This window comes from Ideonella sp. A 288 (assembly GCF_002198735.1).
In the GTDB taxonomy this organism is placed as follows: domain Bacteria; phylum Pseudomonadota; class Gammaproteobacteria; order Burkholderiales; family Burkholderiaceae_C; genus Pseudaquabacterium.
This window is the reverse complement of record NZ_MWLO01000137.1, coordinates 170,289-227,043: the sequence shown is the minus strand read 5'-3', so window position 1 is coordinate 227,043 and position 56,755 is coordinate 170,289. Positions and strand designations below refer to the sequence as shown.

At 66.8% G+C, this 56,755-nt stretch carries 52 protein-coding genes, 2 tRNA genes and 2 rRNA genes (2 of these 56 only partly in view); 43 read left to right on the top strand and 13 right to left on the bottom strand.

Annotation, left to right across the window (positions count from 1 at the left end; translation table 11 throughout):
• Both EOINJALH_RS20585 and EOINJALH_RS20580 read left to right on the top strand, forming a co-directional pair.
• On the top strand, window positions 1-209 hold the end of the coding sequence (locus EOINJALH_RS20585; protein WP_088283499.1) for an SDR family oxidoreductase. It extends 535 nt beyond the left edge of the window; the window shows 209 of its 744 coding nt (coding positions 536-744); the start codon falls outside the window, past its left edge; its stop codon occupies window positions 207-209.
• A gap of 13 nt (window positions 210-222) precedes the next feature.
• Window positions 223-819, top strand: coding sequence for a 2-hydroxychromene-2-carboxylate isomerase (locus EOINJALH_RS20580; protein WP_088283497.1), 597 nt, complete (start codon window positions 223-225; stop codon window positions 817-819).
• Between the two features lie 24 nt (window positions 820-843).
• On the opposite strand, the gene EOINJALH_RS20575 is transcribed toward EOINJALH_RS20580, so the two are convergent.
• Window positions 844-1,770 carry a carbohydrate kinase gene (locus EOINJALH_RS20575; RefSeq protein WP_088283495.1) on the bottom strand — a complete coding sequence of 309 codons (927 nt, stop codon included), beginning with the start codon at window positions 1,768-1,770 and terminating at the stop codon, window positions 844-846.
• A 182-nt stretch (window positions 1,771-1,952) separates the two neighbouring features.
• Between EOINJALH_RS20575 and EOINJALH_RS20570 the strand changes: the two genes are divergently transcribed.
• From EOINJALH_RS20570 to EOINJALH_RS20490, 17 genes are all read left to right on the top strand, one after another.
• On the top strand, window positions 1,953-2,945 hold the full coding sequence (locus EOINJALH_RS20570; protein ID WP_088283493.1) for a sugar ABC transporter substrate-binding protein: 993 nt from the start codon (window positions 1,953-1,955) through the stop codon (window positions 2,943-2,945).
• A gap of 144 nt (window positions 2,946-3,089) precedes the next feature.
• Window positions 3,090-4,049 carry an ABC transporter permease gene (locus EOINJALH_RS20565; RefSeq protein ID WP_088283491.1) on the top strand — a complete coding sequence of 320 codons (960 nt, stop codon included), beginning with the start codon at window positions 3,090-3,092 and terminating at the stop codon, window positions 4,047-4,049.
• Between the two features lie 13 nt (window positions 4,050-4,062).
• Complete coding sequence (locus EOINJALH_RS20560) at window positions 4,063-4,854, top strand: ATP-binding cassette domain-containing protein (protein WP_088283710.1); 792 nt, start codon at window positions 4,063-4,065, stop codon at window positions 4,852-4,854.
• 10 nt (window positions 4,855-4,864) lie between these two features.
• Entirely contained in the window at window positions 4,865-5,320 is a 456-nt protein-coding gene (locus EOINJALH_RS20555) for an RbsD/FucU family protein (protein ID WP_088283489.1), read from the top strand.
• Window positions 5,301-6,545, top strand: coding sequence for an ROK family transcriptional regulator (locus EOINJALH_RS20550; RefSeq protein ID WP_088283487.1), 1,245 nt, complete (start codon window positions 5,301-5,303; stop codon window positions 6,543-6,545). Before EOINJALH_RS20555 ends, EOINJALH_RS20550 begins: the two co-directional genes overlap by 20 nt.
• A gap of 236 nt (window positions 6,546-6,781) precedes the next feature.
• Window positions 6,782-8,083, top strand: coding sequence for an HD-GYP domain-containing protein (locus EOINJALH_RS20545; RefSeq protein WP_088283485.1), 1,302 nt, complete (start codon window positions 6,782-6,784; stop codon window positions 8,081-8,083).
• Complete coding sequence (locus EOINJALH_RS20540; RefSeq protein ID WP_234413958.1) at window positions 8,080-10,173, top strand: bifunctional diguanylate cyclase/phosphodiesterase; 2,094 nt, start codon at window positions 8,080-8,082, stop codon at window positions 10,171-10,173. Before EOINJALH_RS20545 ends, EOINJALH_RS20540 begins: the two co-directional genes overlap by 4 nt.
• Window positions 10,174-10,285: 112 nt before the next feature.
• Window positions 10,286-10,609, top strand: coding sequence for a DUF1840 domain-containing protein (locus tag EOINJALH_RS20535; protein WP_088283483.1), 324 nt, complete (start codon window positions 10,286-10,288; stop codon window positions 10,607-10,609).
• Between the two features lie 28 nt (window positions 10,610-10,637).
• Window positions 10,638-11,276, top strand: a complete 639-nt coding sequence (locus EOINJALH_RS20530) for a YbhB/YbcL family Raf kinase inhibitor-like protein (RefSeq protein ID WP_088283481.1) — start codon at window positions 10,638-10,640, stop codon at window positions 11,274-11,276.
• A complete protein-coding gene (locus EOINJALH_RS20525) occupies window positions 11,273-11,914 on the top strand; it encodes a histidine phosphatase family protein (protein ID WP_088283479.1) in 642 nt (213 codons plus the stop codon). The genes EOINJALH_RS20530 and EOINJALH_RS20525 overlap by 4 nt, the downstream gene beginning before the upstream one ends.
• Before the next feature lie 189 nt (window positions 11,915-12,103).
• The gene (locus tag EOINJALH_RS20520) at window positions 12,104-12,628 is read left to right on the top strand and encodes a GspH/FimT family pseudopilin (protein ID WP_088283477.1); all 525 of its coding nucleotides are present in this window, start codon (window positions 12,104-12,106) and stop codon (window positions 12,626-12,628) included.
• Window positions 12,625-13,116, top strand: coding sequence for a type IV pilus modification protein PilV (gene pilV, locus EOINJALH_RS20515; protein WP_088283475.1), 492 nt, complete (start codon window positions 12,625-12,627; stop codon window positions 13,114-13,116). The genes EOINJALH_RS20520 and pilV overlap by 4 nt, the downstream gene beginning before the upstream one ends.
• Window positions 13,113-14,150, top strand: coding sequence for a PilW family protein (locus tag EOINJALH_RS20510; RefSeq protein WP_088283473.1), 1,038 nt, complete (start codon window positions 13,113-13,115; stop codon window positions 14,148-14,150). Before pilV ends, EOINJALH_RS20510 begins: the two co-directional genes overlap by 4 nt.
• The gene (locus EOINJALH_RS20505; protein ID WP_088283471.1) at window positions 14,150-14,752 is read left to right on the top strand and encodes a PilX N-terminal domain-containing pilus assembly protein; all 603 of its coding nucleotides are present in this window, start codon (window positions 14,150-14,152) and stop codon (window positions 14,750-14,752) included. The genes EOINJALH_RS20510 and EOINJALH_RS20505 overlap by 1 nt, the downstream gene beginning before the upstream one ends.
• A gap of 77 nt (window positions 14,753-14,829) precedes the next feature.
• The gene (locus EOINJALH_RS20500; RefSeq protein ID WP_158219833.1) at window positions 14,830-18,036 is read left to right on the top strand and encodes a pilus assembly protein; all 3,207 of its coding nucleotides are present in this window, start codon (window positions 14,830-14,832) and stop codon (window positions 18,034-18,036) included.
• Window positions 18,033-18,446: a hypothetical protein gene (locus EOINJALH_RS20495; RefSeq protein ID WP_144290108.1), complete on the top strand. Its 414-nt coding sequence runs from the start codon at window positions 18,033-18,035 to the stop codon at window positions 18,444-18,446. The genes EOINJALH_RS20500 and EOINJALH_RS20495 overlap by 4 nt, the downstream gene beginning before the upstream one ends.
• A 5-nt stretch (window positions 18,447-18,451) precedes the next feature.
• Window positions 18,452-18,865, top strand: coding sequence for a type IV pilin protein (locus tag EOINJALH_RS20490; protein WP_088283706.1), 414 nt, complete (start codon window positions 18,452-18,454; stop codon window positions 18,863-18,865).
• Window positions 18,866-18,886: 21 nt separating this feature from the next.
• Here the strand turns inward: EOINJALH_RS20490 and ruvB are convergent, their stop codons facing one another.
• From ruvB to EOINJALH_RS33350, 4 genes are all read right to left on the bottom strand, one after another.
• The gene (gene ruvB / locus EOINJALH_RS20485) at window positions 18,887-19,948 is read right to left on the bottom strand and encodes a Holliday junction branch migration DNA helicase RuvB (protein WP_088283465.1); all 1,062 of its coding nucleotides are present in this window, start codon (window positions 19,946-19,948) and stop codon (window positions 18,887-18,889) included.
• A gap of 56 nt (window positions 19,949-20,004) precedes the next feature.
• Window positions 20,005-20,580 (bottom strand): Holliday junction branch migration protein RuvA, encoded by a 576-nt coding sequence (gene ruvA / locus EOINJALH_RS20480; RefSeq protein ID WP_088283463.1) that lies wholly within the window; start codon window positions 20,578-20,580, stop codon window positions 20,005-20,007.
• 113 nt (window positions 20,581-20,693) lie between these two features.
• On the bottom strand, window positions 20,694-21,344 hold the full coding sequence (locus EOINJALH_RS20475; RefSeq protein WP_088283461.1) for a response regulator transcription factor: 651 nt from the start codon (window positions 21,342-21,344) through the stop codon (window positions 20,694-20,696).
• Between the two features lie 42 nt (window positions 21,345-21,386).
• Entirely contained in the window at window positions 21,387-23,294 is a 1,908-nt protein-coding gene (locus EOINJALH_RS33350) for an ATP-binding protein (RefSeq protein WP_310732324.1), read from the bottom strand.
• 101 nt (window positions 23,295-23,395) lie between these two features.
• Between EOINJALH_RS33350 and EOINJALH_RS20465 the strand changes: the two genes are divergently transcribed.
• A complete protein-coding gene (locus EOINJALH_RS20465; protein ID WP_234413957.1) occupies window positions 23,396-24,364 on the top strand; it encodes a PhoH family protein in 969 nt (322 codons plus the stop codon).
• Window positions 24,361-24,813, top strand: coding sequence for an rRNA maturation RNase YbeY (gene ybeY, locus EOINJALH_RS20460; protein ID WP_088283455.1), 453 nt, complete (start codon window positions 24,361-24,363; stop codon window positions 24,811-24,813). Before EOINJALH_RS20465 ends, ybeY begins: the two co-directional genes overlap by 4 nt.
• Before the next feature lie 37 nt (window positions 24,814-24,850).
• Here ybeY and hemB read toward each other — a convergent pair whose 3' ends face one another.
• Window positions 24,851-25,855 carry a porphobilinogen synthase gene (hemB, locus tag EOINJALH_RS20455; RefSeq protein ID WP_088283453.1) on the bottom strand — a complete coding sequence of 335 codons (1,005 nt, stop codon included), beginning with the start codon at window positions 25,853-25,855 and terminating at the stop codon, window positions 24,851-24,853.
• A gap of 248 nt (window positions 25,856-26,103) precedes the next feature.
• Here hemB and EOINJALH_RS20450 point away from each other — a divergent pair, with 248 nt between their 5' ends.
• The 9 genes from EOINJALH_RS20450 (at window position 26,104) to lipA (ending at window position 32,990) form a co-directional block, all read left to right on the top strand.
• Window positions 26,104-26,538, top strand: coding sequence for a CopD family protein (locus EOINJALH_RS20450; protein WP_088283451.1), 435 nt, complete (start codon window positions 26,104-26,106; stop codon window positions 26,536-26,538).
• Window positions 26,539-26,583: 45 nt separating this feature from the next.
• Window positions 26,584-27,705, top strand: coding sequence for a VanZ family protein (locus tag EOINJALH_RS20445; RefSeq protein ID WP_234413956.1), 1,122 nt, complete (start codon window positions 26,584-26,586; stop codon window positions 27,703-27,705).
• Between the two features lie 50 nt (window positions 27,706-27,755).
• Window positions 27,756-28,082: a ferredoxin gene (locus EOINJALH_RS20440; protein ID WP_088283449.1), complete on the top strand. Its 327-nt coding sequence runs from the start codon at window positions 27,756-27,758 to the stop codon at window positions 28,080-28,082.
• Window positions 28,083-28,091: 9 nt separating this feature from the next.
• Complete coding sequence (locus EOINJALH_RS20435) at window positions 28,092-28,706, top strand: alpha/beta hydrolase (protein WP_088283447.1); 615 nt, start codon at window positions 28,092-28,094, stop codon at window positions 28,704-28,706.
• 7 nt (window positions 28,707-28,713) lie between these two features.
• Window positions 28,714-29,868, top strand: coding sequence for a D-alanyl-D-alanine carboxypeptidase family protein (locus EOINJALH_RS20430; protein WP_088283445.1), 1,155 nt, complete (start codon window positions 28,714-28,716; stop codon window positions 29,866-29,868).
• Between the two features lie 52 nt (window positions 29,869-29,920).
• Entirely contained in the window at window positions 29,921-30,796 is an 876-nt protein-coding gene (locus tag EOINJALH_RS20425) for a D-amino acid aminotransferase (protein ID WP_088283443.1), read from the top strand.
• Between the two features lie 179 nt (window positions 30,797-30,975).
• A complete protein-coding gene (locus tag EOINJALH_RS20420) occupies window positions 30,976-31,263 on the top strand; it encodes a DUF493 family protein (protein WP_088283441.1) in 288 nt (95 codons plus the stop codon).
• A 31-nt stretch (window positions 31,264-31,294) separates the two neighbouring features.
• Window positions 31,295-31,984 (top strand): lipoyl(octanoyl) transferase LipB, encoded by a 690-nt coding sequence (gene lipB, locus EOINJALH_RS20415; protein ID WP_088283439.1) that lies wholly within the window; start codon window positions 31,295-31,297, stop codon window positions 31,982-31,984.
• A gap of 19 nt (window positions 31,985-32,003) precedes the next feature.
• Window positions 32,004-32,990, top strand: a complete 987-nt coding sequence (gene lipA, locus EOINJALH_RS20410; protein ID WP_088283438.1) for a lipoyl synthase — start codon at window positions 32,004-32,006, stop codon at window positions 32,988-32,990.
• A gap of 66 nt (window positions 32,991-33,056) precedes the next feature.
• Here the strand turns inward: lipA and EOINJALH_RS20405 are convergent, their stop codons facing one another.
• Together EOINJALH_RS20405 and EOINJALH_RS20400 are read right to left on the bottom strand one after the other, a co-directional pair.
• Entirely contained in the window at window positions 33,057-33,569 is a 513-nt protein-coding gene (locus EOINJALH_RS20405; protein ID WP_088283436.1) for a TlpA disulfide reductase family protein, read from the bottom strand.
• Window positions 33,570-33,680: 111 nt separating this feature from the next.
• Entirely contained in the window at window positions 33,681-34,745 is a 1,065-nt protein-coding gene (locus EOINJALH_RS20400) for a hypothetical protein (RefSeq protein WP_088283434.1), read from the bottom strand.
• A gap of 111 nt (window positions 34,746-34,856) precedes the next feature.
• Between EOINJALH_RS20400 and EOINJALH_RS20395 the strand changes: the two genes are divergently transcribed.
• The 9 genes from EOINJALH_RS20395 to EOINJALH_RS20355 all read left to right on the top strand — a co-directional run bounded on the left by EOINJALH_RS20395 (window position 34,857) and on the right by EOINJALH_RS20355 (window position 44,704).
• Complete coding sequence (locus tag EOINJALH_RS20395; protein ID WP_088283432.1) at window positions 34,857-35,381, top strand: hypothetical protein; 525 nt, start codon at window positions 34,857-34,859, stop codon at window positions 35,379-35,381.
• Window positions 35,382-35,467: 86 nt separating this feature from the next.
• On the top strand, window positions 35,468-36,673 hold the full coding sequence (locus EOINJALH_RS20390; protein WP_088283430.1) for an MFS transporter: 1,206 nt from the start codon (window positions 35,468-35,470) through the stop codon (window positions 36,671-36,673).
• Window positions 36,674-36,709: 36 nt separating this feature from the next.
• Window positions 36,710-37,159 carry a PTS sugar transporter subunit IIA gene (locus tag EOINJALH_RS20385; RefSeq protein ID WP_088283428.1) on the top strand — a complete coding sequence of 150 codons (450 nt, stop codon included), beginning with the start codon at window positions 36,710-36,712 and terminating at the stop codon, window positions 37,157-37,159.
• Window positions 37,128-37,397 (top strand): HPr family phosphocarrier protein, encoded by a 270-nt coding sequence (locus tag EOINJALH_RS20380; protein WP_088283426.1) that lies wholly within the window; start codon window positions 37,128-37,130, stop codon window positions 37,395-37,397. The genes EOINJALH_RS20385 and EOINJALH_RS20380 overlap by 32 nt, the downstream gene beginning before the upstream one ends.
• Window positions 37,398-37,504: 107 nt before the next feature.
• Window positions 37,505-39,262: a phosphoenolpyruvate--protein phosphotransferase gene (ptsP, locus tag EOINJALH_RS20375; protein WP_088283424.1), complete on the top strand. Its 1,758-nt coding sequence runs from the start codon at window positions 37,505-37,507 to the stop codon at window positions 39,260-39,262.
• A gap of 427 nt (window positions 39,263-39,689) precedes the next feature.
• Window positions 39,690-41,218 (top strand): 16S ribosomal RNA (locus EOINJALH_RS20370).
• A 162-nt stretch (window positions 41,219-41,380) separates the two neighbouring features.
• Window positions 41,381-41,457 (top strand) — tRNA-Ile (locus tag EOINJALH_RS20365).
• Between the two features lie 10 nt (window positions 41,458-41,467).
• A tRNA-Ala gene (locus tag EOINJALH_RS20360) sits at window positions 41,468-41,543 on the top strand.
• Window positions 41,544-41,825: 282 nt separating this feature from the next.
• Window positions 41,826-44,704, top strand: a 23S ribosomal RNA gene (locus EOINJALH_RS20355).
• The 16S and 23S rRNA genes sit together here with 2 tRNA genes alongside, the layout of an rRNA operon.
• Window positions 44,705-44,750: 46 nt before the next feature.
• Here EOINJALH_RS20355 and EOINJALH_RS20350 read toward each other — a convergent pair.
• From EOINJALH_RS20350 to EOINJALH_RS20340, 3 genes are all read right to left on the bottom strand, one after another.
• Window positions 44,751-45,932: a sugar transferase gene (locus tag EOINJALH_RS20350; protein ID WP_088283422.1), complete on the bottom strand. Its 1,182-nt coding sequence runs from the start codon at window positions 45,930-45,932 to the stop codon at window positions 44,751-44,753.
• 287 nt (window positions 45,933-46,219) lie between these two features.
• Window positions 46,220-46,981: a S1C family serine protease gene (locus tag EOINJALH_RS20345; RefSeq protein WP_088283420.1), complete on the bottom strand. Its 762-nt coding sequence runs from the start codon at window positions 46,979-46,981 to the stop codon at window positions 46,220-46,222.
• 68 nt (window positions 46,982-47,049) lie between these two features.
• Window positions 47,050-48,336: an N-acyl amino acid synthase FeeM domain-containing protein gene (locus EOINJALH_RS20340; RefSeq protein ID WP_199873435.1), complete on the bottom strand. Its 1,287-nt coding sequence runs from the start codon at window positions 48,334-48,336 to the stop codon at window positions 47,050-47,052.
• Between the two features lie 444 nt (window positions 48,337-48,780).
• On the opposite strand from EOINJALH_RS20340, the gene EOINJALH_RS20335 reads away from it, so the two are divergent.
• The 4 genes from EOINJALH_RS20335 to EOINJALH_RS20320 are packed head-to-tail and all read left to right on the top strand — an operon-like array spanning window position 48,781 to window position 53,011.
• Entirely contained in the window at window positions 48,781-49,521 is a 741-nt protein-coding gene (locus tag EOINJALH_RS20335; RefSeq protein ID WP_088283418.1) for an ABC transporter ATP-binding protein, read from the top strand.
• A complete protein-coding gene (locus tag EOINJALH_RS20330; protein WP_088283416.1) occupies window positions 49,518-50,927 on the top strand; it encodes an ABC transporter permease in 1,410 nt (469 codons plus the stop codon). The genes EOINJALH_RS20335 and EOINJALH_RS20330 overlap by 4 nt, the downstream gene beginning before the upstream one ends.
• Window positions 50,928-50,958: 31 nt before the next feature.
• Window positions 50,959-51,723 (top strand): outer membrane lipoprotein-sorting protein, encoded by a 765-nt coding sequence (locus EOINJALH_RS20325; RefSeq protein WP_404872781.1) that lies wholly within the window; start codon window positions 50,959-50,961, stop codon window positions 51,721-51,723.
• Window positions 51,724-51,727: 4 nt separating this feature from the next.
• A complete protein-coding gene (locus EOINJALH_RS20320) occupies window positions 51,728-53,011 on the top strand; it encodes a hypothetical protein (protein ID WP_088283412.1) in 1,284 nt (427 codons plus the stop codon).
• Between the two features lie 118 nt (window positions 53,012-53,129).
• Here the strand turns inward: EOINJALH_RS20320 and prsT are convergent, their stop codons facing one another.
• Both prsT and prsR read right to left on the bottom strand, forming a co-directional pair.
• Window positions 53,130-55,979, bottom strand: coding sequence for an XrtA/PEP-CTERM system TPR-repeat protein PrsT (gene prsT, locus EOINJALH_RS20315; RefSeq protein ID WP_144290107.1), 2,850 nt, complete (start codon window positions 55,977-55,979; stop codon window positions 53,130-53,132).
• Window positions 55,925-56,755, bottom strand: the 3' portion of a protein-coding gene (gene prsR, locus EOINJALH_RS20310) for a PEP-CTERM-box response regulator transcription factor (protein ID WP_088283408.1). 537 nt of this gene lie beyond the right edge of the window; 831 of the gene's 1,368 nt are visible here — the last part of the coding sequence; its start codon lies beyond the right edge, outside the window — the gene reads right to left on this strand; its stop codon occupies window positions 55,925-55,927. Before prsR ends, prsT begins: the two co-directional genes overlap by 55 nt.

The window sequence follows — 56,755 nt, the reverse complement described above, 5'->3', positions numbered from 1 at the left end:
AGGGCCTGCACGTGGCGCATGTGGTCATCGACGGGGCCATCGACACGGCCTTCATCGCCGAGAACTTTCCCGAACGCTATGCACTGAAGGACAGGGCAGGCATCCTCGATCCCGACGCGATCGCAGAGAGCTACTGGCAACTGCACCAGCAGCCCCGCAGCGCCTGGACGCACGAGATGGACCTGCGGCCATGGATGGAACCCTGGTGAGGGAGGAGACGCGATGGATCGGACGGTGGAGTTCTTTTTCGACGTGGGCAGCCCCACGGCCTACCTGGCCTGGACCCAGCTGCCGCGCATCGCCGCCGAGTGCGGCGCGCAACTCGTCTACCGGCCGATGCTGCTGGGCGGCGTGTTCAAGGCCACCGGCAACGCCAGCCCGGTGAGCGTGCCCGCCAAGGGGCGCTGGATGGGCGACGACATCGCCCGCTGGGCGCGACGGTATGGCGTGCCGTTCCGGTTCAACCCGCACTTCCCGATCAACACGCTGGCGCTGATGCGCGGCGCGGCGGGCCTGCAGTTGCAGCGGCCCGACGAGTTCGAGCGCTATCTGAAGGCGGTGTTCGATGCGCTGTGGGTGCAGGGCCTGAACCTCGGCGACCCGACGGTGCTGGCCCATGTGCTCGAGGCCACGGGCTTCGAGGTGGGCCCGTTCATCGCGATGGTGGCCGACCCAGCCGTCAAGGCCCGGCTGGCGGCCACCACCGACGAGGCGGTGGCGCGCGGCGTGTTCGGCGCGCCGACCTGCTTCGTCGGCGAGGCCATGTTCTTCGGCCAGGACCGGCTCGACTTCGTGCGCGAGGCACTGCAGGCGGCCTGACGCCGGTGCGGCCGGGCCGCGGCGTCAGCCCAGTTCGGCGCGCCGCGGCAGGTCGGCACCGCGCCGGCCGCAGGTGAGGGCGGCGGCGCGGGCGGCAAAGCCCAGCGCCTGGGTCTGCGCCGCGGCGTCCAGCGCCGCGATGGCCTGCGGGGTCAGGCGGCCGGTCTCGGCCAGCCAGGTCAGCAGTGCCGCCTGGAAGGTGTCGCCGGCGCCCACCGTGTCGACCACCTCGACCGGCTGCGGCGGCATGCGCACCGTGTCGCGGGCGGTGACGCCCACCGCGCCCTCGCCGCCGCGCGTCACCACCACCCAGGGCGTGCCGGCGGCCAGCGCCTCGGCCGCGAAGTGCTCGATCGACCGGCCCGGGTACAGCAGTCCCAGGTCTTCGTCGCTGACTTTCAGCAGGTGGGTGCGCGGCAGCATCCAGCGCAGCGTCTCGCGCCAGCGGTCGAGGTCGGGCTCGACGTTGACGCGGATGTTGGGGTCGTAGGCGATCACGCTGCGCGCGTGCTCGCGCTCGACCAGCGCCCGCTGCGTCGACCCGACCGGCTCCACCACCATCGCGTACGAGCCGAAGTGGAAGGCGCGGGCCCGCGCCGGCACGGCTGCCAGGTGCGCCGGCAGCAACTGCCGGTCGGCGGCGCCATGGCCGTAGAAGGCATAGCTGGGCACGCCGCGGGCGTCCACGCCCACCAGGCTCAGCGTGGTGGGGGCGTCGGTGCGGGCGACGCAGCCGGTGGCTATGCCTTCATCGGCCAGTGCGCGCATCAGCCGCTCGCCGGCAAAGCCGGTGGAGATGCCGCCGAGGAAGCCCACCGGCTGCTGCAGCCGGGCCAGCCCCAGCGCCACGTTGAAGGGCGAGCCGCCGATGCGGCCATCGAAGGCCAGGCCCGAGGGCGTCTGGCCGGCTTCGAACACGTCGAACAAGGCTTCACCACAGACGATGAACATGATTCTGCTCCTGTTGAGGGTTTTCCATTAATCAATCAACTTGATTTATTAAAGCATGGCCGACAGAATTGCACCATCCGTTGAATCCCCAACGGCCTGCTTCCCGATGGCGCCACCAAGACGCCAATTCACGACGCCACTTCACGACCCACCGACCTCACGGACCCTTCAGGAGACATCCCATGCGCACCCCCTTCATCGCCACCGTCCTGGCCCTGGCCGCTGGCGCCACCCTTGCCGCCGAGCCCGTCATCGGCCTGATCACCAAGACCGAGACCAACCCCTTCTTCGTGAAGATGAAGGAAGGCGCCGCCGCCGCGGCCAAGGCCAAGGGCGCGAAGCTGCTGTCCGGTGCCGGCAAGACCGACGGCGACAACGCCGGCCAGGTGACCGCGATGGAGAACATGATCGCCGCCGGTGCCAAGACCATCCTGATCACGCCGAGTGACTCCAAGGCCATCCTCCCGGCCATCAAGAAGGCGCGCGACAAGGGCGTGATGGTGATCGCGCTCGACAGCCCCACCGACCCGGTCGACGGCACCGACGCGCTGTTCGCCACCGACAACTACAAGGCCGGCGTGCTGATCGGCCAGTACGCCAAGGCGGCGCTCGGCGGCAAGCCGGCCAAGATCGTCACGCTCGACCTGTTCCCCGGCCACCCGGTGGGCGCGCAGCGCCACAACGGCTTCCTGAAGGGCTTCGGCATCGCCAACGCGCCGGACGCCAAGAGCAACGAACTCGGCACCGACGCCAGCGTCGTGTGCATGGCCGACAGCTTCGGTGACCGCGCCAAGGGCCAGACCGCGATGGAGAACTGCCTGCAGAAGGCGCCCGACGTGACCGTCGTGTACACCATCAACGAGCCCGCCGCGGCCGGTGCCTACAACGCCCTGAAGAAGGCCGGCAAGGACAAGAACGTGATCATCGTGTCGGTCGACGGCGGCTGCCAGGGCATCAAGGACGTGGGCACCGGCGTCATCGCCGCCACCAGCCAGCAGTACCCGCTGAAGATGGCGTCGATGGGTGTGGAGGCCGGCATCGAGTACGCCAAGAGCGGCAAGAAGGTGAGCGGCTACACCGACACCGGCGTCACCCTGATCGCCGCCAAGGTGGTGCCCGGCGTCGACAGCAAGGACGTCAAGACCGGCACCGAACTGTGCTGGGGCGGCAAGTGAGGCCTTCGCTGACGCGCCCGGTCGGGCGCTGAGCCTGCCCACCGGCGCGGCGCTGGCGCTGCCGGGGATGCGCCCCCGGGGCCGCGCCGCCGCATCGACACCCACCCGCGCGCATCCGCCCGCGGACACCGAAGGGACACCGCCATGAGCACCCTGATAGAGAAACTGCCGCCGATCGGCCAGCTCGGGCCCTTCATCGCCCTGCTGATCGCCTGCGTCTTCTTCGCGTTCACCACCGACCGCTTCTTCAGCGCAGAGAACCTGTCGCTGATCCTGCAGCAGGTGATGGTGGTGGGCGTGATCGCGATCGGCCAGACGCTGATCATCCTCACGGCCGGCATCGACCTGTCCTGCGGCATGGTGATGGCCCTGGGCAGCATCGTGATGACCAAGTTCGCGGCCGACCTGGGCATGCCGGCGCCGCTGGCCATCCTGTGCGGCATCGGAGTGACCGCGCTGTTCGGGCTGCTCAACGGGCTGCTGGTCACGCGCATCAGGCTGCCGCCCTTCATCGTCACGCTGGGCACCTTCAACATCGCGTTCGCCATCACCCAGCTCTATTCCAACGCGCAGACGATCACCGACGTGCCGCCGTCGATGACCTGGCTGGGCAACACCTTCCCGCTCGGCGGCGCGTCGATGGGCTACGGCACCGTGCTGATGATCGTGCTGTACCTGGGCATGTGGTTCTGGCTGCGCGAGACCTCGGCCGGTCGCCACGTCTACGCGGTCGGCAACAACCCGGAGGCCACGCGGCTGGTAGGCATCCCCACCGAGCGGGTGATGCTGGGCGTGTACGTGCTGGCCGGCGTGTTCTACGGCGTGGCCTCACTGCTGAGCGTGGCCCGCACCGGCGTGGGCGACCCCAACGCCGGGCAGACCGAGGCGCTGGACGCGATCACCGCGGTGGTGCTGGGCGGCACCAGCCTGTTCGGCGGCCGCGGGGTGATCCTCGGGTCGCTGGCCGGTGCCGTGGTGGTGGGCGTGCTGCGCAACGGCCTCACGCTGATGGGGGTGTCGTCGGTGTACCAGGTGCTGGTCACCGGCATCCTCGTCATCCTGGCGGTGACGGTCGACCAGATGTCCCGCAAGGGCGCGCGCTGAAGGAGTCATGAGCATGGCAACCCAACCCATCGTGATGCAGGCCAAGGGCCTGGTGAAGCGCTACGGCCAAGTGACGGCGCTGGACGGCGCCGACTTCGAGCTGCGCGCCGGCGAGATCCTGGCGGTGATCGGCGACAACGGCGCCGGCAAGTCGTCGCTGATCAAGGCGCTGTCCGGCGCCACCATCCCCGACGAGGGCGAGATCAGGCTCGACGGCAAGCCCATCCACTTCCGCAGCCCGATGGACGCGCGCCGCGTCGGCATCGAGACGGTCTACCAGGACCTCGCGGTGGCCCCGGCGATGACGATCGCCGAGAACCTGTTCCTCGGCCGCGAATTGCGCCGCGAGGGCTTCCTCGGCAACGTGCTGCGCATGCTGGACAAGAAGAAGATGCTCGAGATCAGCATCGCCCGCATGAACGACCTGAAGGTGGGCATTCGCTCAATGACCCAGGCGGTCGAGACGCTGTCGGGCGGCCAGCGCCAGTGCGTGGCGGTGGCACGCGCCGCGGCTTTTGCGGAACATGTGGTGATCCTGGACGAGCCGACCGCCGCGCTGGGCGTGAAAGAGGGCAACATGGTGCTCGAGCTGATCCGGCGCGTGCGCGACAAGGGCCTGCCGGTCATCCTCATCAGCCACAACATGCCGCATGTCTTCGAGATCGCCGACCGCATCCACGTCGCCCGCCTGGGCCGGCGCGCGGCGGTGCTGAACCCGAAGAAGATCAGCATGAGCGACACCGTGGCGGTGATGACCGGCGCCATGCCCCCCGAACAGATCCCGGCCGAGTGCCTGGCGCTCTGAGGACCCCACCATGCTCAAGGGCATCGACCCCCTGCTCACGCCCGAGCTGCTGAAGGTGCTGGCCGAGATGGGCCACGGCGACGAGATCGTCGTCGCCGACGCCAACTTCACCGCCCACAGCCTGGCGGCCGGCAAGCCGGTGCTGTCGCTGGCCGGCGCGGGCGTCGAGCGCGCCGTGGTGGCGTTGACCTCGCTGCTGCCGCTGGACGACGGCGTGGCGCAGCCGGTGGCCTACATGCACGTCAGCGGCAAGCCCGAGGGCTGGCGCAGCGCGCTGCAGCGCGCGGTGATCGGCGCGCTCGAATCGCGCGGCTGCGCCACCGCCGCGCAGTGCGAGGCGGTGGAGCGCTTCGCCTTCTACGAACGGGTGCAGTCCGCGCGCGCCATCGTGCTCACCGGCGAAATGCAGCCTTACGCCAACTTCATCCTGAAGAAGGGTGTCATCGGTGAAGCCCTCGTCGAGTGAGGTCTTGGCGGGCGGCGCGCCCGACTCGCCGCAGCTGAGGCCGCGCGGCTCCAGCCAGGGCGGGCTGCGCCAGTACAACGAGCGCGTGGTGCTGCAGGCCATCCGCCTGCAGGGCGCGCTGCCCGGCGCCGAGATCGCACGGGTGACGCACCTCACCGCGCAGACGGTGTCGATGATCACCAAGCGCCTGCTCGAGGAGGGCCTGCTGCTGAAGCAGGCCCCGCAGCGCGGCAAGGTCGGCCAGCCCTCGGTGCCGCTGGCGCTGGCGCCGGATGGCGCCTATGCCATCGGCATCAAGGTGGGGCGCCGCAGCATGGACGTGCTGCTGATCGACTTCACCGGTGCGGTGCGCGACCGCTGGAGCAGCGACTACACCTTCCCCGAGCCCGGCGCCGTGCTGGCCGAGATCGGCCAGCGGCTCGACGACATCCGGCGGCGGCTGGGCCCGGATCGGCACGAGCGCGTGCAGGGCATCGGCATCGCCGCGCCGCTGTCTTTGGGCGGCTGGCGCGATCTGCTGGGCATGCCGCCGGCAGTGGCCGAGGCCTGGGACGGCACCGACCTGCGCGCCGAGGTGGCGGCGCTGGCGGGCATGCCGGTGCAGCTGCTGAAGGACACCGCCGCCGCCTGCGTGGCCGAACTGGTGTCGGGCCGCGGCCGCAGCATGGGCACCTTCCTGTACCTGTTCGTCGACACCTTCATCGGCGGCGGCCTGGTCATCGACAGCCACCTGCGCGCCGGCGTCCACGGCAATGCCGGCGCCGTGGGCTCGGTGCCGTTGCACGTGGCGCGCAACGGCGTGCCGCCGGCGCAACTGCTCAGCGTGGCCTCGCTGCTGGCGCTGGAGCGGCGCTACGTGGCCGCCGGCCTCGACGCCAGCGCGGTGGGCGACGCCCGTGCGCTGCAGGCGCCGTGGCTCGGCCACACCTCGGCCTGGCTGGACGAGGCCTGTGCCGCCATCGCGCTGTCGGTCAACAGCGCGGCCTGCCTGCTCGACCTGGACGGCGTCATCGTCGACGGCAACTTCAGCCGCGAACTGCTGGCCGCGCTGCTGCACCAGCTGGCGCCCGCGCTGGCGCGTTACAACTGGGAAGGCGTGACGCGGCCGCCGGTGCTGGCCGGCACCATCGGCTCCGACGCGCGCGCGCTGGGTGGCGCGCTGATGCCGCTGTACGCCAACTTCGCACCCGACCGCGACCTGTTCCTGAAGATCGCCGTCGAGTAGCGGCGCGGCCGGCGCCCGCCCGCCCGTCGTCGACAGCGCGGCGCTCCAACCGGCCAGCCCGGCCCGTCGCCCCTCGGGCCGCCCGAGTCGACCGTGAGCAATCGCACGCCTGCGGCCGAGCCGAAGGCGCTTTGGCCCGATGTCGCCCTGGCCGTTCAAGTTCGGCAGCGTGCATGCCGAATTCCACGGACATGCGGGCCATGGTCGGTTCGCGCCACGTCATTGGGATCTGAGGCATGTCGGCGACCATCGAAATCGAGCAGTTGCGTGTGGGCATGTTCATCCACCTGGATCTGGGCTGGTGGGCGCATCCCTTCGCTCTGTCGAGCTTCCAGATCGCGTCACCGGACCAGATCGCCACCTTGCGGGCGCTGGGCCTCAAGCAACTGCGTTGGAGCCCGGAGAAGAGCCACCTGGATGACGCCGACGCGCCAGCGGTCGATCCTGCCGGCGCGAGCGCTGCGCCGGCGGCGCAGGCCGACGCGGGCGCCGACGCCGGTGCCGCCGACGGCGCCGCCGCCATCCATCTACAGCGCCACGCGCTCGCGGCGCAACGGGCAGCCGATGCCACCTGCGATCGCCAGTACGCCGAGGCCGGCCGTGCCTGGAAGGAGGCCACCGAACTGGTCCACGCCTCGCCGGACCAGGCCCGCCACACCGTCGAGGGCCTGACCCGTGCACTGCTCGACAAGATGCTGGTCGATGGCGAGATGTGCATCCGCGTGCTCTCCGAAGGCCTGGGCGACCGCGCCGGTGCGCACGCGCTCAACGTGACGGTGATCTCGCTGCTGATGGGCCGGGTCTTCGGGCTCGGGCCCGACGAGATGCTGGACATGGGCGTGGGCGCGCTGTTGCACGACGTGGGCAAGCTGGAACTGCCCGACCGCGTGCGCCATGTCGACACCCACTTCACGCAGGCCGAGCACACCCTGTACCGCGAGCACGTGGCCCACGGCGTGATGCACGGCAAGCGCATGGGCCTGTCGCGGGGTGCGCTGGTCGTGCTGGCGCAGCACCACGAGATGACCGATGGCAGCGGCTTTCCGCAGCGGCTGAACATCGACCGCATGGCCGCCTCGGCGCGCATCGTGTCGCTGGTCAACCGTTACGACAACCTGTGCAACCCCCTGTCGCCCGCGCTGGCGTTGACACCGCACGAAGCCCTGTCGTTGATCTTCGCGCAGGCCAAGAGCAAGTTCGACGCGAGCATGCTCAACGCCTTCATCCGCATGATGGGCGTGTACCCGCCGGGCTCGCTGGTGCAGCTCACCGACGACCGCTACGCCACCGTGGTGAGCGTCAACTCGTCCCGGCCGCTCAAGCCCCGCGTGCTGGTCTGCGACCCCAAGGTGCCCGTCGAGCAGGCCCTGCTGCTGAACCTGGAGGAAGCCTCGGACATCGGCGTGCGCCGCAGCCTGAAGGCGACGCAGCTGCCGCCGGCGGCGCACAGCTACCTGGCTCCCCGACCGCGGGTCGTGTACTTCTTCGAGCCCTCGCTGGCCACCGTCGGCGAAGCGCGGGCGGAAATGGCGGCGTGACCACCGTGTCCTCGAACCCGATGGGCGCCTGGTGCGCGCTGCTCGAGGCAGTGGCTTCGGCGGCGTGGATCGTCGATGCCGGCACGCGCCGCGTGGTCGGTGCCAACGCGGCGGCCGCGGACCTGCTGGGGCAGCCGGTCGAGCGCCTGGCCGGCGCGGCTGCCGAGACCTTGATCGGCACGCCGGAAGACCTGGCCTACTGGGACGAGGTGGGGGCCGGCCACCCCGACCCGCTGAACTCCGACACCGTGCTGGTCGATGCCACCGGGCGCCTGGTGCCGGTGACGCGGCGCGTGGCCCGCCTGAGCATGGACGGCCAGCCGCTGCACCTGCTGGTCACGGTGGACGACCGCACGGAAGCCTGCCGCCAGCAGCAGGCCAGCGAGGCCCTGACGGCCGAGCTGCAGGCCACGCTCGAGTCCACCGCCGACGGCATCCTCGTCACCGACCTGGCCGGTCGCATCCGCGGCTTCAACCGCCGCTTCGCGCAGATCTGGGGCATGCCCGAGGCCCTGCTGCTGCAGCACCAGGACGAGGCCGTGTTCGACTGGATGCGGCGCAGCGTGGCCGAACCCGACGACTACCAGCGCCGCCTCGGGCTGATCCAGGACACCACGCTGATGCAGGCCAGCGAGCGCCTTGTGCTGCACTCGGGCCGGGTGCTCGAGCGCGTGACGCAGCCGCAGAGCATCCAGGGCCGCCCCTGCGGACGGGTGTGGGCCTTCCGTGACCAGACCGACCTGGTGGCCGCCGGGCGCCGCATCGAGGCGCTGTCCACCACCGACGCGCTGACCGGCCTGCACAACCGCCGCCAGGCCACCGAGCACCTGGCGCGCTCGATCGTCGAGGCCCAGCGGGACGGCATCGCGCTGGCCCTGCTGATCCTCGACCTCGACCGCTTCAAGCAGATCAACGACAGCCTGGGCCACGAGACCGGCGACCAGGTGCTGCTGGACGCGGCGGACCGCCTGCGGTCCTGCCTGCGCCAGGGCGACTCGGTGGCCCGCATCGGCGGCGACCAGTTCGCGCTGCTGGTGCACGACGCCGACCACCGCGGCGCCGAGGCCGCCGCGCGCCGGGTGCTGGCCGCGATCTCGCGCCCGTGTTCGGTGGACGGGCTGCAGTTCACGCTGACCTGCAGCGTGGGCGTGGCGCTGTTCCCGTCCGACGGCGTCGACGCCGACCAGTTGATGCGCCGCGCCGAGACGGCCATGCAGCGCGCCAAGATCGGCGGCCGCGCCTGCTTCCGCTTCCACCAGGCGCGCCACGACGATGACCTGCGCCGCCGCATGCAACTCGATCATGCGATGCGGCAGGCACTGGCCAGCCAGCGCTTCCGCCTGCAATACCAACCGCAGATCGACTTGCGCACCGGCGTGGTGGTCGGCTGCGAGGCGCTGATCCGGTGGCGCGATCCGGAGCTGGGCGATGTGTCGCCGGGCGAGTTCATCCCGGTGGCCGAGGACTCGGGCTTCATCATCGCCATCGGCGACTGGGTCATGGCCCAGGCCGTGCGCCAGGCCGCCGCCTGGAGCGAGGGCGGGTTGGCCATGCCGGTGTCGGTGAACGTGTCGGCGCTGCAGTTCCAGCAGGCCGACTTCATCGAGCGTGTGGCCGGCGTGCTGCGCGAGCACGGCCTGCCGGGCCGCCTGCTGGAACTGGAGCTCACCGAGTCGATCCTGGTGCAGGACGCCGACGAGGCGCTGGACCGCCTGTCGCAACTGGCGCGGCTGGGCGTGCAGATGGCCATCGACGACTTCGGCACCGGCTATTCCAGCCTGTCCTACCTGAAGCGCTTCCCGATCCAGCGGCTCAAGATCGACCGCAGTTTCGTCAGCGGCATCCCCAACGACGACAGCGACGCCGGCATCGTGCGCGCCATCATCCAGATGTCGCGTGCGCTGGGCATGCGCGTCATCGCCGAGGGCGTCGAGACCGAGCCGCAGCGCGCCTTCCTGCTGGAATCGGGCTGCGACCAGTTCCAGGGCTTCCTCTATGCGCCCGCGCTCGACGCGCTGAGCTTCGAAGAGCGCGTGCGCGGCCAGCCGCCGACCGGGCGACGGCGGCTGACGCTGGTCTCGAGCACCTAGCCTCGAGCATCTGACGCGCGCACGCGCCCGTGCCGCGCCGGGGCCTCGCGCGGCCCGCAGGCGAAGGCAGAATGAGGGCCTGGTCCACCTCCTGGCCCTTGTGGGGCGCCCCATGATCTACAAGTTCAAGAGCAAGGCCGCCGGCGACCTGATCATGCTCGGGCCGAACGGCGATGCGATGCTGCGCCTGCTCGGCCGAGAGCCAGCCGCCAAGGGCATCTTCGAGCCCGCGGCGATGCCCGAGGCCATCGTGGCGCTGCAGGCCGCCATCGACGCCGAGGAAGCGGCCCGCGCCGAGGCCGAGCGCGAGGCCCTCGCGACCGGTGGCGAACGGCCCGCGGCGCAGGGCATCTCGCTGCGGCAGCGGCTGTGGCCGATGGTGGAGATGATGCGCCGCGCGCAGGCCCACGGCGAACCCATCGTCTGGGGCGTGTGAGCGTCCCGCCCGCACCGAAGGCCGTCCGATGAGACTGTGGAGCGACAGCTGGCCGAACGGCGAGCCCATCCCCGACCGCCATGCCGCCGGCCGCCTGCGCGCCGACGGCAGCGTGGAGTGGTCCGACAACCTGAGCCCCGCGCTGTCCTGGCGCGGTCTGCCCGCCGGCACCCGATCGCTGGTGCTGATGTGCCAGGACTTCGACGTGCCCAGCCGCGGCGACGACGTCAACCAGCCCGACCGCGAGGTGCCCGCCGCACTGCCGCGCATGGAGTTCTTCCACTGGGTGCTGGTCGACCTGCCGCCCACGTTGACCGGCCTGTCCGAGGGCGAAGTCGGCCGAGGCTTCATCCCCGGCGGCAAGCCGGGGCCGGCCGCGGTGCACGGCGGGCGCCATGGCCTGAACGACTTCACCGCCTGGTTCGCCGGCGATGCGCAGCGCGCGGGGCAGTACTTCGGCTACGACGGGCCGTTTCCCCCGTTCAACGATTCGCTGGTGCACCACTACGTGTTCGCGCTGTTCGCGCTGTCGGTCGAGCGGCTGCCGCTCGAGGGCGTGTTCACCGGCATGCAGGTGCGCGAGGCGATGGCCGACCGGGTGCTCGACTCGGCCACGCATTCGGGCACTTACACGCTGAACCGCCGCCTGCGCGGGCCCGTGGCTTGAGCGGCTTCACCCGGCTGGTGGCCATCCGCCACGGCGAGACGGCCTGGAACGCCGAGACGCGCCTGCAGGGCCACACCGACATCCCGCTCAACGCCGTCGGCCGCGCACAGGCCGGGCGCATGGCCGATGCGCTGCGCGACGAAGGCCTGGTGCGCGTCGTCAGCAGCGACCTGGCCCGCGCCGCCGAGACCGCGCAGGTGCTGGCCACGCGCCTGGGGCTGCCGCTGACCACCGACACCGGGCTGCGCGAGCGCTGCTACGGCCGGATGGAAGGCCTGACCTACCGCGAGATCGACGACCAGCAGCCCGAGTGGGCCGCACGCTGGCGCCAGCGCGATCCCGATTTCGCCCCGCCCGGCGGCGAAAGCCTGCGGACCTTCCAGGCCCGTTGCGTGGGCGCAGCCGACCGGCTGGCCCGCGACCATGCCGGCGCGGCCATCGCGCTCGTCACCCATGGCGGCGTGCTCGACCTGCTGTACCGCGCGGCCACCGGCATCGACCTGCAGGCGCCGCGCACCTGGCGCCTGGGCAATGCGGTGGTGAACCGACTGCTGCACAACGGCGAGGGCTTCGTGCTGGTCGGCTGGAACGACGACCGCCACCTCGGCGCCACCGAGCTCGACGACACCGGCGGTTGACCGCCCGCCGGGGCGCTCTGTCAAGCCGACACTTCCGTCACAGGCCGTTACCCGGCCCGAACCTCAAGTTGCCCTTCCGGGCGGCCGATAGATCCTTCAGAGCGCCCCCCATGGACCCGGTCTGCCGGGTGCCTGTCTCGTGGGAATTCCCCAGCGGGGCTGGCAGGGCGACATCTCGAGAGGTTCGGCATGCGATCCATTTCCCGTTCAGCAGTACGCGGCTTCACGCTGGTGGAGCTCATGGTCACGGTGTCCGTGCTCGCGGTCGTGATCGCGATGGCGGGCCCGTCGATGGGCGAGTTCTCGGCCAACAACCAACTCGTGACGACGAAGTCGACGTTCTCGTCCTCGGTGGCGCTGGCGCGCACCGAGGCGGCGCGCCGCGGCCAGGCCGTGATCGTCCAGGCCATCGGCGACGGGGATGCCGGCAACGAATTCGCGGCCGGTTGGGAACTGTATGTCGACGCCGACGGCAATGGCCTCGTCGGTGCGGGCGACACGCTGCTGCGGCGTTTCGATGCGCCGAGCGACCGGGTCCACCTCGGCGGCACCACGCCGATGTCCTTCCTGCCCACGGGCTACCTGGCCGGCGGCGCCACGCTCGACTACAAGGTCTGCCGCGCGTCGGGCAGCACGGCGGGCTACACGATCAGCGTCACGCCCAGTGGCATGGCCGACGTGCGCGCCAGCGACGATTGCGGAGGCGCACCATGAAGACGAACCGTCGCCCCCAACGTGGCGTCGCCCTGATGGAAGCCCTGGTGGCGGTGCTGCTGCTGTCGGTGTGCGCGCTGGCCTACGCCGCGCTGCAACTGCGCGGCCTGTCGTCCAACACCAGTTCGATGTGGCGCAGCAAGGCGGCGCTGCTGGCCTACGAGATGTCCGACCGCATGCGTGCCAACCGCACGGGCGTCACGACCGGCAAGTACAACAACCTCATCGCCGCCGAGGCCCTGGCCGAATGCGGCGGCGCGGTGGCCTGCCAGCCCGACGAGATGGCCAAGCTGGACTATTCGCTCTGGAACACCGCCATCGCCAACGAACTGCCCGGCGCCAACGGCGCGGTCTGCCTCGACGCCACACCCGACGACGGCACCACGGCCGCGCCGGCCTGCGACGGCGCCGGCACCACCTTCGCGGTGAAGGTGTTCTGGAAGGAACGGGGCGAGGAGTCCCGCCTTTCCGTGGCGGTGCGGCCATGACACACGCCCGCCTCCACCGGGGCATGACCCTGGTCGAACTGATGGTCGGCATGGCCATCGGCCTGTTCCTGGTGTCGGTGATGAGCACCATCTACGTGGGCAGCAAGGGCACGTTCCTCGCGCAGGAGTCGACCTCCCGACTACAGGAGAACGGCCGCTTCGCGATGGACACCCTGGCCAATGACCTGCGCATGTCGGGCTTTCGCGGCTGCATGGGCGAGGTGCGCACTACCCCGCTCACCAACACGCTGAACACGCCCGGCGACGTGATGTACGACTTCGCCCAGCCGACGTGGGGCTCGCACTTCACGGGGGGCGCCTGGCTGCCCGCGCTGAGCGCGCCGATCGCGGCGCTGGCCCCCAGCAGTGCGGGCGACGTGCTCGTCCTGCGCCGACCGGTCGGCAGCGGCTGGTCTCTGACGGATGAGATGGACGAGAAGACCTCGGCACTGACGGTCAATGCGACCGGCAATCTCAAGCAGGGCGATCTGCTGCTGGTGGCCGACTGCGGCGGCGGCGCCGTGCTGCAGGCCACCAATGCCACGCCGGGACTGCTGGGCAGCATCGAGCACGTGACCGGTGCGGCGGGCATGGTCCCGGGCGTGACGACCGGCGACCTCGGCCGCGTGTTCCTGCACGACGCCCAGCTGTGGCGCATGCAGACGGCGGTCTATTTCCTGGCGCCCAGCGTGCGCCGTCCCGGGCAGGTGTCGCTCTGGTCCTTCGTGTCGCCGCGCTACGAGAACGCGGTGAACCTCAGCGAACTGGTCACCGGCGTGGAGCGCATGGCGGTGAGCTACGGCATCGACACCAACGGCGACTACGCCGCCGACGGCTTCCGCACCGCGGACGCCGTGATCGACTGGGGTCTGGTGGTCAGTGCCCGTGTCGAACTGCTGCTCGTCGGCGCCGAGGAATCGGTGACCAGCACGCCGCAGCCCTATCTCTTCGACGGTGTGCAGGTGGTGCCCACCGACCGCCGCCTGCGCACGGTGATGTCGCTGTCGGCCTCCCTGCGGAACTCGGTGCCGTGATGCGCAATCCTCCCTTCCCCTCGCTGCGCCGGGCCTTGCCGCGGCGCCCACGCTCGGGCTTCACGCTGATCGCCATCCTGGTGATGATCGTCGTGCTGGCCTTCCTGGCGCTGGCTGCCGTCAGCACCGGCATCGTGCAGGAACGCATGGCCGGCAATGCCCGCGACCGCAACGTCGCCCTGCAGGCCGCCGAGGCGGCGCTGCGCGACGCCGAGGTCGACATCGAGGCCAACCTCTCGCTGACCTCCGGCTTCAGTGCCGCCTGCGGCAATGGCCTGTGCCTGGCACCGTCGATGACGGCCAGCAACCCGTCCTCGGCCCCCCGATGGACCAACCTGGACTGGGCCGAGCAGTCGCGTGCCTACGGCAGCGTCACCGGCGCCACCAGCCTGAAGGGCCCCGGCAACGAGCCGCTGGCCAGCCAGCCGCGCTATTTCGTCGAGATGCTCCCCAGCCTGCCTGCTGCCGTCGGCAACAGCGTGTGCGTGGGCTGCACCACCATCGCCACCGAAAAGGCCCGCGCCTACCGCATCACAGTGCGCGCGACCGGGGTGCGCGATTCCACCGTCGTGATGCTGCAATCGGTCTACGTCAAGCAATGAAACATCGTCCTCAACCGGCGTCCGGCCGGCGTCTGCAGGTCGCGGGTCTCATGCTCGCGCTGTGCCCGGCGGCGGCCATGCCGCAAACCATCTCCTTTGCCCAGTCGCCGCTGTTCCTCGGCACCACGGTGAAGCCCAACGTGCTGGTGCTGTACGACAACTCGCAGTCGATGGACGGCACCATGGCCGGCAAGCTGATCGCCGGCAGTGACGCTTCCACGCGCGGCAACATTGCTCGCTCGGTGCTGCGCAGCACGATCACCTCGTACCGAGACTCCTTCCGCTGGGGGCTGGCCAGCTTCGGCCTGAAGAACAAAGGCCTGTACACCACCTATGCGTACTACTTCGGGTCGGACGCCGAGGTGGTGTACACCAACAACTGCGTCGACGGCGTGTCGCCGGACAACGGCAACCGGCGCTGCGTGGCCAACCCACAGCCCGACAAAAACGGATTCAACTTCATCACCTACGCGCTGACCGGTGACGACCCCGCCATCAACGACGTGCTGTACTCGGGCGACTTCGGGCCGCAGCTGTACGGCATCGGTGTCAACGGCACCACGAAGTACGACATCTACAAGACCCGTGGCGCGGGCACCGACTGGAACGCCGGCAACTTCGCCACTGGCCAGGGCACCTGGACCTTCACCCCCACCGATGCCGGCTACCTGCCGACCACGCCGCCGAACCGGCGCGAGTTCTTCATCAAGCGCGCCTGGGGCTACTACGGCGACATCACCGGCACCGGGGTCGTCAACCGCGCGGTGGCCGACGATTCGGCGGCGCACTACGACGCCCTGATGGCTTTCCTGGCCGTCGAGACCAACAACAACGCCACCACGGAGCTGAAGAACGCCGCGGTGTTCACCCCCTTGGCGGGCACCGTGGGCACGGCACGCGACTACTTTGCCAACGCCTTCTCAGGCAGCGGCAAGCCATCGCCGATCACCAGCAGTTGCCAGCGCAACTTCGTGCTGCTGGCCACCGACGGCAACCCGACCGGCAAGACCGACGGCACCATGTACACGCTGGCCCAGCAGGCCAACACCTACACCGCGGCGACGAACACCTGGGCCTGGTCGGCCGCGGCCACGGATGTCTTCGACCGCATCACCGGCCTGCGCTCGGTGGCCTTCGGCGCCAAGAACTACGACGTGCAGACCTATGTCATCGGCATGGGCGACTCGGTGGCCAACCAGAGTTCGGTGGCCGTGCTCGACCGCATGGCCAGCCTGGGCGGGACCACCTCGGCCTACCTCGCCAGCAACGAGGACGCGCTGAAAGCGGCCTTCCAGAAGATCGCCGTGGACATCACCTCCAAGACGGCGGCAGCCTCGGCGGTGTCGCTCAATTCCGGTTCGTGGAACACCGGTTCGCGGGTCTTCCAGGGGCGATTCAGCAGCACCGACTGGTCGGGCCAACTGCTGTCCTTCAAGATCGGCGAATCCGGGGAGCCCGACGCGGTGCCCGAATGGGACGCCGGCCAGGTGCTGAACGACCAGCACTGGAGCACCGACCGCCAGGTGTTGACGTACAAGCCATCGGCCGCGCTGGGCAGCCGTGGCGTGGCCTTCCGCTGGCCGGCCAAGCCGGCCGAGCCGACGGCGACCGAGATCGACACCGGCATGAGCACCGCGCTCAACAAGGACAGCCTGGGCAATGTCGACACTTACGGTGCCAGCCGCCTCGAGTACCTGCGCGGCAACACGGCGCGCGAGGTCGCCAATTGCGGCGCCTGCGCCGCGCCCACGTTCCGCAACCGCAAGACGACGGTGCTGGGCGACATCATCAGTTCGGCACCCGTGTACGTGGGAGGCCCCACCGGCGACTATCGCGACACCATCGAATCGGGCGCCTACAGCACCTATGCTGTCAGCCGGACCAGCAAGACGCCGATGATCTTCGTGGGCGCCAACGACGGCATGATGCATGCCTTCAAGGCCAGCAACGGATCCGAGGTCTTCGCCTATGTGCCCTGGGCCGTGCGCAACAAGCTCAGCGCCCTGACGGCCCCCACCTACAGCCACCAGTACACGGTCGACGGCTCGCCGGCCGTGGGCGACGTGTACTACGGCGGCGCGTGGCGCACCCTGCTCGTCACCGGCATGAGCGCCGGCGCCAAGGGCGTGTTCGCGCTGGACGTGAGCGACAGCGCCAACTTCACAGAGGCCAAGGCCGACAAGGTGGTGCGCTGGGAGATCGATGGCAGCGATGGCGACATGGGCCACATCTTCAGCCGCCCGGTGCTGGCCAAGACCCGCGACGGCAAGTGGCGGGCCATCTTCGGCAATGGCTACAACAGCACCAACGGCCGTGCCGTGCTGATGCTGGTGGACCTGCAGACCGGCACCGTGGCCCGCGTCGACACCAATGCAGGTGCGCCGGGTTCGCCGAACGGCCTGTCTGGCATCGCGGCCGTGTCCAGCGCCGACAACGGCGTCGTCGACATCGTCTATGCAGGCGACCTGTACGGCAACGTCTGGCGCTTCGACCTGTCGAGCGCGGCGCCGGGTTCCTGGAAGGTGCATCACACCGCGGCCGACGTGTCCGCCCCGCTGTTCAAGGCAGTGGCCGGGCAACAGATCACCGCACGGCCCGACGTGGCCAGGCACCCGAAGGGCGGCTACCTGGTCAGCGTCGGCACGGGCCGCTACATCGACATCGTCGACAACACAACGACCGGCACGCAGACGATCTACGGCCTGTGGGACAAGGGTGCCACCGTGGCCATGGCCGATCTGCAGACGCAGCTGATCGACAGCACGGCGGTCGGGGCCAGCGGCAAGAGCTTCCGGCTGACCACGCACGCCGTCGGCAAGCCGCCCGATGGCGTGATCGTGGGCGACAACGTCATCTCGGTGGACGATTACTACGCCACCCGCAAGGGCTGGAAGATGGACCTGCCGACCAGCGGCGAGCGCGTGGTGTCCGAGGCCACGGTGCGCTTCGGGCGGCTGATCGTCTCGACGCTGATCCCGAGCACCGCAGAGTGCTCCTACGGTGGCGACGGCTGGATCATGGACGTCGAGGTGATCACCGGCAACCGCAGCCCGGCGCTGGACACCAACGGCGACAACGAGGTCACCGTCGACGACTACCTCAACGGCCGCAATGCCGCTGGCGTGAAGATCGGTGCCATCCCGGCAGCGGCCAGCATCATGCGCAGCAAGAAGCGCAACCTCGACGACAAGTTGATCAACACCTCGGACGGCAGCATCGTCCGCGTGCGCGAGAAGGGCAACGAGCAGACCTCGCGCCGTGCAGCCTGGGAGCAGATTCGATGAACACGCGAGCCACGCACCACTGCCTGCCCATGACCTTGCCACAGGCCGTGCTGGCCTGCGGGCTGGCACTGGCCGGCCCCGCATCGGCCATCGCCATCGGTGGGCCCGCGGGCACGGCCGACCAGGGCCGCAACACGATCGCCGATGTGGCGACGCCGGCGACGGCGGCGGCCCCGGCCCCGGCCAACGAACTGTCGAGCGGCCGCATCGACGACCTGAGCCCCGGCCAGGTGACCATCCGCGGCAAGGCCATCGGGCTGCACCCGACGCGGCTGCGCGTGGTGGCGCCCGGCGGCCACAGCCAGAGCGGCGCCGGCTCGCTGCGCAAGGGCCAGCAGGTGCGCTATGCCCTGGACGCGGGGTCGGGCGAGGCCGCGCGCCGCATCGTGCTCATCTACATCGACCGGTGACCACCATGCGCGCTCGCCATCTCCGCGGCTTCACGCTGATCGAGTTGATGATCGGCGTGGCCATCCTCGCCATCCTGGTGTCGCTGGCCTACCCCAGCTACGTGGCGCAGGTCGCCAAGGGCCGGCGCACGGACGGCAAATCGGCATTGCTCGATGTGGCCCAGCGCATGGAGCGCTTCTACACCGAGCGGGGCACCTACGTCGGGGCCACGCTCGGTGCGGCCGGCATCCATGCCGCGACCTCGTCGCAGGACCACTACAACCTGGCCATCACGGCGCAAAGCGCTGCGGCGTTCACCATCACCGCCACGCCGAAGGGGGCCCAGGCGGGCGACGCCTGCGGCACCTACAGCTACACCCAGGCGGGTGTCAAGGCGGTCGGTGGCGGCGCCACGTTGAGCGCCGCGGTCTGCTGGTGATGGGTGGCGGTCTGACGGTGGCTAGAACAGCCCCTCGCCCCCCGAGGCGGCCGGGGGCGTGACCCCGAGGTGCCGATAGGCCGCCAGCGTGGCGATGCGGCCGCGCGGCGTGCGCTGCAGGAAGCCCTGCTGGATGAGGAAGGGCTCGATCACGTCCTCGATCGTGTCGCGCTCCTCGCCGATGGCCGCGGCCACGTTGTCCAGGCCTACCGGCCCGCCGTCGAAGCGGTGGATCACGGCCTCCAGCAGCTTGCGGTCCATCAGGTCGAAGCCTTCGGCGTCGACGTCGAGCATGGCCAGGCCCTTGTCGGCGATCTCGCGGGTGATGACACCAGTGCCCTTCACATCGGCGTAGTCGCGCACGCGGCGCAGCAGCCGGTTGGCGATGCGCGGCGTCCCGCGCGAGCGGCGGGCGATCTCGAAGGCGCCCTCGTCGTGGATCGGCACGTTCAGCAGGCCGGCCGAGCGGCGCACGATGGTGCCCAGTTCGCCCGCGGTGTAGAACTCCAGCCGCGCCACGATGCCGAAGCGGTCGCGCAGCGGGTTGGTCAGCATGCCCGCGCGGGTGGTGGCGCCCACCAGTGTGAAGGGCTGCAGGTCGAGCTTGATCGAGCGAGCGGCCGGGCCTTCGCCGATCATGATGTCGATCTGGTAGTCCTCCAGCGCCGGGTACAGGATCTCCTCGACCACCGGGCTCAGGCGGTGGATCTCGTCGATGAAGAGCACGTCGTTCTTCTCGAGGTTGGTCAGGATCGCGGCCAGGTCCTTCGGCTTCTCGAGCACCGGGCCCGAGGTCTGCCGCAGGTTCACGCCCAGTTCGGCCGCGACGATGTGCGACAGCGTGGTCTTGCCCAGCCCCGGCGGGCCGAACAGCAGCACGTGGTCCATCGCCTCGCTGCGCATCCTGGCCGCGCCGATGAAGATCTCCAGCTGTTCGCGCGCCTTCACCTGGCCGATGTAGTCGCGCAGCAGCTTGGGCCGCAGCGCGCGTTCGAGCGCTTCCTCCTGCGGCGACTGGCGCGCGGGTGCCACCACCCGCGGCAGCGGCGGGGCGGATTCGAAATCGTCGGTCTGGATGCCCATGGCAGCGATTCTCTACCGTCATGGGGCCGACGGCGCGGCGCCGGCGGCCGGCGCGCCTATCTCGACAGCGATTTCAACGCCAGCTTGATGCCGTCGCTCACGCCGACGTCCGGCGGCAGGGCCTTCAGCGCCAGCGCGGCCTCGCGGTCGTTGTAGCCCAGGGCCACCAGGGCCTGCACGATGTCGGCCTGCGCATCGTTGGCCACGGCGGCGCCGGCGGTGCCCAGGTCGGGTCCCAGCTTGCCCTTCAGTTCGAGCAACAGCCGCTCGGCCGTCTTCTTGCCGATGCCGGGCACCTTGACCAGCCGGCCCGCCTGCTGCTGGGCGATGGCCTGGGTGAGCTCGGTCACCGACAGGCCCGACAGGATGGACAGCGCGGTGCGAGGGCCGACGCCCGAGATGCGGATCAGCTGGCGGAAGGCCGATCGCTCGGCGGCGGTGAGGAAGCCGAACAGTTGCTGCGCGTCTTCGCGCACCACGAAATGGGTGAGCAGCGTGGCACGCTCGCCGAGGCCCGGCAGGTGGTAGAAGCTGCTCATCGGCACGTCCAGCTCGTAGCCGACGCCCTGCACGTCGATGAGCACGTGCGGGGGCGACTTTTCCGCGATGACGCCAGTGAGCCGTCCGATCATGGGCCGGGATTATCGGCCCCGGCGCCGGTCGGTGTCGCGGCGGGACGCGTGGCCGCGCTGCCGGGCTCGTTCGTCGAGCCGGGCCGGCGTTGTCGGCCGACCTCGGGAGGGGCTCAGCGGCGGAACAGGCCCAGCCGCTGCGCCTCGAGCGCCGCCTCGGCGCGCGAGCTCACGTTGAGCTTGCGGTAGATCTGCTTGACGTAGTCGGCGATGGTGTGGCGCGACAGGCTCAGCTGCACGCCGATCTCGGGCAGCGTGAAGCCCTTGGCCACGCGCAGCAGCACTTCGCTCTCGCGTTCGGTGAGCGACACCTCGGGCATGTTGGATGCCACCGGCTGCGGCTGCGACGCGAAGTACTTGATCACCTTGCGCGCGATCGACGGCGACAGCGGTGGCTCGCCAGAGCTGATGCGTGTGAGCTGCTCGGTGATGAGCTCGCGCGACTGCTCTTTCAGGATGTAGCCGTAGGCGCCGGCCTGCAGCGCAGGGAACAGGTGCTCGTCGTCGTCGTGGATGGTGACCACCACCGACTGCGCGTCGGGCTGCGCATCGCGCAGGGCCGCCACCACATCGGTGCCCGAGCCATCGGGCAGGCCGAGGTCGATCAGCGCGAGCTCGAACTTCAGCCCCGAGGACACCTGTGCCAACGCGTCATGTACGCGGGAACACTCGGTGATGCGTGCCGTGGGGAACACCTGCATCACCAGGGCCTTCAGCCAGGCGCGGATCTCTGGCAGGTCTTCGAGGAGCAGGATGTTGTTCATGACGTGGGCAGAGGTGCAGGGTCGTTCGATCGTAGCAGCGGCTCAGGTCGTCGTGACATGCCGATCGAGGGGCAACGTGAGGCGTATCACGGTTCCATAGCCGGGGCCCGATTCGACGAGGCACTGCCCCTGCAATTGCTTGGCGCGGCCCTTCATGCTGGCCATGCCGTGGCCCTTGTCCAGGCGACCGTCGAGCTCCACCGGGATGCCGTTGCCGTTGTCCTGGATGACCAGCTGGAAGTCGCCCTCGGCGATGGTGCAGCGCACCGAACAGCGCGTGGCACCGCTGTGCTTGATGATGTTGCTCACGGCTTCGCGCAGGATCCGTGTGGTTTGCACGAACGCGCGCGCCGACAGGGTCTGTGGCACGTCCTCGTCCGAGGGCGCCTGCCATTCGGCTTCGACACCGGCCTGGGCCAGCCGCGACACCACCTCGGCGCGCCAGTCGCCCAGCGCATCGGCCAGTCGCACCGGCTTGCCGGTGAGGCCGCGCACCGACAGGCGCATCTCTTCCAGCGCCTCGCGGGCCAGGGTTGAGATGCGCTCGCTTTCGCTGGTATGCACGATCGTCAGCAGCTTGGCGCCGAGGTCGTCGTGCAGGTCGGCGGCAATGCGCTTGCGTTCGCGCTCGGTGACCTGTTCGACCTTCAGCTCGGCCAGCTGCGAGAAGTTGCGCTCGATCTGTGCCGTGGCCTCGCGGATGCGCACCTCCAGCTCGGCACGGCCCTGCTCGGCCGACTGCAGCGCACGGCCGTACTGCTGCACCAGCCGCAAGCCCAGCACCACCAGCACCAGGGCCGGCACCAGCTGCGCCACCTGGCCGATCCGAACATCGAACTGGGCCTGGCGGGCCAGCAGTTCCACGGCCAGCGACAGGCCGACCAGGGTGAGCAACGGCCCCATCAGCCACAGCTGCGCGGCGTGCCGTCTGCGGATCTGCACCAGGTAGAACACCGCAGCGGCCGTCACTTCGAGGGACAGCACCACGAACCACACCGATGACACCAGGTGCAACGCAGCGGGGGGGGCGGCCAGCAGGCTGGCCGCCATCACGGCGCACTGCGCCGGCAGCCCGAGGTCGAGCAGGCGCAGGCGCACGCCTGCATAGCGCATCAGGAACTGCACCGCCGACAGCGCGACCAGCCCGGCCAGCATCACCAGCAGCAGTTCGGTCCGGCGGTTCGGCCAGGGCAGGTCGGTGACCCAGGCCGGCGCGAGGAAGAGCGCCCAGCCGATCATCAGCGCACCGAAGTACGCCAGGTAGCTCTGCTTGCGGTGGAACCAGCCCAGCAGGAACATGAACCCGCCCATCAGCACCAGCGTGCCACTGGCCACCTGGGGCAGGTGCACGGCCAGGGCCATGCGCCAGGCGTGCGCGCGCGCCAGGTCCTCGTAGCTGCCCAGCCGCATCGTCGACAGGCCGCCCGCGCCGAGGCTCGACCCCACCTCGCCCGGCGCATGCCCGCGCACGGTCAGGTCGAGCAGGTTGCCCTTCGGGCGCAGCATGGCCGCCGGGATCGCCACCAACTGCGGCTGATGGCAGCGGGTGGTCACCGGCTCGGTCATGCGACCGCCATGGTGGATCAGCTCGCCGTTGACATACACCATCGCCGTGCTGCAGACGCGTTCGAGGTAGAGCCCCAGCAGGGCCCCGCCGATGTTCGCCGCGTCGAACGACACGCGGTAGGCGGCCATGGCGCCAGCCCCCGGCCAGTCGTCGCTCCACTCGTGCGGCAGTCGGACCTCTCGGGCGCGCGTCCAGTCGGGGGCGGTGCCGGCGGCGGGTGCCAGGGCCAGCGCGCGGTCCAGCGTGGCCTGCGCCATGGCCGCGAAGGCGCCTCCGGATGCGAACAGCCAGAACGCCAGGCACAGCGCCGCCGCCGTGGACCAGGCGCCGTTTCGGGCGGCTGGCGCGTGCGCCGAACCGGCATGGGGAGTCGGACAGACCATGGCCGAGGATTCTGCAGTGCGTGCTGGCAGCGGGAACGTTGGAGAATCCACGACTTGTCGATCCATTTGCTGAACGCCGCCTCGGCGCCGAGCACTGCCCCGTGACCCTGAAACACCGTTTCGAACCTGTCGACAACCTGCGGCTGTCCCATCTGTGCGGGTCGCTCGACGAACATCTGCGGGCCATCGAGGCGTCGCTGGGCGTGCGCATCGTCCGCCGCGAGGCCGACTTCCGCATCGACGGGCCGGCCACTGGCGCCCGCCGTGCGCTCGAGGTGCTGCAGGCGCTGTACGCCAAGGCCCGCCGGCCGGTGCGTGCCGATCACCTGCAGTTGCTGCTGGTCGAGGCCCTCGCGGCAGCCGCTCCGGTGGCCGCGGCGCCAGCCGGACCGGTGCCCGGTGGCGACATCGTGCTGCACACGCGCCGGTCCGACCTGCGCGGCCGCACGCCCAACCAGGTGCAGTACCTGCAGAACATCCTGTCGCACGACATCACCTTCGGCATCGGCCCGGCCGGCACCGGCAAGACCTTCCTCGCGGTGGCCTGCGCGGTCGATGCGCTCGAGCGCAGCGGCGTGCAGCGCATCGTGCTCACTCGTCCGGCGGTGGAGGCCGGCGAGCGCCTGGGCTTCCTGCCCGGCGACCTGGCGCAGAAGGTCGATCCCTACCTGCGACCGCTCTACGATGCGCTGTACGACCTGATGGGCTACGACCGCGTCACCACGGCGTTCGAGAAGGGCGCGCTCGAGATCGCGCCGCTGGCCTTCATGCGCGGCCGCACGCTCAACCATTCGTTCGTCATCCTCGACGAGGCGCAGAACACCACGCCCGAGCAGATGAAGATGTTCCTCACCCGCATCGGCTTCGGCTCGCGCGCCGTGGTCACCGGCGACGTGAGCCAGGTCGACTTGCCTCGCGGCAGTGCCAGCGGCCTGATCGATGCGGAGCAGGTGCTGCGCGAGGTGCGCGGCATCGCCATCAGCCGCTTCACCTCGGCCGATGTGGTGCGCCACCCGCTGGTGGCCCGCATCGTCGAGGCCTACGAGGCCGCCGGGAAGGTGCCGCCTTGAGCGCGCCGGGCCGCCCTGCGTTGCAGTTGTCGCTGCAGTTCGCCGAGGCCTCGCACCGTGCCCTGCTGCCGCGCCACCGTGTGGCCCGATGGCTGCGTTCGGCGCTGGACTGCCCGGCCGAGTTGACGGTGCGCATCGTCGGTGAAGAGGAAGGCCGCACGCTGAACCGCGAGTTTCGCGGAAGGGACTACGCGACCAACGTGCTGACCTTCGACTACCAGCATGCGCCGGCGGTGATCGCCGACCTGGTGCTCTGTGCGCCGGTGGTCGAGCGCGAAGCCAAGGAACTCGGCCTGGCGGTGGCTGACCACTACGCCCACCTGCTGGTGCATGGCGCATTGCACGCGCAGGGGCACGACCACGAGGACGAAGGCGATGCCGCCGTGATGGAGTCGCGCGAGACCGCCGTGCTGCTGGCCCTGGGCCTGCACGACCCGTACGGAGCCTGACCGCCCCGGCGCACCGAGGCGCAGGGGATGCTGCGGGTCAGCCCTGCTTCAACAGGCGCGCCGCTTGCAGCGCGTGGTAGGTCAGGATGCCGTCGGCGCCGGCACGCTTGAAGGCCAGCAGCGCTTCCATCATCACCGCGTCGTGGTTCAGCCAGCCATTGGCGGCGGCGGCCTCGAGCATGGCGTACTCGCCGCTCACCTGGTAGGCGAAGGTGGGCACGCGGAACTCGTCCTTCACGCGGCGCACGATGTCGAGGTAGGGCATGCCGGGCTTGACCATCACCATGTCGGCGCCCTCGGCGATGTCCAGCGCCACTTCGCGCAGCGCCTCGTCGCTGTTGCCCGGGTCCATCTGGTAGACCTTCTTGTCGCTCTTGCCGAGGTTGGCGGCGCTGCCGACGGCATCGCGGAAGGGGCCGTAGAAGGCGCTCGCGTACTTGGCGCTGTAGGCCATGATGCGGGTGTGGATGTGTCCTGCCGCCTCGAGCGCCTGGCGGATGGCGCCGATGCGGCCGTCCATCATGTCGCTGGGGGCAACGATGTCGACGCCGGCCTCGGCCTGCACCAGGGCCTGCGCGCGCAGCACCTCGACGGTGGGGTCGTTCAGGATGTAGCCGCTCTCGTCGAGCAGGCCGTCCTGGCCGTGCGAGGTGAACGGGTCGAGCGCCACGTCGGTGAGCACGCCCAGTTGCGGGAAGTGCTGCTTCAGCGCGCGCACGGTGCGCGGCACCAGACCGTCGGGATTGGTGGCCTCGCGGCCGTCGGGCGTCTTCAGCGAGGGATCGATCACCGGGAACAGCGCGATCACCGGCACGCCCAGCGTCACGCATTGCTCGGCCATCGGCAGCAGCATGTCGATCGACAGTCGGCGCACACCGGGCATGCTGGCCACGTCTTCGGTGCGTTGCTGTCCGTCCAGCACGAACACCGGCCAGATCAGGTCCGACGGGTGCAGTCGGTGCTCGCGCACGAGCTCGCGCGTGAAGGCATCGCGCCGCAGGCGGCGTGGTCGGCTGGCAGGGTAGGGTGGAGGCGTCTGCATGGTGTGTCGGTCCTCTGTTCAGGGGGCACTCGAGTGGGTGCCGATGGGTGTTTTTCCTAGCCGCAGGCCCTGCGAGAAATCAGATCAATATGCTAGTATTGATACTGGATGATAGCCGCAAGGTGATCGTCCCCTGCTTTTCCTCCCTGAGCAGGTGCCTCGCCGCCATGACAGCGTTGAGGCTTGCGACCCCAGCCCATCGGCTGGGGTTCTTTTTCTCGGGCCTGGCGTCCTGCTATCGTAAGCCGATGGCTAATTCATATCTCTGGGTCAAGGCGTTCCACATCGTCTTCATCTCCAGCTGGTTCGCCGGTCTGTTCTACCTGCCGCGGATCTTCGTCAACCTGGCCATGGTGCCGGCCGACAGCCACGCCGAACGCGAGCGGCTGCTGCTGATGGCACGCAAGCTGTACAAGTTTGCCGTCATCCTGATGGTGGTGGCACTGGCGCTGGGTGCGTGGTTGTGGCTGGGCCTGGGCATCGGGCGCGGACAGTACTGGATGCACGCCAAGCTGGTGCTCGTCCTGGGCGTCATCGGCTACCAGCATGTGTGCCTCGCCCACTTGCGCCAGTTCGAGCGCCTGGTCAATCGTCGCAGCCACCGCTGGTACCGCGTGTTCAACGAGATCACGGTGCTGCTGTTCATCGCGATCGTGGTGTTGGCGGTCGTCAAGCCGTTCTGAATCGTCGATGCGCGGGCCGCCCTCGTGTGATCGACCGCGCCAGCCGTGAGGCCTGGCCTGGTGCACGACCGGCGCAGCCTGTCGGGGCTGCTGGCCTTGTGCTGGCTGGTGTTGATCGTTTACGCCAGCCTCTATCCCTTCACCGCCTGGCGCCTGCCGCCCGGCGCGGGGCTCACCGATGTGCTGCGCCTGCCCTGGCCGCGTTGGCTGCCGGGCTTCGATGCGTGGTCCAACCTGCTCGGCTACCTGCCATTGGGGTTGCTGCTGGGTTTTGCGACGCTGCGTGCGCGGCGGCCTTGGTGGGCGCCGTTGGTCGTGGGCACCCTGGCTGCGGCGGGGCTGTCGTATGGCATGGAGTTGCTGCAGCAGTTCGTGCCGCGCCGTGTGCCGTCGGCCCACGACTGGCTGCTCAACACTGGCGGAGGCCTGCTCGGCGCCTTGTTGGCGGTGGCCCTGGACGCCCTGGGCTGGCCAACGCGCTGGCGCTGGCTGCACGACCGCTGGTTGCAGCGCGGCGGCAGTGGCGCCACGACCTTGCTGCTGCTGTGGCCGGTCGGACTGCTCTTTCCGTCTCCCCTGCCGTTCGGGCTGGGTCAGGTTGGTGGTCGGTTGCGCGAGCTGGCGCTGGACGGTCTCGACGGTGTGTCGTGGGCCCAGCCGTTGACGCTGTGGCTCGAGACCTCCGAGGTCTTCGAGCCGGCTTCGGCGGTCGTGGAAACGGTGGTCGCCGTGCTGGGACTTCTGGCGCCCTGCCTGCTGGCCTACGCCGCGTCCGCGCCGAGCTGGCGCCGGGCCATCCTGGGGCTGGGCGTGCCGGCGGTGGCCATCACGGCGGCCACGCTGTCCACGGCCTTGAACTTCGGACCCGAGCATGCCTTTGCCTGGCGAACGCCGACGGTCGACTCGGCGCTGGTGACCTCCACCGGCTTGGGCCTGGCCCTGGTCTGGGTGGGTCCACGCCTGGCCTCCAGCCTGGCACTGATCGCCCTGACCGGCCTGGTGCTGCTGGTGCATCTGGCGCCGGCCGACCCGTACTTCGCGCAGAGCCTGCAGGCCTGGGAGCAGGGCAGGTTCATCCGCTTCCATGGCCTGGCGCAGTGGGTGGGATGGCTGTGGCCTTACCTCGCCATCGGCTGGCTGCTGGCTGCGCCGGGCCGTTCGCGTTGAGCCACCCCCTGTAACGAAGGGCTCGGGGCCGCTCTCTACAATTGCCGGCCATGAGCTACTACCGGCATCACATCTTTTTCTGCCTGAACCAGCGCGCTGGCGACGAGGCCTGCTGCGCGCGCCACGATGCCCAGGCGGCCTTCGACCACTGCAAGTCGCGCGTCAAGGCAGCCGGCTTGGCCGGGCCCGGCGGCGTGCGCGTCAACAAGGCAGGTTGCCTCGACCGCTGCGCTGGCGGCCCCGTGGCGGTGGTCTACCCTGAGGCGGTCTGGTACACCTTCGTCGACACCTCCGACATCGACGAGATCGTCGACGCCCACCTGGGCCGCGGCGAGGTCGTCGAGCGGCTGCGCCTGCCGGCCGATGTCGGGCGCTGACCGCAGGCCATGAACCGCGAGACGCGCACGCTCAGCGTGCCCGGGCCGGCCGGCACGATCGAGGCCGAGGCCGACGACCCGTCGACCGCGTTGCGCGGCGTGGTGGTGCTGTGCCACCCGCACCCCCAGCATGGCGGCACCATGGGCAACAAGGTGGTGCAGACGTTGGCACGAGCCTTCGTGCAGATGGGCTACCGGGCGGTGCGGTTCAATTTCCGCGGTGTCGGCGCCTCGCAGGGCCATTGGGACGAAGGCCGTGGCGAGATCGACGATGCGCTGGCGGTGCTGGCTGCGGTGCGTGAACCCGGGCTGCCGCTGGCCCTGGGCGGCTTCTCGTTCGGTGGCTACGTGGCGGCGCATGCAGCGGCGCGGCTGGCAGCCAGCGCGCCGGTCGAGCGCCTGGTGCTGGTTGGGCCGGCCACCAGCCGCTTCGATCTGCCGGCCGTCGCGCCCGACACGGTGGTGGTGCACGGCGAGGCCGATGAGGTCGTGCCCTTGTCTGCCACCTTCGACTGGGCGCGGCCGCAGGCCCTGCCGGTGATCGTGTTGCCGGGCGTCGGCCATTTCTTCCACGGGCAGCTCACGCTGCTCAAGAGCCAGGTCATGCAGGCCTGGCATCGGTGATGCTCTGATGAAATTCTGGTTCCTTTGTATGAGTCTTTGGGCCGCGCTGTTGTCGTCGGCCTGGTCCCAGGTGACGCCCCCGCCCGAGGTGGCGGCGAAATCCTATCTTCTGTTGGACGTAGGCAGCCGCCAGGTGCTGGCCGAGCGACAGGCCGACGCGCGGGTCGACCCGGCGTCATTGACCAAGCTGATGACCGCCTGGCTGGTGTTCGACGCGCTGCGCCAGCGCAAGTTCACGCTGGAGCAAACCCTGCCGGTGTCGGTGCGGGCCTGGTCCGAGCGCAAGGGCGGTGGGTCGCTGATGTTCATCGACACCACGATGACACCCAAGGTCGACGACCTGCTCAAGGGCATGATCGCGGTGTCGGGCAACGACGCCGCGGTGGCCCTGGCCGAGGCCGTGGGCGGTACGCTGGACCAGTTCGTCGCGATGATGAACCGGCAGGCGCAGGCCTGGGGCCTGGCCAACACGCAGTTCAAGAACGTGACCGGCCTCACCGAGCCCGGGCACCACAGCAGCGCACGCGACCTGTCGATCATCGCCGCGCACGTGCTGGAAGACTTCCCGGAGCAGTACGCCGCGTACTACTCGATGAAGCAGTACACCTGGAACAACATCCGCCAGGACAACCGCAACCTGCTGCTCGGTCGCGACCCCACCGTCGATGGCATGAAGACCGGCTACACCGAGGCCGCCGGCTACTGCCTGATCGCCAGCGCCCAGCGCGACTTCCCCAACGGCAAGCGTCGGCTGGTCAGCGTGGTGCTGGGCACCGCCTCTCGGGAGGCGCGCGCCAGCGAGAGTCAGAAGCTGTTGAACTGGGGCTATGCCGCCTGGGACGCGGTGCGGCTGTTCGAGCCCGGCAAGCCGGCCGCGTCGGTGCCGGTGTGGAAGGGCAAAGGCGCCGTGGCCCAGCTGGGTGCGCCGGGCGGCGTGGTCGTCACCGTGCCCAAGGGCGACGCTGCCCGCTTGCAGACCACCATCGAGCGCACCGATCCGCTGGTCGCGCCCCTGGCCAAGGGCCAGCGCGTGGGCACCTTGAAGGTCTCCGGGCCCACGGGCGTCCCGATCACCAGCGTGCCGCTGGTGGTGCTCGAGGCCGTGGAGCCGGCGGGGCTGTTCGGCCGGTTCTGGGATTCGGTGCGGCTGTGGATCAAGTGAAGTTGCCCCGCTGTGGGCTAAGCTTGTCGACCTGACTCCGAAGGCGACTGCCATGGTCAACCTGCCCGACACCCTTTGCCACTTGAACGGGGCCACTTTGCCGCTGCGCGATGCGAAGATCTCCGTGCTCGACCGCGGGTTCATCTTCGGCGACGGCATCTACGAGGTGGTGCCGGTGTACGGCCGGCGCCTGTTCCGCTTCGACGAGCACATGCAGCGCATGCAGCGCGGGCTGAGCAAGGTGCGCATCCCCAACCCGCACGACCGCAACGGCTGGCTGCAACTGGTGCGCGAAATCGTCGCTGCCCAGCCGGCGGAAGACCAACTGGTCTACATCGAGGTCACGCGCGGCGTGGCGCCGCGTGACCACGTCATGCCCGAGGGCATCACGCCCACGGTCTTCGCGATGACCAACGCGATGAAGCCACCGTCGGCCGAGCAGCGCCATCAGGGGGTGGCGTGCGTCACCGCGCGCGATTTCCGCTGGGAGCGGGGCGACATCAAGAGCGTGTCGCTGCTGGGCAACGTGCTGGCCCGGCAGATGTCGGCCGACCACGGCGCGGCCGAAACCATCATGTTCCGCGACGGTTGGCTCACCGAGGCGTCGGGCAGCAACGTCTGGGTGGTGCACGAGGGCGCGCTGCTCGGCCCGCCGAAGAGCGAGCATGTGCTCGACGGCATCCGCGTCGACCTGTTCGCCGAACTGTGCGAGGAGGTGGGCATCGCCTACAACCTGCGGCCCATCGCCGAGGCCGACGTGCACGCTGCCGACGAGGTGCTGCTGAGCTCGGCCACCAAGGAGGTGCTGCCCGTGACGCGCCTCGACGGCGAGCCCGTGGGCCACGGCGCGCTGCGCGGCAAGCCCGGCCCGGTGTATGGCCGCCTGTACGAGGCCTACCAGCGGGCCAAGGCCGAACAGGCGATCTGAGAGGCTGAGAGTTTCTCGATCATGCCCGCTCACCCCCCCCAAACGCACCCGCTCGTCGTTGCAAATGCTAGCCATAGCCCGAGCTATGGCTGGGCTTTGCGCCTAGATCGGGCACGTTTCGGGGCGTCGCTCGGGCACGCTCGAATTCCTCTCAGCCTCTGAGCCGCCCCGGGGCAGCCATGGCAACCCTTCCGCCCGAGATCCCGCCAGAGCGGTCGCTGATCGAGTACCCCAGCGACTTCCCGATCAAGGTGATGGGCGCGCGGGTGGAGGGCTTCGTCGAGGCGATCGCGAGGGTCGCGCAGCAGTTCGACCCCGGCTTCGATGCGGCCACCATCGAGCAGCGACCCAGCAGCGGCGGGCGCTACCTGGGCCTCACGCTCACCATCCGTGCCACCAGCCGCGAGCAACTCGACGAGTTGTACCGCACGCTGTCCACCCACCCCATGGTGAAGGTGGTGCTTTGAGCGTGCGCGCTGGCGGCCCAGGCGAGTGCGCATGACCCTGCCCCTGGCGGGCCCGCGCGTCATCGTGCTCGGCCGGCGCCCCTATGCGGCCACCTTCGATGCCATGCGCGAATTCACCGCGGCGCGCACACCCGACACGCCGGACGAGATCTGGCTCGTCGAGCACGAGCCCGTCTTCACCCAGGGCGTGGCCGGCAAGGCCGAGCACCTGCTGGGTGCCGGCGACATCCCGGTGGTGGCCACCAACCGCGGCGGGCAGGTCACCTACCACGGCCCCGGCCAGGTGGTGGCCTATCCGCTGATCGACCTGAAGCGCCTGGGCATCTTCGTCAAGGAGTACGTCTACCGGCTCGAGCATGCGGTGCTCAAGGTGCTGGAGGCGCAGGGCGTCACCGGGCACCGGGTGGCGGGCGCGCCGGGCATCTACGTGCGCACCGACGACCCGTTCGGCCACGCCGCGCTCACCGGCCCGCGACCGGCCGATGACCCATTCCGCGGGTTGGCCAAGATCGCGGCGCTGGGGGTGAAGATCAGCAACCACTGCACCTACCACGGCGTGGCACTGAATGTCGACATGGACCTGGCGCCCTTCGAGCGCATCAATCCCTGTGGGTATCCAGGCTTGCGGACGGTCGACCTCGCTAAACTCGGCGCTTCCACGGATTGGACGACGGTGGCGAGGCAGTTGGGTGATCGACTGGCAGCCCACCTGAGCCCTTGAGCTGAAGACACACACCATCATGGCCACAGACAAGGTCGTCCACCAGGACGCGGGCGCCGAAGCCTACGACGCCAGCGCCAAGCAGAAGGCCCAGGCCAAGACCTCGCGCATCCCCATCAAGGTCGTCCCGGCCGAGACCCTGAAGAAGCCCGACTGGATCCGCGTGAAGGCGGGTTCGCCCACGACGCGGTTCTACGAGATCAAGCAGATCCTGCGCGAGCACAAGCTGCACACGGTGTGCGAAGAGGCGTCCTGCCCGAACATCGGCGAGTGCTTCGGCCACGGCACGGCCACCTTCATGATCATGGGCGACAAGTGCACGCGGCGCTGCCCGTTCTGCGATGTCGGCCATGGCCGCCCCGATCCGCTGGACGCCGACGAGCCGGTCAACATGGCGCGCACCATCGCCGCGCTCAAGCTGAAGTACGTCGTCATCACCAGCGTAGACCGCGACGATCTGCGCGACGGCGGCGCGGGCCACTTCGTCGAATGCATCCGTCAGGTGCGCGCGCTGTCGCCGTCCACGCGCATCGAGATCCTCACGCCCGACTTCCGTGGCCGCGACGACCGCGCGCTGGAAATCCTGAAGGCTGCCCCGCCCGACGTGATGAACCACAACCTCGAGACCGCGCCGCGGCTGTACAAGGAAGCGCGCCCCGGCAGCGATTACCAGTTCAGCCTCAACCTGCTGAAGAAGTTCAAGCATTTGCACCCCGGCGTGCCGACCAAGAGCGGCCTGATGGTGGGCCTGGGCGAGACCGACGAGGAGATCCTCGAGGTGATGCGCGACATGCGCGCCCACGACATCGACATGCTCACCATCGGCCAGTACCTGGCCCCGTCGGGCCACCACCTGCCGGTGCGCCGCTACGTGCACCCCGACACCTTCAAGATGTTCGAGGCCGAGGCCAAGGCGATGGGCTTCGCGCAGGCGGCTGTTGGCGCCATGGTGCGGTCCAGCTACCACGCCGACAAGCAGGCGGCAGGGGCCGGCGTCGACATGTGATGCTCGGGGCGGGCACGCCCAGAGGTTTGCCGGGGCAGTGCCAAGCCGCGACGTTGCGCCGCGGGTTCAGGCCTCTGCCAGCAGTTGTTCGACCAGTTTTTCGAGCGCGGCGAAGTCGGGGGCGCCCACGTAACGCTTGACGATCTGGCCACGCTTGTCGATGAGAAACGTCGTTGGCGTGAGCTTCACGTCGCCGAAGCGCTGGGCGATCACGCCGGTGTTGTCGATCGCCACGCCGAACGGCAGCTTGCGCGATTCGGCAAAGCCCGACACGAAGGTCGGCGGGTCGTAGCTCATCGCCACCGCCACCGTGGTGTAGCCACGAGGCTCGAATTTTCGGTGCGTTGCGACGATCTGTGGCATCTCTGCCACGCAGGTGGTGCAACTGGTGGCCCAGAAGTTGACCAGCACCACCCGGCCCTTGAGCTGCGCGGTGTTCACCGTGCTGCCGTCGAGCAACGTGTAGGCCACGTCCGGTGCGGCGCTGCGCTGCTGACCCCCAGCCAGCAACAACCAGCCTGCACCGACGGCCGCACCGGCCAGCGTGGCGAAGGCGAGATGGCGGCGGGTCAGCGACATGGCAAGGTGTGCGGATGCATGCGCAGCAGTCTACGCCGTTCGTTCTTCGACGCGCTGCCCAAGCGTGGGCGAAGCGTCTCTGCGGCCGCCTCGGTCGGCAGCCCCACGGCATCAGCGCATGCGCGCCAGTTCGGTGGCCAGGGTGGAGGGCAGGCGGTCCATCAACGCGTCGAGATGGATGTGGGTGGTGCCTTCGTGTTGCGCGGCGGCGTTGTCGCGGACATGGCCGCAGATCTCGATGAAGGGCAGGCGTCGATCGGCGTCGAGCGACGATCTCAGTTCGTTCAGTCTAGGGCCGTCGAGCCGGCCGTCGTAGACCACGGCCTCCGGCAGGCTGTCCTGGCAGTACCGGGCGGCGGCGTCGACCGACGCCACGTAGTCCACGAGCAGGTCCAGCCCACGGATGGCGAGCCGCACCTTGTTGCGGATCTCTCGTTCAGGCGCCACGACCAGCACTTGGCAGCCGTCGATGGGGTCGTCGACCCGCGGCAACGAGTGGCTGTTGCCCGCCCGGGGCAGTCGGAGCGACAACGACAACGTGTTGCCATGGCGGCGACGCTGGGGTCGGATGCCCAGCGCCTCGGCGGTGAAGTAGAGCAGATGCCACTGCAGGGTGTCGGTCGACAGCGGCGACACCGGCGCGGCCAGGTTGAACGACATCGACAGTTCGGGGCCCTGGTCTGCAGCAGACGGCGACAGCACCAGATCGATCGACGACTCGGCAAGTTCCTCGGCCCAGTCGACGGCGGCATGCAGCAGCGCGCTGATCAGGCTGGCGTCACCTTGGGCCGAGGTGTGCGCAATGGAAGCGTGAAGCGCCGCGCCACTGCGCAGCGACAGCCGGCGCTGGTCCAGCTGCGCTGACAACAGGTCGCTCACCACCACGTGCTCGGTCTCGGGACGCACGTGACCACTGGCCAGGCGGGCGATCTGCTGGCCCAGCATGCCGATGCGACGGGCGCCATCGATCTCGTCGCCCAACGACTGGATCAGCCGGCCGTCCGAATGTTCCTGATCCGCCAACGTGCCCAGATGGGCCAGCGCCCGTGTCAGGCGCAACGCCACCTCGGCCGACAGCCCCGACACCAGGCGCCGCAGGTCCAGCAGAGGCTCGGCGAGAACGGCAGGATCGACGGTGGGGGGCTGGGATTCCGGGGCGGACAGCAGGAGAGACATGTGCCTATGAGCATCAGTGGACAGACGATGCTGCGGTGCGGCGCACGTCCTGTCGACCCCGCGCACGGGGGGGTGCCGGTGGGGCAATGCGTGGCCCGGATAATCCGAACGATGTTCGAACGCTCGTCGATGCTGACGTTGATCGCTGCAGGCGCGGCCGCTGCATGCACCCCTTCCGGCGAGTGGCGAGAGATGACGCCGCCGGGTCTGCATCTGGCCGTGGCCATGCCCTGCAAGCCAAGCAGCCTCAGTCGCGACGTGCCGCTGGGCGGGACGCGGGTCGCGATGACGCTGTTGGCCTGCAGTGATGCGGGTGCGACGTACTCGGTTGGCTCGCTGGAGGCCGGTGACCCCGCCAGGGTGGTTCCGATGCTCGAGGCGATGGCCAGCGCGGCCCGAGTCAATCTGCAGGCGCGCGTCGATGCCGACGAACCTGCGGCCGTGCCTGGCATGACGCCCCATGCTGCTGCGCGTCTGCAGACCCTGTCGGGCCGTCTGCCCGATGGCCGAGTTGCCCAGGAGCGCCTGGTTCTGTTCGCCCACGGGACGCGGGTCTACCAGGCGATCGTCTTGGCGCCAGCCCTCGACGCCGAGAAATCGAGCGCCTTCGTCGCCAGTCTCAAGGTCCTGCCGTGAGGGCATCGGACCCAGGTGCCGACGCAGGGCCCGAGACCCCCGTCGGGGCCGTCGTCGATGCCGTCCCACCAGACGACGCATCGGCGATGCGCCTGGTGGGCTGGCGCGCCGCAGCCGTTTTCCTGGTGTTTGCGTGGGCCTACTTCTTTTCGGCCTTGCTGCGTGCCGTGACGGCCACCCTGGCGCCTGAGTTCAGCCGCGAACTCGGGCTGGGGGCCGGTCAATTGGGCTTGTTGGCCGGCGCCTATTTCCTGGGCTTCTCGGCCATGCAGTTGCCTCTGGGCGAGGCGCTCGATCGAATGGGCCCCAAACGGGTGCTGATCACGTTGCTGACGGTGGCGGTGGCCGGCTGCGCAGCCTTTTCGATGGCCACCACCATGACACAGCTTCTGATGGCTCGTCTGGTGATCGGTCTCGGTGTCGCGGGCTGCCTCATGGCGCCCTTGACGCTCTTCAGGGTGCGATTCGATCCCGTCTTGCAGTTGCGCACCAACTCCTGGATGCTGATGACCGGCTCGCTCGGCATGCTCGCATCGACCCTGCCGACGCGGTGGCTGCTGCCGATGGTGGGCTGGCGAGGCCTGTTCGTGGCGGTTGCCGTGCTGCTGATGTTGTCTGCGCTGCTCATCGCATGGGTGGTGCCGCCGGATCCGCGTCGGATGTCGCCTGGCCGCTTCCAAGGTTCCGGCTATCGCGCGGTCTTCTCTGCGCCGGCCTTCATCCGCCTCGCGCCGGCAGGTTTCTTCAGCTATGGCGGCATGATCGCGCTGCAATCGCTGTGGATCGGGCCATGGCTCACGCAGGTCGGCCATCGCACGGCGGCCGAGGCGGCAGAAGGACTCTTCGTGGTCAACGCCAGCATGTTGGTGGCCTTTCTGGCCTGGGGGCTTGCGATGCCGCACCTGTTGCGCGCCGGATGGTCGGCTGAACGACTCATGACCGTTGCCTGGCCGGCCGGCGTGCTCTGCCTTGCGTTCATCCTTTGGCGCGGGCCAGATGCCGGAGCCTTGGAGTGGGCCGTCTGGTGTGTGTCGACAAGCGTGGTTTCACTGAGTCAACCCGCGGTTGCACAGGCCTTTCCCAAGGAGTTGGCGGGTCGAGCGCTGTCGGCGTTCAACTTGGTGATCTTCTTTGGCGTGTTCGCCGTGCAATGGGGCCTGGGGCTCGTCATCGATGCGCTTTTGCTTGCAGGGTGGAGCACCCTGGAGGCCTACCGCGCCTCGTTTGCGACGATGCTGCTGGCCATCGTGGGGGCCTTTGCCTTCATGCACATGCGCGCCTGGGCCCCGTGACGACAGTGATAATGCCCGGATCAGCATTGGTCCGACATGGTACGACTGCTCATCATTGCCCATGCGCCGCTTGCCAGCGCTCTGAAGACCGTGGCAGCTCACATCGATCCCGACTCGGCGAGAGCCATCGGGGTCGTTGATGTCGATCCTGGCCAGTCGCAGGACGATGTCGTTGCGGCGGGTGAACTCATCCTCGACGCAGTCGGTCCCGTCGAGGCGCTGATCCTGACCGACGTTTTTGGCGCGACACCCTGCAATGCGGCTCGTCGGCTGGGCGAGCGCAGCGCGACGCGTGTGATCGCGGGCATCAATGTCCCCGCTGTCTGGCGGGCGGTGGCCCATCTGTCCGATCCGCTCGACCGTGTGGCTGAACTGACCGTTGCCGGTGGGCAGCAGGGTGTCATGCATGTCACCATCACTCGGCCCCAATTTCAATCTCAGAGATCCGCCGTCCATGATCCAGAGCACGATCACCATCAGCAATAAGCTCGGGCTGCACGCCAGGGCGTCGGCCAAGCTCACCAAGTTGGCAGGTACCTTCCAGAGCGAGATTCACATGGCGCGCAACGGCCGGCGCATCAACGCCAAGAGCATCATGGGCGTGATGATGCTGGCTGCGGGCATGGGTTCCGAGGTCGAGATCGAGACGGATGGTCCGGACGAGCAGCAGGCGATGGAAGCCCTCAGGGCTCTCATTGCAGACCGGTTCGGCGAAGGACAGTAGCGCTGGCCTGCAATGCCGAATCAAGGTCTGCCATATCCTGCTTGGGGTGGCCAGTGACCTGACCCGGCGGCCCCGGGGCAGGAGGCATCGATTAGGGGGGGGCTCGCATGAGCATCCAGATGTTTGGGTTGCCGGTGTCGCGCGGCGTGGCGATCGGGCGTGCCGTGCTCGTGGCGTCCAGTCGCGTCGATGTCGCGCACTACTACGTCGAACCCAGCACGGTCGAGGCCGAGATCGACCGCATCCGCAATGCGCGGGACACCGTGGCCGCGGAGCTTTCCGCCCTGAAGCGCGACTTGCCCGCCGAGGCGCCCCACGAGTTGGCGGCGCTGTTGGATGTCCACCTGATGTTGCTGCACGATGCAACGCTCGCCGATGCCATCAAGCATTGGATCGAGTCGCGGCACTACAACGCCGAATGGGCGCTCAGCGCGCAGACTGAAGTTCTCGCGCGCCAGTTCGACGAGATGGAGGATGAGTATCTGCGCGAGCGCAAGGCCGACATCGAACAGGTTGCCGAGCGAATGCTGCGAGCGCTGGCCAAGGACGGCCCGCCGTCGCCCTTGGCCGCTGGCGGCGCCGCTCGCGACTTTGGTGGAGAGGATCCGCTCGTACTGGTAGCCAACGACATCGCGCCGGCAGACATGCTCCAGTTCAAGGGCAGTGTCTTCACCGGGTTTGTGACTGACGTCGGTGGCAAGACATCGCACACGGCCATCGTGGCCCGCAGCATGGACATTCCTGCGGTCGTCGGTGCCCGTGAGGCCAGCAGATTGGTCAGGCAGGACGATTGGCTGATCATCGACGGTGATGCTGGTGTCGTGCTGGTCAATCCTTCGCCGATCGTTCTGGAGGAGTACCGATTTCGCCAGCGTCAGAGCGAGTTGGAGCGTGCCCGGTTGGACAGGCTCCGTCATCGACCCTCGGTCACGCTGGACGGACAGGCCGTCGAGCTCTTGGCCAACATCGAGTTGCCGGGCGATTCCGCGTCGGCGCTGGCCGCCGGTGCCGTGGGCGTTGGCCTCTTTCGAACCGAGTTCCTGTTCATGAACCGTGGTGGCGAATTGCCCGATGAGGACGAGCAGTTCGAAGCCTATCGCCGCGCAGTCGAGGCCATGAATGGGCTGCCAGTGACCATCCGAACGGTGGACATCGGCGCGGACAAGCCTCTGGATCGGCTCACGGCGCATGAACTCAAGCATGAGCATGCCCTCAACCCCGCATTGGGCTTGCGTGCCATTCGATGGAGTCTCTCCGAGCCGGCCATGTTTCGACAGCAACTGCGGGCGATCCTGCGAGCCAGCGCCTACGGCAAGGTGCGATTGCTCGTTCCGATGGTGGCCCATCGCAGCGAAGTGCGCATGACGCTCGAGGCACTGACTCGGGCAAAGCAGCAGTTGACCGACACGGGGCAGCCATTCAACGACGTCGAAGTCGGAGCCATGATCGAGATCCCGGCCGCTGCGTTGACGATGCCGGCGCTGTTGAAGGATTTCGACTTCTTCTCCATCGGCACCAACGATCTGATCCAGTACACCCTGGCGATCGACCGCGCCGATGAAGCGGTGGCACACCTCTACGATCCTTGGCACCCTGCCGTCCTCCGGCTCATAGCTGACGTCATCGCCGCCGGTCGAAGCGCAGGAAAGCCGGTCAGCGTCTGTGGCGAGATGGCCGGTGACACCGAATTCACAGAACTCCTCTTGGCCATGGGGCTCAGGAGCTTTTCGATGCATCCCGCCCAACTTCCTGCGGTGAAGCAGCGCATCCTCAGGGCGGATGCGGCGCGCCTGGAGCAGAACTTGGGAACCGCCCTTGACAGCGAACAGCCGGCCCAGGGCTGGCGGGCGATGTTGGATCGTTGACCTGGGGAACTGCCCAACAGCGGCAAGTTGCAGCCCGCAGGAGGTGCCCTGTGAGCAGCGACCCGTGCAATGCGCGTCCTGACGCGCAGAAACACAAAAAGCGCTTGCACGCGCAGATCTCGATGTGCCACAATCGTGGGCTGCGCTGCAGGGCAGTCAAGACGGTTTTGCGGCAGACGGGAAAAGATTCAAATCCCGAGTGTTTGACAGGGATTTAAAGTCAGATCATAATCCCATCTCTTTGCTGCACACGAACTTAACTGCAGCGAACGAAGCTCTTTAAAAATCAACAGCCGATAAGCGTGGGCGTTAGAAGGCGAGTGCCAGATGTTGAAAGACATCAGGTCTCATGGACTTTAAACGCTCACTGAATTGAATTTTCATGCAAGTGAAGTTCACTTCAATTCTTTGAGTAATTTTCAAGATCGAACTGAAGAGTTTGATCCTGGCTCAGATTGAACGCTGGCGGCATGCCTTACACATGCAAGTCGAACGGTAACGCGGGGCAACCTGGCGACGAGTGGCGAACGGGTGAGTAATATATCGGAACGTGCCCAATAGTGGGGGATAGCCCGGCGAAAGCCGGATTAATACCGCATACGACCTGAGGGTGAAAGCGGGGGATCGCAAGACCTCGCGCTATTGGAGCGGCCGATATCAGATTAGGTAGTTGGTGAGGTAAAGGCTCACCAAGCCGACGATCTGTAGCTGGTCTGAGAGGACGACCAGCCACACTGGGACTGAGACACGGCCCAGACTCCTACGGGAGGCAGCAGTGGGGAATTTTGGACAATGGGCGCAAGCCTGATCCAGCCATGCCGCGTGCGGGAAGAAGGCCTTCGGGTTGTAAACCGCTTTTGTCAGGGAAGAAATCTTCTGAGTTAATACCTCGGGAGGATGACGGTACCTGAAGAATAAGCACCGGCTAACTACGTGCCAGCAGCCGCGGTAATACGTAGGGTGCAAGCGTTAATCGGAATTACTGGGCGTAAAGCGTGCGCAGGCGGTCTTGCAAGACAGGTGTGAAATCCCCGGGCTTAACCTGGGAACTGCACTTGTGACTGCAAGGCTGGAGTACGGCAGAGGGGGATGGAATTCCGCGTGTAGCAGTGAAATGCGTAGATATGCGGAGGAACACCGATGGCGAAGGCAATCCCCTGGGCCTGTACTGACGCTCATGCACGAAAGCGTGGGGAGCAAACAGGATTAGATACCCTGGTAGTCCACGCCCTAAACGATGTCAACTGGTTGTTGGACGGCTTGCTGTTCAGTAACGTAGCTAACGCGTGAAGTTGACCGCCTGGGGAGTACGGCCGCAAGGTTGAAACTCAAAGGAATTGACGGGGACCCGCACAAGCGGTGGATGATGTGGTTTAATTCGATGCAACGCGAAAAACCTTACCTACCCTTGACATGCCTGGAATCCTGCAGAGATGTGGGAGTGCTCGAAAGAGAGCCAGGACACAGGTGCTGCATGGCCGTCGTCAGCTCGTGTCGTGAGATGTTGGGTTAAGTCCCGCAACGAGCGCAACCCTTGTCATTAGTTGCTACGAAAGGGCACTCTAATGAGACTGCCGGTGACAAACCGGAGGAAGGTGGGGATGACGTCAGGTCCTCATGGCCCTTATGGGTAGGGCTACACACGTCATACAATGGCCGGTACAGAGGGCTGCCAACCCGCGAGGGGGAGCCAATCCCAGAAAACCGGTCGTAGTCCGGATCGCAGTCTGCAACTCGACTGCGTGAAGTCGGAATCGCTAGTAATCGCGGATCAGCTTGCCGCGGTGAATACGTTCCCGGGTCTTGTACACACCGCCCGTCACACCATGGGAGCGGGTTCTGCCAGAAGTAGTTAGCCTAACCGCAAGGAGGGCGATTACCACGGCAGGGTTCGTGACTGGGGTGAAGTCGTAACAAGGTAGCCGTATCGGAAGGTGCGGCTGGATCACCTCCTTTCTGGAAAACGCACTCAATTTTTAGCGCTCACACTTATCGGCTGTCGTTGACAACAGAATTTGCTGTGGAGCGTGAGCTTGGTGAGCGTCGATAAGCGTTTGGCCTTGCCAAATCGCTTGATGCTCGCAATCAGATGGCTTGGCGCTTCAGTAACGAATGCGCGGGTCTGTAGCTCAGTTGGTTAGAGCACCGTCTTGATAAGGCGGGGGTCGTTGGTTCGAATCCAACCAGACCCACCACCCATTCGTTGGGGGATTAGCTCAGCTGGGAGAGCACCTGCTTTGCAAGCAGGGGGTCGTCGGTTCGATCCCGTCATCCTCCACCAATTCAATTTTTGTTGACCAAAGTATCTATTCGGATATTTTGGTCAGCCTAGCAAATATTGGCTGTTGTTCTTTAACAATTCATAGAGTCGAATCAGCGTTATCGACGGAAAGCACTTGGTTCGTAAAGGGACTAGGTGCACCGTGCCGTCGATAACTTTTTGATTGCGTCACCAAATTTCAACTCGAAAGAGATTGAAACGGCATAACGCGAAATACTCAATCGATCGCAAGATCGAGACAGTCCTTGACGATGCCTTTGTCAGAAGGCGTCAAAATTATAGGGTCAAGTGACTAAGTGCATGTGGTGGATGCCTTGGCGATTACAGGCGACGAAGGACGTGATAGCCTGCGATAAGCTTCGGGGAGCTGGCAAATTAGCTTTGATCCGGAGATTTCCGAATGGGGAAACCCACCCGCAAGGGTATCGCATACTGAATACATAGGTGTGCGAAGCGAACCAGGGGAACTGAAACATCTCAGTACCTTGAGGAACAGACATCAACCGAGATTCCGAAAGTAGTGGCGAGCGAAATCGGAACAGCCTGCGCAAGATAGCTATCGACTTATCAAAACGGAATGGAAAGTCCGACCAAAGAGGGTGATAGTCCCGTATGGAAAAAGTCTTTAGTGGTACTAGGTGCGGAACAAGTAGGGCGGGGCACGTGAAACCTTGTCTGAATATGGGGGGACCATCCTCCAAGGCTAAATACTCGTAATCGACCGATAGTGAACAAGTACCGTGAGGGAAAGGCGAAAAGAACCCCGGGAGGGGAGTGAAATAGATCCTGAAACCGCATGCATACAAAAAGTCGGAGCCTCGCAAGGGGTGACGGCGTACCTTTTGTATAATGGGTCAGCGACTTACATTCAGTGGCAAGCTTAACCGAATAGGGAAGGCGTAGGGAAACCGAGTCCGAATAGGGCGATTCAGTCGCTGGGTGTAGACCCGAAACCAGGTGATCTATCCATGGCCAGGATGAAGGTGCGGTAACACGCACTGGAGGTCCGAACCGACTAGTGTTGCAAAACTAGCGGATGAGCTGTGGATAGGGGTGAAAGGCTAAACAAACCTGGAGATAGCTGGTTCTCTCCGAAAACTATTTAGGTAGTGCCTCAAGTATTACCATCGGGGGTAGAGCACTGTTATGGCTAGGGGGTCATGGCGACTTACCAAACCATTGCAAACTCCGAATACCGATGAGTACAGCTTGGGAGACAGAGCACCGGGTGCTAACGTCCGGACTCAAGAGGGAAACAACCCAGACCGCCAGCTAAGGTCCCCAAAATTGGCTAAGTGGGAAACGAAGTGGGAAGGCTAAAACAGTCAGGATGTTGGCTTAGAAGCAGCCATCATTTAAAGAAAGCGTAATAGCTCACTGATCGAGTCGTCCTGCGCGGAAGATGTAACGGGGCTAAGCCAGTTACCGAAGCTGCGGATTTGCACGCAAGTGCAAGTGGTAGGAGAGCGTTCTGTACGCCTGTGAAGGTGGATCGTGAGGTCTGCTGGAGGTATCAGAAGTGCGAATGCTGACATGAGTAGCGTTAAAGGGGGTGAAAAGCCCCCTCGCCGAAAGCGCAAGGTTTCCTACGCAACGTTCATCGGCGTAGGGTGAGTCGGCCCCTAAGGCGAGGCAGAGATGCGTAGCTGATGGGAAACAGGTCAATATTCCTGTACCGATGTGTAGTGCGATGTGGGGACGGAGAAGGTTAGCTCAGCCGGGTGTTGGATGTCCCGGTTCAAGCCTGTAGTCGTGCCTGGTAGGCAAATCCGCCGGGCTTAGATGAGGGGTGATAACGAGGCGGCTTGCCGCCGAAGTGAGTGATACCCTGCTTCCAGGAAAAGCCACTAAGCTTCAGCTGCACACGACCGTACCGCAAACCGACACTGGTGCGCGAGATGAGTATTCTAAGGCGCTTGAGAGAACTCTGGAGAAGGAACTCGGCAAATTGACACCGTAACTTCGGAAGAAGGTGTGCCTTTAGTAGGTGAACCTGTACAAGGGGAGCCCAATGAGGTTGCAAAGAATCGGTGGCTGCGACTGTTTAATAAAAACACAGCACTCTGCAAAGACGAAAGTCGACGTATAGGGTGTGACGCCTGCCCGGTGCTGGAAGATTAAATGATGGGGTGCAAGCTCTTGATTGAAGTCCCAGTAAACGGCGGCCGTAACTATAACGGTCCTAAGGTAGCGAAATTCCTTGTCGGGTAAGTTCCGACCTGCACGAATGGCGTAACGATGGCCACACTGTCTCCTCCAGAGACTCAGCGAAGTTGAAATGTTTGTGATGATGCAATCTCCCCGCGGAAAGACGGAAAGACCCCATGAACCTTTACTGCAGCTTTACATTGGACTTTGAACAGATCTGTGTAGGATAGGTGGGAGGCTTTGAAGCCGGGACGCTAGTTCTGGTGGAGCCAACGTTGAAATACCACCCTGGTGTGTTTGAGGTTCTAACCTTGGCCCGTAATCCGGGTTGGGGACAGTGTATGGTAGGCAGTTTGACTGGGGCGGTCTCCTCCCAAAGCGTAACGGAGGAGTTCGAAGGTACGCTAGGCACGGTCGGAAATCGTGCTCATAGTGCATTGGCATAAGCGTGCTTGACTGCGAGACTGACAAGTCGAGCAGGTACGAAAGTAGGACAAAGTGATCCGGTGGTTCTGTATGGAAGGGCCATCGCTCAACGGATAAAAGGTACTCTGGGGATAACAGGCTGATACCGCCCAAGAGTTCATATCGACGGCGGTGTTTGGCACCTCGATGTCGGCTCATCTCATCCTGGGGCTGTAGCCGGTCCCAAGGGTATGGCTGTTCGCCATTTAAAGAGGTACGTGAGCTGGGTTTAAAACGTCGTGAGACAGTTTGGTCCCTATCTTCCGTGGGCGCTGCAAGATTGAGAGAGCCTGCTCCTAGTACGAGAGGACCGGAGTGGACGCACCTCTGGTGTATCGGTTGTCACGCCAGTGGCATTGCCGAGTAGCTAAGTGCGGAAGAGATAACCGCTGAAAGCATCTAAGCGGGAAACTCGTCTCAAGATGAGTCTTGCCGGGGCCTTGAGCCCCCTGAAGAGTCGTTCAAGACCAGGACGTTGATAGGCTGGGTGTGGAAGCGCAGTAATGCGTTAAGCTAACCAGTACTAATTGCTCGTGAGGCTTGACCCTATAATTTTGACAACACGTCAAATAAGTTGTGCCGTATTGGCCGCAATCAAAGCTCTGATTCGATACTCTGTGAATTGGCCCTTTCGATGTCTTCATCGAAAGAGCAACAAGTTAAGCCTGATGACCATAGCGAGGTGGTCCCACTCCTTCCCATCCCGAACAGGAGGATGATGTGGCCGACACGGGTGACACGGCTGTCCTGTGCTGCGGCCCATACGGGCTTGCCGTCTTTCTCGGCGTCGGTCCTCATGCTGCGAAACTTGTTGACCTTGAATGTGCGGCTGTTCAGGCCAACACGTTCCTGCCGGTAGAAGACGGGTCCCTTGCTCTCGAGCACGATGGCCAGCGTTGCCAGCAGCATCACTGGCGACGCCAACAGGATGAGGATCAATGAGCAAACGATATCGAAAACGCGCTTGACTGTGGTGCGGTAGACACCTTGGTTGAAACCGTCGCCGAAGATCAACCACCCCGCATTGACATAGTCGATGCGGATCTGGCCGAGGATCCGTTCGAAGTAGGTCGTGACGTCGAACACTCTGACTCCGGCGAGCTTGCAGTCCAGCAACTCGCGCAATGGCATGCTGCCCGCCCGCCGTTCCGTGAGTGCGACGACGATCTCGTCGACTTCGAGCTTGCGAGCGGTCTCGCTCAAGGATGCATATCCGGTGAGCCGATCGGATTCGGGCACTGCCGACTGGACCTCGTTCGGGCCGGGCAGGTAGCCGACCACCTTGGCGTGCGGGTCGACACCCTTGAGGGTTGCGCCGACCGACTGAGCGGCAGGACCCGCCCCAAAGATCAGCACGCGCGAGCCCATCTTCGAGCGGCCCAACCACTGGCCGACGAAGACACGCCGCACGATGACCACGCTCACCACCAGCATGGCGGACAGACGGATGGCTTCGCGGTCGGCAAACTCAATGGGAATGACGCGGAACATCTGGTGCGCGAACACCAACGCCAGCAGCAATGCGAACGCAGCGCGCACACATGACTCGACCAGTGAACGATTGCTCGACAGTTGGTACAGGCCCGAGGCCGTGTTGATGACGAACAACCCCGCGGCCAGAGAGACCACCTGGGGCCCGGCCATGGGAAGCATCAGGTTGAGACTGCCGGCCTGCACCGCAACGACCCCGACCAACAGGAGCAGCGCGAAGCCGAAGTCGAACATGATCCGCCGGAGCGTCCATGCATGGAAATAGTGATTGAAGACCCTGATCATCGAAAAGCTCCCGCGCTCACATGGCGCGCCAGACCACTGAAGGTCGCCGGGCAACCCGGTCTGATGTTTCGGCTTGTAAACGGCGTTTCACGTACTGCATATTTGCAGCGCCTTCGGCACTCTGGCCCGCGTAACGCCGCCGGGCCTGGAGGCCTCAACGCTTCTTTCAAGAGGACTTTACGGATCCCAACTCCCGCTTCGCAACCCCGACCTCGGGGGGGGGCGCGACCTAAGTCATGCCGACCACCAAGAGTGTGCCGTCGTTCGTGACCGGCGCCGTCGGTGCATCAGCGGCGTTCGAGCAACTCCGTCACATGTCGAACCGGAACGGCATACGTGATGCCTGAAGGCTGGCTGAGCGCAGACTCCTTGGTCGATTTCACATGGACCATGTTGATCACGCCCACGACCTGCCCCGTGCCCAGGTCGAACAGTGGGCTGCCGCTGTTGCCGGGATAGGCGGTGGCGTCGAGCTGGAGGACTTCGAAAGCGCCGTCACGCAGGCGCATCAAGGTCTTTTCGTCGAGCTGTCGGGCCGAGCCTGGCGGCAATGCGATGGCGGTGATGGCAGAAACGATGCCGCGGTGGGTCACCGGCACGACACCCAAGGCGGTGCCCAGCGGATATCCAATGAGTGCCACCGCGGTTCCGGGACGTGGCAAGCCCGCAGTCGACAGGGCGATCGCCGTCAACGGTGCGCCTTCGATCTCGAGGACGGCTACGTCATGGACAGCGTCGGAGTTGGTGTTTCCAACCAGGCGCAATTCGGGCGAGCCGGGCCGGCGCAACACGAGCACCGCCAGGCGATCGCCGACATCGCGTTCGGATAAGCCGGGCAGCACATGGGCGTTCGTGACGACGCGCGAGCCATCGCCGACGACGAAGCCCGTGCCCCGGAAGCTGAACCTAGGGCTCTTGACAGGGTTGTGGATCCCCACCGCCACCACCGAGCCGCGGTTGGCCTCGATGAGATCCGCGAGGTCCAGGGCTGCTGCGGGACCGGTGCTTGCCGCCGCTGCAAGCCACAGCAGCACATCACGTCGTCGCATCGGTCACCCCATTCTCAGCGTCAAGCCAGTCGATGTCGTTGGCAGCGCGCGCTGTCCATTTGGTGCGGTCACGCCACGGCGGGAACTTGTGTTTCGGCCTGGTCTGACTCGTCATGTTGGGGCGAACCGGCCGATGGCCTGTCGTGCATTCGTGTCGAGCGGGGTTGCAGCAGATCGCTGTGTGTCTGGCCCTTCTCGAGGGCCACGACACACTCCAGCCAAGCCTCATCCTGTCGAACCACCTTGAAGCCGTACTCGCGCACGCGGTCTCTACCGATCTGGTGGACGGCCTCGCAGTCGACAAACCCGTGCCGGCCTGTGCCCAACTCGATGTGCAGATGGCCCGCCATGCCCAGTTGAAGCTCGGATGCGCATTCTGCCCGGAAACCACGCCGTGACATCTCGATCACGTTCAATCCGACTGACGGCGGCTGACGGCCTGCCATCGGCGTGAACTCGGCAGGGCAGCGCACCGAGTACCTTGGATGACGTCGCCACGCAACCGCAGCAGGTGTCTTTACGGTGGGCAAGACCGACTGGTAGACGCCGGCATCGTAGATCGACCGCAGCAGCATGCGGCGACGGTCATCGAGTTGGGCGAACACGCTGGTGCAGTGGTTGAAGAAGTGGTCGATCAGTGCCGGCGTGAGCACCGGGTCGTTGGTCGTGTGATACGGCCGCACCGGTGCCCGGATGTTTGCCAGAGTCACGTCCACGAAATAGCGGTACAGGTTGCGCCGCATGCTCTTGCGCCCGTAGACCTGCCGAAACACCTGCTGTGCGCGATGGAGGTCCAGCGTGGCACCCACGGCCGGGGCGCCATTCGCGAAGTCGTAGTGATCGACCACCGCGGCTTCCAGGCGCTCGAAGAAGAGAATCGACTCGTAGAGCTCGATCTTGTCAGGGTTGACCGCGATGACGAGGTGGCGGGTGTCGAAGTACCGGGTGCAGTACTCGTACATGAACTTCATCAGGGGGAAGAGGATCCAGCCGCCGGTGGTCCGGAAGTCCGGGTGGATGGCCAGCGCAGACACCTCCGCGATCTGTCCGCGCTTCGCTCGCACACTGGTCAGGTCAAAGGCCGACTGCATGGGGAACCCGAAGACGCCGTCACGGATCAGCGTCATCGTCCCGACCACCCGGCCTTCGAACTTGGCGCACAAGGTGGTGGTGGTCGGCAACGCGTGGTAAGGCGTGACGCGCATGCCGGAAGGGTCCGGGACCATGAACCCGGCGGCCACGTAGGCGTCGTGCAGGAGCCGAAAACAAGCCTCCAGTTCATCGCGGGTCTCGGCGATCTTCAGTTCCAGGCGGGGGTCTGGCGACGGGTCGCAGGCCACCAAAGAGCGGAACAAGGCGAATCGCCAAGACCTGGGCAGTCGGGCCACTGCCAGCCGCACGGATTGTCGAATCCATCGCTGGAACTTGGACCAAGGGGATCGCGTCATGGTGTCCTTCGATGCACGGCAGTCACCGCGCGACGGTCGGCGACATGCGGTCGCGGACAGCGTATGGATCAATACGGCCTTTGCTGCTCCGACTTGAGCCCGCGGGCCCCACTTGTCGCAAATGCACACACATCAGGGGGTGGATGGGACCGCTGCGGCGTCGTGCCTTGCCGCCCTGCCTGTGGCGACGTGGGCCATCGCAGCAGGCAGGGCATGCAGGTGTGCTCCGAGCCACGGCGTTGGAGCCACGGTGTCCCTGTGTGGTGGCTGCAACGTCGCTCCCGCCTGCCCGGCAGCGGCGGGACGTAAACTCGATTCAGAGCCCGAACCCGGGCGGCGAAGACGCCCACCATGGCCCCTCAGACCACCCAAGCCCCGGACGATTCCCTGGCGCCCGTCGCTGTGCTGACCAAGGTCGAGAAGTCCTATCGCCTGGACTCGGTCAGTGTCCCGGTCATCCAGCGTGTCGATCTGCTCATCCGGCCCGCCCACTTTACGGTGCTGCTGGGGCCGTCCGGCAGCGGCAAGACGACGCTGCTGAACATGCTCGGTTGCATCGACCGGCCCGATGCGGGTGATGTGGTGGTGGCCGGACAGGACATCAACCGGATGACCGACGATGAGGTGTCCGACTTCCGGGCGCGCCACATTGGCTTCATCTTCCAGAATTTCAATCTGCTGCCGGTGCTCACGGCCTACGAAAACGTCGAGTACCCGCTGCTGCTGGCCGGAACGTCCGCCAGGATGCGTGCCGACCGGGTGCCGAAGCTGCTGGATGCCGTCGGGCTGGCCGACAAGGCCCGGAACCTGCCAGGACAGTTGTCCGGTGGACAGCGGCAGCGTGTGGCCATCGCGCGGGCGCTGGCCCGCAAGCCCAAGCTCGTGATCGCCGATGAACCGACGGCCAACCTCGACAGCAAGACCGGTGCGGCCATCCTGACGTTGATGCGGCGCATGCAGGAGCGCTACAAGATCTCCTTCGTCTTCTCGTCGCACGACCGCAGCGTCATCCGTGCGGCCGACGACACGATCTTCCTGAAGGATGGCGTGGTCCGGGCGGTCAGTCGCAAGCACGCCGAGGTCGACCGGTGAGGACGCTGTCGCTGGCATTGCGCAACCTGCTGCGCAATCGGCGGCGCAGCATGGCCACGATCGTGGCCATGGCCATCGGCTCCATGGCGATCCTGCTGTTCGGCGGCTACCGGGCCAACATCGACTACACGATGCAGACGGCGTACGTCCGTGCCGGCGGGCACCTCCAGGTGCAGCATCGCGACTTCTACCTGTACGGCAGTGGCAACCCGACCGCGTTCGGCATCGCCGACTATGCGCGCATCGTGGATGCAATCAAGGCCGACCCCGTGCTGCGCGACATGGTTTCGGTGGTCACGCCGACGCTCCAGTTTGGCGGCATCGCCGGCAACTATGCCGCCGGTGTGTCCCGAACGGTCATCGGCAGCGGGCTCGTGGCCGCAGACCACTCGGTGATGCGCGCCTGGAACGAGTACCACGTTCCCGTGGACGCGCCAGCGTTCCGGCTCGACAACTCGGGACGCAATGCGGCGATCGTCGGCGTCGGGCTGGCGCGCGTTCTGCAGTTGTGCGCCCCACTGCAGATCACCAACTGTCCTCAACCCCAGAAGGATGTCGTCGATGGTGGCGCTGCGCTGCCGGACGACATCGCCCAGTTGAGTGCGCGGGAAGCCAAGGCGGCCGCGCCGAAGGCCGGCGCTGCCGCCGGCCGGCAGGACCGGAGCATCGAACTGCTGGCCAGCAGCGCCAGGGGCACCCCCAACGTGGCCGGCCTCGACGTCATCCATGCCGAGAGCCAGGGCTTCAAGGAACTCGATGAAGTGTTCATCGTGCTGCACCTCGCGCAGGCGCAGCGGCTGGTGTATGGGTCGGCGCAGCCGAAGGCCACCTCGATCCTCATCCAGCTCAAGAGCGGCAAGTCGATGTCGGCGGCCCAGGCGCGCGTCGACAGCCAGTTGGGCCGCTGGTCTGGTGGCCAGCCGCTGGCGGTCCGCGATTTCGGGGCGCTGAATCCGTTCTACGTCCAGTCGGTCCAGATGTTCGATACCTTGTTCGGCTTCATCTTCGTGCTGATCGGTGGCATCGTGCTCTTCACGGTCAGCAACACCATGAACACGGCCGTGGTCGAGCGAACCGTGGAAATCGGCACGCTGCGGGCGATCGGCCTGCGCCAGTCCGGGGTTCGGCGCCTGATCGTGGTCGAGGGCACCCTGCTGGGCCTGGCCGGCGCCGTGCTGGGCGCCGTGGTGGCGGTGACTGCGGCTGGGCTGGTCAATCAAATGGGTCTGAAGTGGCTGCTGCCTGCTGCTGCGGAGCCCTTGCCCCTCGTGTTGAACGTCTGGGGCGAATCCGGGATGATCATCGGCACCACCGTCGGGCTGATCGTCATCGCCACGCTGTCGGCCTGGTGGCCCGCCTATCGGGCTGCACGACTCAACGTGGTCGATGCCCTTCGCCACACCTGAAACCCTTCCAGCCGAAGCCTGATCCATGACGATACGCAGCCTGTTCCTGGCCGCCCTGGTGTTCGTGCACCTGGCCGCATCGGCGGCACCCGATGCACAAGAACTGCTCAGGGCGAGCGACGCCATCCGCAACCCCGGCCGGCCGTTTGCCGTCAAGGTGACGCTCGCCGAGTTCGAGGCCGGCAAGCAGGTCGACGCCAGCACCTTGATGACCTACTCGCGTGCCCAGGACAACAACGGACAGTTCGCCAGCCTCGTGAGCTTCGTGCTGCCCGCCCGGGACGCCGGCAAGCTCATGCTGCGCAACGGTGACGACCTGTGGTTCTACGACCCCAGCACCAAGGCCAGCGTGCGGCTGTCACCCCAGCAGCGACTGCTGGGGCAGGCCTCGAACGGCGACGTGATCACCGTGAACCTGGCGAAGGACTACAGCGCCAAGCTGTTGGCCGAAGAAGACGTGACCGACGGCGAGCGCAAGACGCGCAAATCCTACAAGCTGGGTTTGACCGCCACCTCCAACAGCGCCACCTACACGACGATCGAGTACTGGGTCGACGCCGAGAACAATCGGCCGATCAAGGGGCGCTTTTTCGCAGAGTCCGGGCGCCTGCTGAAGACCGTGTACTACCGTCGATATCAAGCGCAGTTGGGCCGCGAGCGGCCCACGGAGACCGTTATCATCGATGGCCTGAATCCGCAGTCGGTCACGTTGATGCGCTTCACCGATTTCGCCATGCCGGCGATTCCTCAGACTTGGTTCCATCGCGACCACCTGCCGAGATTCCAACCGGAGTAGTGCCTTGGATCAGTTGTACCGCACCGCCCTCGCTGGATCGGTGATTGCCTTCGCGTCGACTGTCGTCTGCGCCCAAGGCGCCGACCCCGGGCTCGACGCCCTCGACCTGAAGGCGGCCCCTGCAGAGGCCACGGGTGCCGCCCCCAGCCCCACCCGACTGGTCGTCGAAGGTGCCCTGGGCGCTGCAGATCTCCGCTTTGGTCTTGGGCACGAAGACAGGCAACGGCTGTCCATCGACCTGGTTCACCGCACCGTCTTGGCCCCGGGCTGGCGCGCCACCCTGTCCAACCGCCTCGATCACCTGCACCCGCGCCGAGCGGGCGGCAGCGCCACGCTCAACAGCCTGCGGGAGGCCTTCGTCAGTTGGACCGATGGCGCCGGCGCCACCATCCTCGACGCGGGCCGCGTGAACCTCCGGCACGGCCCTGCATACGGCTACAACCCCACAGATTTTTTCCGGGACAACAGCTTGCGCGCCGTCACGACGGCAGATCCCATCGCATTGCGCGAGAACCGTCTTGGCACCGTCGCGCTGCGTGGTCAGCGGCTGTGGAAGGACGGCTCGATGGCGGTCACCTGGTCACCGAAGCTCGCGAACTCGCCCAGCGGCGAAGCCTTCAGCCTCGACCTGGGGTCGACGAACAACCGACATCGGGGGCTCGTCTCGGTCAACCACCAATGGTCGGAACGGCTCAGTGGACAGGCACTGCTCTACAAGGAAGCCGGTCTGCCGGTTCAGCCGGGCGCCAGCCTGACGGCCCTCGTGTCCGACGCGGCCGTGGCCCATGCCGAATGGTCCTATGCCCGCGAACCCAGGTTGATCGACCGCGCCCTGGGCTCGACTGCACATCGTGCGGCCGGCCATCGCCTGGCCGCCGGCTTGACGTACACGACGGCCCGCAAGCTGTCGATCACCGCCGAGTGGCAGGCGAATGGATTGGCGATGAGCCAGAGCGAATGGGACGCCGCTGCCGCCTCAGGCGGTGGCGCCGCAATCGGCCGATACCTGCAGGAAGCCGAACGTCGCCTCGATCTGGCCGCCAGGCGTGCGGTCATGGTTTATGCCGTGCAGCGTGATGCGGGCGTCAAGAACCTCGATCTCACCGCCTTCGTGCGGTGGAATACGGCAGACCACAGCCGGATCAGTTGGCTGGAGGCGCGCTATCGGTGGCCGAGCACCGACCTGGCCCTCCAGTGGCAGCACCATGGCGGCCGACAAGGCACCGAGTTCGGGTCGATACCCGATCGCCAGACGATCCAGGCTGTTTTGGCCTACCACTTCCGGTAGCGTTCGCTGCGCCGCCCTCAGCGGCTGCCTGCACGATCGCGCATTCGGGCACATAGACATGGCCCGGTGAACGCGTCACCGCCAGAGGCGGCTCAACGCCGCATCAGCACGTCGCCAGTCATCCCCCGGCTTCCTTCAGCAAGGTCGACACTTCAGGTTGCCCGGCGAACTTGGCGCCGAGTTTGGCCAGCGTTTCGAGCTCCGTGCGCGCTTCAGCCTTCTTGCCGTCCTTCAGCAAGAGCTTGGCCAGGTGCAGACGCAACCCGGGGTTGTTTGGCGCAATGCTGGTGGCCTGGCGTGAGGCCGAGATCGCACCGGGCAGGTCCTTGGCGGCTTCCAGGGCGAACGCCAGCGTGTCGTGCATCGCGGCACTGTCGGGGTTGATGCGGACGGCTTTCTGCGCAAACTCGACGGCGCCCGTCTTGCCCTGGCGGGCCATCATCCAGCCGACGTTGTTCAGCGCCAGCGCATTGTTCGGCTCCAACTTCAGGGTTTCCAGGTAGCGCTGCTCGGCCACTGCAAAGTTGGTGCGGACCAGGGCCAGGTCGCCGAGGTAAATCAGGAAGCCGGCATCCTTGGGGTTGGTCGACAGCCAGGTGGCCTCGAACTTGTCCGCCTCGGCCGTCCGTTTGGCCGCCACCAGCGCCTCGTGCAGCCGCACCGGCAGTGCATCCGGGTTCTTCTTGTCCAGGCCCTTGCGGTAGGCGGCGATGGCCGCATCCCAGTTCTTCTGGCTGGTCTCGACATCGCCTTCGAACATGTAGCCGACGGCGTCGTTCGGGCGCTGCTTCTGCATCGTCCGGGCCACCTCGATGCCCAACTGCGGCTTCTTCATCTGCAAGGCCACGCTGATCAGGCTGCGTTGCGCAGCGATCACCCCGGGCGCCAGATCGAGCGCCCGCCGCAGGTTGAGCATGGCCTCGTTGAGGTTGTTGGCCAACAGGTGGGCGTCGGCCATGCGCAGGTAGGGCTCCGGCGACTTCGGGAACAGGGTGCTGAACGTGGCGAAGGTGTACAGCGCCTGGTTGTAGTCGCCAGCGGCGGTCTGCGCCTTGCCCAGGGCCTCGAGCAATTGGCCGTCGTTCGGTATGGCGGCCGTGGCCGCCTGAGCGGCCACCATCGCACCCTTGGCATCGCGTCGGGACAGCAGGTAGTTGATCAGGAAGAGACGCGACGCCTTGTCATTCGGATTGGCCTGGATGGCCGCTTCCGCGGCGCGTTGGACGTCCTCCGCGCTGGCGCCGGTGCGCGCCTTGACGTCGGCCAGCGCGAGCAGGGCCTGTTCGTTCTTCGGATTCGCCTTGAGGAAGTCGGTGTACCGCTGCAGGGCCGCATCGCGCTTGCCCTCGACGGCATCGAGGCCGGCCAGGCTGGACACCGCAGGAAAGAATGCCGGGCTCTTGCTCAGAGCCAGTTCGAAGCTCTTTCGGGCTTCCGGCAGATTGCCCAGCAGGAACAGGGTGCGGCCGCGCAGGTTGGACGGCAGCGGATTCTTCGGGTCCTTCTTCTCGAAGGCCTCGATGGCCTTCAGCGCTTCGGGCAGTTCGCCGCGCCGCAGCCTGGCGCTGATCAGCGCCATGTCGGAATGGGTTTGCTTGTCACTCGCGGCGATCGATTCGAGTTCGCTGAACGCCGCGCTGGTGTTGCCCCGGGACAGTTGCGTCAGCGCCACCGCGGTGCGCAGGCGCGTGTCGTTGGGCTCGAGCTTGGCGGCCTTGAGGAAGAAGGCTTCGGCCGTCTTCGGGTCGCCGGCATGCAGGTGGGCCTCTGCGGCCAGGGCGAGAGACTCCTTGTCGTCGGGGAAGGCCTCCAGATTGGCGCGCAGGACCGAAAGCGCCTTTGGCGGATTGCCCATCTTCAGGTACGTCGTCGCGAGCAGCCGCCGGGCCAGGGGAAGGTTGGGCGTGAGGCTCAGCGCCTTGGCCAGGTAGGTCTCGGCCTGGACCAGTGAGTTCATCTGCAACTCCACTGCACCCGCAAACTGCAACAGGCGCGGCTCCGTCGGAGCGATCTGGAGCAGCTTGAGCGTGATCTCGCGGGCCTGCTTGAAATCACCGGACTGCGAGGCAATCTGCGCCTCGAAGAACTGCGTCTGCGGATGGTTCGGCAGCACCTTCTTCATGGCCTCGAACTGCGCCTTGGCCTTTTCGCCATCGCGACGGGCCAACTGGATGCCGATCAGGGCCGTGTGGGCCGGCAGCGATTTGGGCGCGATCGCGAGCACCTTCTCGAAGGTGGCGATGGCGCCATCCGTGTCACGCTTCAGGTGCTGCTGGAAGCCGCCCTTCAGCAACAGCGCGGCCGTGCTGCCAGATTCCTTGGCGATCAGCCCGTCGAGGATGGCGAGTGCGCCATCGTAGTCACCGGCCGATCCTTTCAGGCTGGCCTGCGCCAGCAACACCTGCGGCGCCGAAGGGGCCAGCGCCACGGCCTTGTCGACGCGGGCCTGGGCCGCGTCCTTGTCGCCCGTCATCAGCGCCGATTCGGCCAGCACCGCCTGGAGCTGGGCGGCGGCTTCGGGTTGCGGCAGGTCGACCTTGCCAAACTCCTCGAGCAGCTTCTTGTGCTCACCTCGATAGAGCAGTGCCCGCGCCAGCTTCGGTGCCACCGCCTCGACCGGGTGCTTGAGGTCAGCGGCCTTGCGCAGTTCCACTTCCGCCGATGCCGCATCGCCCATGTCGAGCAGGGCACTGCCCAACAGGAACCTCAGTTCCGCCGACGCCGGTGACTGCTGCAGCGCTGACTTGAGCTGCACAGCGGCAGCGGCGTGGTCGCCCTTCTTGGAGAATTCCTTCGCGCTGGCCGCGGGATCGGAGCTGGAGCCGTCGCCGCAGCCGGTGGAGAGCAGTCCGGCAACGACCAGCGCCGCGGCGCCTGCAAGGGTTGAAGCATTCATTCGGTGTTGTCTTTCGCTCATCGGATGGCCAACCGATGCATCAGGTCGTAGAGGGTGGGGCGGCTGACACACAACAATTCCGCCGCCTTGACGACATTGCCGTTTGTTCGCCCCAGCGCGGTGAGCACGGCCTGTCGCTCGGCCGCCTCGCGCACCACGCGCAGGTCGAGTTCGCCGGAGGTGGCGGATTCACCCAGGTCGTCGGGGCGCGGCAGGCCGATGTCCTCGCAGTTCACCAGGGTGCCCTCGGCCATGATCGAGGCGCGTTTGACCGCATTGAGCAATTGGCGAACATTGCCCGACCAGGCGTGGGCCTCGATGGCCCGCAACGCGTCGTCCGAGAAGGTCAGCGGTCCCCGCTTCTGGTCCTGCGCGAAGCGCCGCAGGAAGGCATGCGCCAGCAGCACCGCATCGCCCTGGCGCGCCCGCAGCGGCGGGATGTCGACAACGATCTCCGCCACGCGGTAGTACAGGTCCTCGCGGAAGCGGTTCTCGGCGATCTGGGTCTTCAGGTCCTGGTGGGTGGCGCAGACCACGCGCACATCGACCGGGATCTCCTGCCGTCCCCCGACGCGTTCGATCGTGCGTTCCTGAAGGAAGCGCAGCAACTTGGCCTGCAGGCCATGCGGCAGGTCGCCGATTTCGTCGAGCATCAGCGTTCCGCCGTTGGCCGACTCGATGCGGCCCGGGGTGGTTTTGGCCGCCCCCGTGAACGCCCCCTTCTCGTAGCCGAACAGCTCGCTTTCGAGCAAGGCGTCGGGGATCGCGGCGCAGTTGATCGCGACGAACTTGCCGCTGCGTTTGGAGGCCTGGTGCAGCCCCTGGGCCAGCACCTCCTTGCCCGTGCC

Bases quoted from the DNA above. Each gene is read 5' to 3' on its own strand.
- EOINJALH_RS20580 (WP_088283497.1), top strand. From the start codon at position 223: ATGGATCGGACGGTGGAGTTCTTTTTCGACGTGGGCAGCCCCACGGCC.
- EOINJALH_RS20575 (WP_088283495.1), bottom strand. From the start codon at position 1,770: ATGTTCATCGTCTGTGGTGAAGCCTTGTTCGACGTGTTCGAAGCCGGC.
- EOINJALH_RS20570 (WP_088283493.1), top strand. From the start codon at position 1,953: ATGCGCACCCCCTTCATCGCCACCGTCCTGGCCCTGGCCGCTGGCGCC.
- EOINJALH_RS20565 (WP_088283491.1), top strand. From the start codon at position 3,090: ATGAGCACCCTGATAGAGAAACTGCCGCCGATCGGCCAGCTCGGGCCC.
- EOINJALH_RS20560 (WP_088283710.1), top strand. From the start codon at position 4,063: ATGGCAACCCAACCCATCGTGATGCAGGCCAAGGGCCTGGTGAAGCGC.
- EOINJALH_RS20555 (WP_088283489.1), top strand. From the start codon at position 4,865: ATGCTCAAGGGCATCGACCCCCTGCTCACGCCCGAGCTGCTGAAGGTG.
- EOINJALH_RS20545 (WP_088283485.1), top strand. From the start codon at position 6,782: ATGTCGGCGACCATCGAAATCGAGCAGTTGCGTGTGGGCATGTTCATC.
- EOINJALH_RS20535 (WP_088283483.1), top strand. From the start codon at position 10,286: ATGATCTACAAGTTCAAGAGCAAGGCCGCCGGCGACCTGATCATGCTC.
- EOINJALH_RS20530 (WP_088283481.1), top strand. From the start codon at position 10,638: ATGAGACTGTGGAGCGACAGCTGGCCGAACGGCGAGCCCATCCCCGAC.
- EOINJALH_RS20520 (WP_088283477.1), top strand. From the start codon at position 12,104: ATGCGATCCATTTCCCGTTCAGCAGTACGCGGCTTCACGCTGGTGGAG.
- pilV (WP_088283475.1), top strand. From the start codon at position 12,625: ATGAAGACGAACCGTCGCCCCCAACGTGGCGTCGCCCTGATGGAAGCC.
- EOINJALH_RS20510 (WP_088283473.1), top strand. From the start codon at position 13,113: ATGACACACGCCCGCCTCCACCGGGGCATGACCCTGGTCGAACTGATG.
- EOINJALH_RS20505 (WP_088283471.1), top strand. From the start codon at position 14,150: ATGCGCAATCCTCCCTTCCCCTCGCTGCGCCGGGCCTTGCCGCGGCGC.
- EOINJALH_RS20500 (WP_158219833.1), top strand. From the start codon at position 14,830: ATGCCGCAAACCATCTCCTTTGCCCAGTCGCCGCTGTTCCTCGGCACC.
- EOINJALH_RS20495 (WP_144290108.1), top strand. From the start codon at position 18,033: ATGAACACGCGAGCCACGCACCACTGCCTGCCCATGACCTTGCCACAG.
- EOINJALH_RS20490 (WP_088283706.1), top strand. From the start codon at position 18,452: ATGCGCGCTCGCCATCTCCGCGGCTTCACGCTGATCGAGTTGATGATC.
- ruvB (WP_088283465.1), bottom strand. From the start codon at position 19,948: ATGGGCATCCAGACCGACGATTTCGAATCCGCCCCGCCGCTGCCGCGG.
- ruvA (WP_088283463.1), bottom strand. From the start codon at position 20,580: ATGATCGGACGGCTCACTGGCGTCATCGCGGAAAAGTCGCCCCCGCAC.
- EOINJALH_RS20475 (WP_088283461.1), bottom strand. From the start codon at position 21,344: ATGAACAACATCCTGCTCCTCGAAGACCTGCCAGAGATCCGCGCCTGG.
- EOINJALH_RS33350 (WP_310732324.1), bottom strand. From the start codon at position 23,294: ATGGTCTGTCCGACTCCCCATGCCGGTTCGGCGCACGCGCCAGCCGCC.
- hemB (WP_088283453.1), bottom strand. From the start codon at position 25,855: ATGCAGACGCCTCCACCCTACCCTGCCAGCCGACCACGCCGCCTGCGG.
- EOINJALH_RS20450 (WP_088283451.1), top strand. From the start codon at position 26,104: ATGGCTAATTCATATCTCTGGGTCAAGGCGTTCCACATCGTCTTCATC.
- EOINJALH_RS20440 (WP_088283449.1), top strand. From the start codon at position 27,756: ATGAGCTACTACCGGCATCACATCTTTTTCTGCCTGAACCAGCGCGCT.
- EOINJALH_RS20435 (WP_088283447.1), top strand. From the start codon at position 28,092: ATGAACCGCGAGACGCGCACGCTCAGCGTGCCCGGGCCGGCCGGCACG.
- EOINJALH_RS20430 (WP_088283445.1), top strand. From the start codon at position 28,714: ATGAAATTCTGGTTCCTTTGTATGAGTCTTTGGGCCGCGCTGTTGTCG.
- EOINJALH_RS20425 (WP_088283443.1), top strand. From the start codon at position 29,921: ATGGTCAACCTGCCCGACACCCTTTGCCACTTGAACGGGGCCACTTTG.
- EOINJALH_RS20420 (WP_088283441.1), top strand. From the start codon at position 30,976: ATGGCAACCCTTCCGCCCGAGATCCCGCCAGAGCGGTCGCTGATCGAG.
- lipB (WP_088283439.1), top strand. From the start codon at position 31,295: ATGACCCTGCCCCTGGCGGGCCCGCGCGTCATCGTGCTCGGCCGGCGC.
- lipA (WP_088283438.1), top strand. From the start codon at position 32,004: ATGGCCACAGACAAGGTCGTCCACCAGGACGCGGGCGCCGAAGCCTAC.
- EOINJALH_RS20405 (WP_088283436.1), bottom strand. From the start codon at position 33,569: ATGTCGCTGACCCGCCGCCATCTCGCCTTCGCCACGCTGGCCGGTGCG.
- EOINJALH_RS20400 (WP_088283434.1), bottom strand. From the start codon at position 34,745: ATGTCTCTCCTGCTGTCCGCCCCGGAATCCCAGCCCCCCACCGTCGAT.
- EOINJALH_RS20395 (WP_088283432.1), top strand. From the start codon at position 34,857: ATGTTCGAACGCTCGTCGATGCTGACGTTGATCGCTGCAGGCGCGGCC.
- EOINJALH_RS20390 (WP_088283430.1), top strand. From the start codon at position 35,468: ATGCGCCTGGTGGGCTGGCGCGCCGCAGCCGTTTTCCTGGTGTTTGCG.
- EOINJALH_RS20385 (WP_088283428.1), top strand. From the start codon at position 36,710: ATGGTACGACTGCTCATCATTGCCCATGCGCCGCTTGCCAGCGCTCTG.
- EOINJALH_RS20380 (WP_088283426.1), top strand. From the start codon at position 37,128: ATGATCCAGAGCACGATCACCATCAGCAATAAGCTCGGGCTGCACGCC.
- ptsP (WP_088283424.1), top strand. From the start codon at position 37,505: ATGAGCATCCAGATGTTTGGGTTGCCGGTGTCGCGCGGCGTGGCGATC.
- EOINJALH_RS20350 (WP_088283422.1), bottom strand. From the start codon at position 45,932: ATGATCAGGGTCTTCAATCACTATTTCCATGCATGGACGCTCCGGCGG.
- EOINJALH_RS20345 (WP_088283420.1), bottom strand. From the start codon at position 46,981: ATGCGACGACGTGATGTGCTGCTGTGGCTTGCAGCGGCGGCAAGCACC.
- EOINJALH_RS20335 (WP_088283418.1), top strand. From the start codon at position 48,781: ATGGCCCCTCAGACCACCCAAGCCCCGGACGATTCCCTGGCGCCCGTC.